Origin of the sequence: Roseibium sp. (assembly GCF_048260565.1) — a bacterium.
In the GTDB taxonomy this organism is placed as follows: Bacteria; Pseudomonadota; Alphaproteobacteria; order Rhizobiales; family Stappiaceae; genus Roseibium.
In genome coordinates, this window is the sequence record NZ_JBLXGP010000013.1 from 1 (window position 1) to 57,516 (window position 57,516).

Below are 57,516 nucleotides of genomic sequence, written 5' to 3' on the forward strand. Positions count from 1 at the left end.
ACGGCTCCATCGTTTGAGATCGGTAACAACCTCATTCTGGCACATCGATGCCGTAGGGGCCGTCCACCCCAACAGTAATCCGAGAGGCTGGTTGTTTGAAGTGAGAGGGTGCGGCGTAATGGAAACCGCCCCGCCGCCCTAACTCATCACCCCTGCTTTGTCCGCGCTTCCTTGCGGGCAGCTCGTGACGGCTTGTTTTTCTTCGGCTTTTTCTTGTCGATCGGCTTCCTGGCCTTGCCCGGCTTCCTGGGCGGGCGGTCGTCGCGCTCGCGGCTTGGCGCTTCGCCGCCGCCGGCTCCACCGCCGAGTGCCTTCATGTCCAAAGGTTCATAGGCCGGATGGAACGGGGCTTCTTCGCCATCATCGGCCCGGCGGCGTTTTTTGGCCTTGGGGGCAAAGTCGCGGGCGGGCCGTTTGCCTCGGGCTTCGCCCCTGCCTTCGCTCTCGATCCGGTCCTCGCGGCCCATGGTTTCGTAATCGGGCGCCTCGCGCCTGCGGCCTTGCGGCTTGCGGTCGCGCTGCGGACCACGTCCGGAGCGGTCATCGGACGGCGGCGGCGGGGTCTTGCCGCCGCGCGCGTCGAGCAGCGAGATGGTGACGTTATCTTCGCCGGTTCCGTCCTTCTTGATGGTCGCCGCATAGCGTTCGGCATGGGCGCCGTCGATCTCGAACCGGGTTTCGGTCTGGAAGATCTTGATCGCGCCCACTTCCTTTTTGGTCACGTGGCCGGCGCGGCAGATCATCGGCAGCAGCCAGCGCGGATCGGCGCGGTGCTTGTGCCCGAGCGACAGGCGGAACCAGACGCCGTTGTCGAACTTGCCGCGGATTTCCGCGACACGTCCGCCCCGTTCGCCGGGACCGCGGCCCTTGAGGCTGTCTTCGGTCGCTTCCGAGACGTCTTCAGGCGCCGGCAGACGTGACTGGTAGAGCTTGACGAATGCGGCGGCCACCTTGTCCGGACCCTGCTGCTCCAGAAGCTCGCGGGCGATTGCCAGCTCTTCCGGTTCCAGCTCGGCGGAAAAGACCGGGTCGGTCATCAGCCGTTCCTTGTCCTTCGCGCGGATGTCGTCCGCTGTCGGGGCGGGTTTCCAGGTGACCTTCACGCCCGCGAACTGCAGCGTGCGTTCCGCCGCGCGCCGGCGCGGATAGGGCACCATCAGGACACAGGTTCCCTTGCGACCCGCACGCCCTGTCCGGCCCGAGCGGTGCAGAAGCGCGGCCTTGCCGGTGGGCAGGTCCGCGTGGATGACCAGATCGAGGTTGGGCAGGTCGATACCGCGAGCCGCCACATCGGTCGCCACGCAGACACGGGCCGAGCCGTTCTTCATCGCCGTCAGGGCTGCGGATCGCTGCTCCTGGCTGAGTTCGCCAGAGAGCGACACGATGGAAAAACCCCGGTTCGCCAGCCGGCTGGTCAGGCGCTTGACCGCCTCGCGGGTGGCGCAGAACAGGATCGCCTTTTCCGCCTCGTGCAGGCGCAGCACGTTGATGATGGCGTTTTCCCGCTCATTGGGCGCGACCGGATGGGCGATGTAATCGATGTCGCCGTGCTGTTCGCGGGCGTTGACCGTCGACAGGCGCACAGCGTCCTTTTGAAAGCGGCGGGCAAGTTCCACGATCGGCTTCGGCATGGTTGCCGAGAACAGCAGCGTCCGACGCTCTTCCGGGGCTGCGTCCAGGATGAATTCCAGGTCCTCGCGGAAGCCCATGTCGAGCATCTCGTCGGCCTCGTCGAGCACGACGGCGCGGATCGACGACAGGTCCAGCGCGCCGCGTTCGATGTGGTCGCGCAGGCGGCCCGGCGTTCCGACGACGATGTGCGTGCCGCGCTCCAGGGTGCGGCGTTCGGTTCTGGGGTCCATGCCGCCGACACAGGAAGCGGTCTGCGCCCCTGTCTCGGCATAAAGCCAGGCGAGCTCCTCCTTCACCTGCAGCGCCAGTTCGCGGGTCGGGGCAATGGCAAGTGCGATGGGGGCGCCTGCATGGCCGAGCCTGTCCTGGTCGCCGAGCAGGGTCGGGGCCAACGCCAGGCCGAAGGCAACGGTCTTGCCGGAGCCGGTCTGGGCGGACACGAGGAGATCGGCCTCTGCGGGCGCCTCGTTGAGGATGCTCTCCTGTACGGAGGTAAGGGTATCATAGCCCTTTTTCGCCAACGCGGCAGCCAGTGCCGGTGCGACGGAAGTCATGTCAGTCATACATTTCTTTCAGTGGAAACAGCGCCGTCCACAATCTCATCGAATGCGAGAACTGCCGGTTAAACGCGCAAACTTTGCGGACTGTATAGAGAGGAATGTGTCCGAGGTCCACAGAAACCCACAAAAGGGTCAATTCGGCGGGATTTATTTCATTTCCCCGAAAGCTGTTCACCCTGAGAGAATTAACTCTCTTTTGAACACCGCCGCCGTTGATTTGACGAGCATCTCGGCGCAGGCTCAGGCGCAAACCGGAGATGCGGAGGGGTTCAAGCCATGCCGGCGGTCATCGATTATTTCTATACGCACATCTCGCCCTGGGCCTATCTCGGCCATCAGGCTTTCCGCGAAATCGCGGCCAGGCACGGGGCAAAGATCCGGCTCCGGCCGGTCGATCTGTCCGGCGTCTTCGACGCATCTGGAGGCATGCCGCTTGGAAAGCGGCACCCCGTTCGCCAGTCCTACCGATATATCGAGATGCAGCGCTGGCGCGATAAGCGGGGCCTGCCCCTGACGCTCAAGCCGGCGTTCTTTCCAGCGCCTCCGGGGCTTTGTGACTGCTGTGCGATCGCTCTGGCGGAGCAGGGCGGTCCGGCACTGGACTTCGCGGCAATGGCGTTCAAGGCGGTCTGGGTGGACGATCGGAACATCGCCGAGGCCGCGGTTCTGAGCGAACTGCTCGCAGGTCTGGGGCAAGAGGCGGAGGCTGTCCTGGAAGCTGCCCGTTCGCAGGATATCACCGCAATCTACAAGCAGAACCAGTCGGACGCGATTGAGCTGGGGGTGATAGGGTCGCCGTGTTACGTATTGAACGGCGAACCATTTTGGGGGCAGGATCGGCTGGATCTCCTGGATGACGCGCTGACGAGCGGGAGAGGGCCCTACAAACCCGTGTGAGCGATGCCGGTCCGACAAGCCCTTGCCCTTGGCGGGGAAACGCTCGGTATGCGCCTGCACCCGGATTGGGCGGACCGCCGTGCTTTGGCCATGTCCTTGTGGCATGACTGGCTCGACCGGGTGCTTCCATTCGAAACCTGACCCGCTATAAACCCGGAGTATTGCAGTTGACCCGAACAGAAGGCCCGTCGATGGCAAGCCTGCCGAAATTCATGCGCAAGACAGCCACCTGTCTGGTTTTGTCCGCAATCTTTGCAACAGTACCCGCGGCGGGATACGCCCAGGCCGTTGCGCCGGAAGACGCCCCTGCCGAGAACGCGCCGGCTGCGGAGGACCAATTGCCTGCCGACCAGCGCTACGGCCTTGTGGAAGCGAATGGCGATATTCTCAGGATCGATCGGCAGGCGGGCTCGGTGAGCTTCTGCCGCAAGATCAACGAAGCCTGGCGCTGTATGCCGGCCCCTCTTGCCGAAGAGGCCTATCAGGAGGAAATCGCCGACCTGTCGAAGGAGATCGACCGGTTGAACGCCCGCATTCGCGATCTCGAGGCTGCGGCATCGGTACAGCAGGAAGGACCTGCACCACAAGCCGGGACCGAAAATGGCGAACCGCCTCAAACCGCTGAAGACAAGCCGGCGGACGGACAAACGGCGGAGGAAAATGCACCAGCGGCCGACAAGGACAAGTCGGCATCCCGCCTCTCGGACGAAGACGAGCAGCAACTGGAACGCATGATGCAGTTTTCCGAAAAGGCGATGCGCCGGTTCTTCGGCCTGATGAAGGACCTGCAAACCGAATTCGGCAGCAACTGAAAGCGTCCACTTTTCACCGTCCCGCAACGTCCTGAGACGAACCGGACAATTGAGGGACGTGAAACGCGCCTTTTCTACTGCATCGAGATGCGCGAGATGTCTTTCTTGGCCGTTTCGGGCAGATCCACCGCCTTCCTGGCATTGAGATCCATGACCAGCGCGACGACGTCGCAGATTGCGGCCAGACGTTTGGTGCGCGACTCAAACAGATGGTGGCGCATTGAGAAGGTCTTGTTGCCGCTGCTGCCCGTCAGCCCGCTCGCCACGACCACGGTGTCGCCGGCCTTGAGAGGGCTGGCCCAGGTCAGCTTCATTTCGACAGCGACCCGGCCGAACGTGTTCTCGCTCATGAAGGCCTGGGTCATCGGTGTCCGTTCCCAGACATGGGCGACGCCATCGGTGAAACAGGACAGGGCAAAGCCGTCATCTGCCCGGCCGTCGATCCCGAGATGGCGCGGCAGCACGGTTCCCCGGAAGCAGATTTTTGCCCCCGACGCGAGAACATTGTCCAAGGTGAAGCGCGTGCCGACGGGGGTTGCGGAAATGCCCCGGGGCGCAGCTTCGTCGATCATCGGGCACTGGTGATTCTTGAACCGGCTGCGGAGCGTCTTGACGGAGCCTGCGCTGGGCTCATAGCCGTCGATCGCGGTTGCAGCGAGCGCGCCGGTTGTCGCGTTTTGCATCTCGTGGACGACCGTCAGCATATGAGGACCGTCGAAGGCTATAGCTGAGCGGACCGTGACGAGATCGCCGGTTCGCAGTTCCTTATGGTATCGGACGTGCCGAACGCGGCGTGCGCCGACAAGCGCTTCGCTCAGACCGGAGATGAGCTGAAACTGCCTGTCGGCTTCCTCGAACCGGCTGAAATAGAACTGGACATTCAGATGGTCGTTTTCGTCGCACTCCCATCGGTTCACAAACGAAAACAGTGTCTCTTCGGTGCTCATTACAAATCTTTTCTTGCACAATGCGGGATTATTGACCGGCGACTCACCACCGCCCATTATTCTAGGAAGGGATACTTTCTTTGCGGCAATTTTCAAACAAAATATTTCATATGAATAGAAATTTTGACTGTTAGTGTATCATTAATCAATTAAGATCTATCGGTTGTATTTATATAATATTGCATTTTATGGTGGTTTCGGCGCCTAATTCTTGAAGCGAAAAGGTGTGTCGGCTCATAAGGATCAAGGGGAGGGGAGTTTACGTCACTTTGTGTGTTTTATTTCTATCGTTGGGTGACTTCTGAAGGAAGGGCACACATGGGTTTTGACGTGAATAAATAAGTGTCCGCAATTCTATTGGCGGCAGGAATCGCGGTTGCGGGGATGCTCTTTCTTAAGCGGCACATGACGCATTGATGATACTTTCGCAAGCATGACGAGACCTCCGCGTGGCGCAGGTCTCCCGTTCAGCCAGGCGCATGCTGTTGAATGCCCCCAGGGGGATCGTAGCGTCGGGCGTCCTGAGCCGGTCAGGGTGTCGCGGGCGTATGCAACGTCGTGACCGGAGTTCCCGACAAAGTCGTGGGTCCATCAAGCGCAAAGCCCGGATTGACGACTTTGCCGGCAACCGCGGCGACGACGATCATGACGGCCAGGGTCAGACTCCATGCGTTCATCTGATCACTCCTTGAAGTTGGTGTAAATCCGCGAAAACAACTCGATTTTAGACTTTAGTCTATATTAGACTTTTGGATAAGAATTCGCAATGGTGTGACGTAGAAAACGTTTGTGCGTTGCCGAATAATGGCAGTCAGGAAATCGCCTGGGGTCGAAAGGTAAGAGACCGGGGGTGGGCACTCTTGTCTGCTATGCGATCTTGAAACTTTGGGTATTTGCTTGAATAAAATGCGCCGTACCCAAGCGACTATGGGTTTGACTTTCAGAAACATTGCAGTGCAAACATGGTCTGCCTGCAAAAGATACATGTTTAGGGACAAAATCTCGGAGACTTGTTAGAGATAACTAGGATAATAAGCACAGGCATCGGGGCGACCTGAACCAGATCATACCGGTGTCCGCCGGGATAAAGTATGGGATGGGGACAGGGTAAACGGTCCCCGCGACGTCTTGTCGGGGAGTCGCATGAGCGAGGGAGGAAACCAAGCGTGCCGGATACAGCATATCGATTCATAATCGCTGACGACCATCCGCTGTTTCGCGGGGCATTGAGGCAGACGCTTGAAACACAATATCCGGATGCGCGCATCGATGAAGCCGGCACCCTGGAAGATGTGACGGCGCGCCTTGAGGATGATGGCGACGTCGACCTGATCCTGCTGGACCTGACCATGCCGGGGATGCGGGGTTTTTCCGGCCTGATGTATCTCAGGGCTCAGTATGCCGGCGTGCCGGTGGTGATCGTCTCCGCCAACGAGGAAGCGCAGGCGATCCGGCGGTGCGTCGAGTTCGGTGCTTCCGGTTTTATCCCCAAGTCCCACGGCATCGAGGTGATCCGTGAGGCGATTTCCTCCGTCATGGCCGGGAACATGTGGACCCCGCCGGATGTGGATCTCGGGGCGGACGACGGGGCGGGCGACCTGGTCCAGCGTCTGGCAACGCTGACGCCACAGCAGGTCCGGGTACTGATGATGCTGTCGGAAGGGCTGCTCAACAAGCAGATCGCCTATGAACTTTCGGTCTCCGAGGCGACGGTAAAAGCCCATGTCTCCGCAATTCTGCAAAAGCTTGGTGTCGAAAGCCGCACACAGGCGGTGATCGCGGCTTCCAAGATCGAGGCGGGTCAGTGGCAGATGGGGCAGGAAGCGGACGATTCCGCAGCCTCGTCCGCCTGACGGGTAATAGATCTTAAGCACAACGGCGGTTATTCGGCCGCAACATGCTCCGCACGGCAGCGGGCCAGGTGGGCGCGCAGAGCCGCGGGTTTGATCGGCTTGTTGAACATCTCGATGTTCTTCGAGGCTGCTGCGGCCCGGACTGTCCGGCTCCGGTCGGCTGTCACCAGGAGGGCCGGAATGCCCGCGCCGAACTTCCACCTCAGGCGGACGACCGCATCGATGCCGTTGCCGTCGTCCAGATGATAATCGATCACGATGATATCGGGCGTTTCGCCCGCTTCCACCAGTCTCTCGATTGCCTCCGCGTCGTCGCGCGCGGTGATCACCTTGCAGTTCCAGTTTTCCAGCAGATGACGCATGCCGCTCAGAATGTCCGGCTCGTTGTCGATCGCAAGGACCCTCAACCCGTCGAGTTGCCCTTTCACTGGGAGGGTACTTTGCAGCGGCGTTTCGATCGGAACGGCGGCGGCGGTGGGCAGTGTAACGGCGAAGCAGGATCCCTTGCCGACCGAAGACCGCAGACCGACCGGGTGCTCCAGGACATGGGCGATGCGCTCGACGATGGACAGGCCCAGACCAAGGCCTTTGGCGACCCGCATGCCGTCGTCCAGCCGGTGGAATTCCTGAAAAATCACCTTCTGCTTCGTTCCCGGCACTCCCATGCCCGTGTCGTGAACTTCAACGACAACCTTGCCGTTTCTGCGCCTGCAGCCCACAAGGACACGGCCCTTCGCGGTGTATTTGAGCGCGTTGGACACGAGGTTCTGGAGCAGGCGGCGCAGCAGTCTGCGATCCGAGCGCACCGAAACGGAGGTCGGTACGAACGTGAGTTCCAGGTTTCTTTCCCGTGCCACCGGTTCGAACTCGGTTTCCAGAGCGCGGAAAAGGACGTCGAGTCGGAAAACCGTCAGTTCCGGTTTCAGGGCACCGGTATCGAGGCGGGAAATATCCAGCACAGCGCCGATGATGTCTTCGACCGATTCCAGGGCGCCTTCCACGTTGCGCACCAGGGTGCCCGTTTCGCCATCCTTCAGCTTTTCCACGAGCACGGATGAATAGAGCCGGGCCGCATTCAGCGGCTGCAGAATGTCGTGACCTGCGGCCGCGAGAAAGCGTGTCTTGCCGATGTTCGCCTCTTCCGCGGCATGGGTCGCCTCCCGCAGACGGTCGTTCACATGGGTCAGTTCCTCAGTGCGTTCGCGGACCCGTCGTTCCAGGGTTTCGTTGGCGCGGGCGAGCGCATCTTCCGCGAGCACGCGCTCGGTAATGTCGGTATAGGTGGTCACGATGCCGCCGTCGGGCATCGGACTGATCCGAACCTCGAGAACCGTGCCTGAGGAGGCGAGGCGTTCCTGATGGGTTTCCTGGGCGACGACCAGTTTTTCCAGACGTTCCGACACGACGGCCTCGACCGGGCCGTCGCCGATTTCGCCGCGCTTGGCATTGTAGCGGACGATGGCGTCGAGTGTGGTTCCGACCTGACCGTATTCGGTCGGCAGCTCGAGAAGATCGCGGAACTGCCGGTTCCAGCAGATCAGGCGCAGATCCCGGTCGAACACGCCGATGCCCTGGCGAACCTGGTCCAGCGCGGTCTGCAGAAGATCGCGGTTGTACTGGATCGCGGCCGAGGCGTCGTCGAGCAGCTTGACCGCGCCCTTCGTCGACGGATCGTGGCGCTTGAGCATCAGGGACAGAACAAGGCGGGAGGACGCCGCGCCGATGGCGCTGGCCAGAAGCTGTTCTGAAAACCTGAGCAGGCTGGCGTCCGCCGGAGCATTCGGGTCCAGAACGCTGCCGCGCTCCTGTGCGTAGCGGTTGAACGAGCGGTCAGTCCGTTCCTCGCCGAGATAACGCGCAAGGGTCGCCTTCAGGTCGCCGGCCGTCACCGACGTTCGCCAGAGCCTGAGGCTTGGAGCCGGGGCGATCTCGTCGGGCACGAAGATATTGGCCTGCAGCTTTTCCGCCGGTTCCGGTGCGCGGCTCAGGGAGCCGGCCACGAAAAACAGGAGATTGACCAGAAGGCTCCACATGGTTCCGTGAATGAAGGGATCCATCTGCAGCCCCAGAAGCGACTGCGGCTTCAGGAAGGCCAGACCCAGCGGACCGGTGTCCAGAATGGTCGAGGAGACGATGCCCGATTGCGCGAATGTGGGCAGAAGCAGCGTGTAGAACCAGAAGGCGAACCCGCCGATCATTCCGGCGATCGCGCCGCGCGCCGTTGCCCTGCGCCAGACCAGGGCGCCGATGAAGGCGGGCGCGAACTGGGCAATCGCGGCAAACGACAGGAGGCCGATGGAAACCAGCGCCGCGGTATCTCCTGCTGCACGGTAATAGGCATAGGCTAGCAGCAGAATGCCGAAGATTGCCATGCGCCGGATGCTGAGCAGGTGGCGGCTCATGTCGCTGCCGCCGGCAAGCAGTTCTTCTTCGCTGCGCCGGCGCAGGATAAGCGGAACGACGATGTCGTTACAGATCATGATCGCAAGCGCGACCGTTGCCACGATCACCATCGCCGTTGCCGCTGAAAGTCCGCCGATGAATGCGAACATCGCCAGCCAGTGTTCTCCGGCATCGAGGGGGAGCGCCAGGACGAAGGTGTCCGGATTGATGTCCTGTCCGAAGCGCAGCAGGCCGGCGGCCGCAATCGGGACCACGAACAGGTTGATCAGGATCAGATAGAGCGGAAACAGCCAGACCGCTCTGCGCAATTCGCCTTCCGAATTGTTTTCCGTCACCATCACGTGGAACTGTCGCGGCAGCATGACAACGGCGAAAGACGACAGGACCGTCATCACCAGCCAGTTCTCGTGATTGAGAGGCTGCTCGAAGACGGCGGCCACTTCAGGCGCCCCGGAAATCGCGCGTACGAGGTCGATCGGACCGTCATAGAGGGTGAAGGTCACCCAGATGCCGAGAGCCAGGAATGCGACCAGCTTGACGATCGCTTCCGAAGCGATCGCCAGCATCAGCCCTTCCTGGTGCTCGGTCGCATCGATATGGCGGGTGCCGAACAGCCATGTGAACACGGCCATTCCGATGGCGATCAGCAAGGTGATGTCATCGAAAACGGGGAAGTAGCTTTCGGCCGGTGTAATGAGCGGGCCGACCATGGTGGTAATGGAAAGCGACACGGCTTTCAGCTGCAACGCGATGTAGGGAATGATCCCGATGACGGCGATGATGGTTGCGACCGCGGCCACCGACTGGCTTTTGCCGTAGCGCGCGCCGATGAAATCGGCGATCGATGTGATGCTTTCGGCCTTGGCGATGCGGATGATCCGGCGCAGGAGCGCGTAGCCGAGGCCGAAAACAAGCAACGGTCCGATATAGATCGTCAGGAACTCGATCCCGTTTCGGCTCGCGCCGCCGACAGAGCCGTAGAAGGTCCAGGACGTGCAGTAGACCGACAGCGAAAGCGCATAGATCAACGGCCGTCCGCGTCCGGGAAAGACGCGGCGTGGCATCCGGTCCCCGTAACTGGCAATGGCAAACAGCAGGAGAATATATCCCACTGCAACCAGTATCACGACCCAACCTTCATTGATCATTCGAATTCTGTGCCTTCCTCCCGGCCGCGGCAGGACTGTCAGCCTGTTCCTGCATTTTTGTCCGCCGCGCCTGAGATCGGATCACAACTGCGGCAGACTGTCCATTCGTCTTGGGGCGAAGACGTTTCAGAAGGTCTCGCGGGCACGCGAAGCGTTTTTTCTTAACGCAGGGTTATTTCCGGCGATAAACTGCATGAAGGTTGCTGAGTCGTCGCTTTGACGCTGGCCCTTTTGCTGTGAGGATGACCGGATGTTCAAGGAATTCAAGGAATTCGCGATGAAGGGCAATATGCTCGACATGGCGGTCGGTATCGTGATCGGCGCGGCCTTTACCGCGATTGTTTCCTCGATGGTGGATGACATCATCATGCCTCCGATCGGCCTGATCCTGGGCAACATCGATTTCTCCGAAATCTTTATCATTCTGAAGCAGGGAACGCCGGAGGGGCCTTATGCGACCGTGGCCGCGGCCAAGGAAGCCGGCGCGGTCACCTGGAATGTCGGTCTTTTCATCAACGCTCTGATCAAGTTCATCATCGTGGCCTTCGCCCTCTTCGCGCTTGTGAAGGGCGTCAACAACCTCCGCCGCAAGGAAGAAGAAGCGCCCAAGGCACCGGCTGCGCCCCCGCAGGACATCGTGCTGCTGCAGGAAATTCGGGACCTGTTGAAAAAGTAGAAAATGCGCGCGACCGGCCAACGGGTTTGAGCCGCTCCGCCGTCGACATTTCCCGTTACCGTCCTGTCGCCGAGGCCTGCGGCCGAAGGTCGGCTTTTCAAACCGGCTTCCCACCCGTTAAGAATGCGTCCGCCCCTCTCGGAACCCCCATGATTTTTGGAAAGGCAACATACGTGGCGCGTGATGTGATTGGCGGCCTGAGGGCCGAGGCGAGGCTTGCGCCTGAAAGCGGCATCGTGGAAGTCGTGAACGCGGCGCGGGACCGGGAAGGCCTCATCCCGCTCTGGGTCGGAGAGGGCGACCTGCCGACACCGGAGTTCATCTGTAACGCCGCCAAGGCGTCGATGGATGCGGGAGAGACGTTCTATACCCACCAAAGAGGCATTCCCGAGTTGAGGGAGGCGCTGGCCGGCTACCACCGTGACCTCTACCGCAAACCATTCTCTCCGGAACAGTTTTTCGTGACGGGATCGGGGATGCAGGCGATGCAGATCGCCGTCCAATGCGTTGTGGGTGCAGGCGAAGAGGTGGTTTTTCCAAGCCCTGCCTGGCCGAACCTTGCCGCCAGTGTCGGCATCATGGGTGGGCGGGCCGTGCCGGTCGCAATGGATCACGGTGACGCCGGCTGGTCGCTCGATCCGCAGAGGCTTTTTGACGCCGTCACACCGCAAACGCGGGCGATTTATCTTAATTCGCCGAGCAATCCGACCGGCTGGGTCGCGGACAGGCAACTTCTGACAACAATTCTGGACGAAGCGCGAGACCGGGGGCTTTGGATCCTGGCCGATGAGGTCTATGGACGATTTTCCTATCAGGGCGCCGGGCCGGCCCCCTCCTTCAACGAGATTGCCGAGCCGGACGACAGGATCCTGTTCATCAATACGTTTTCAAAGAACTGGGCGATGACCGGTTGGCGGATAGGCTGGTTGTCGGCGCCACCCGAAATGGGGCAGGTGATTGAGAATCTGATCCAGTACTCGACCTCAGGCGTGCCGGTTTTCAGCCAGCGTGCGGCGATTGCGGCCCTCACCGAAGGGGGCGATTTCCTGCGCCAGCAGATCGAGCGGGCGGAGAACGGACGCAGGATTGTCGTCGACGGCCTGTCGGAATCCAACCGGGTCAGACTGTCGGCTCCCGATGGTGCATTTTACCTGTTTTTCGGCATCGATGGCGTCGACGACTGTCGAAAACTGGCGCTTGATCTGGTGGCGAGAACCGGTGTCGGCCTTGCTCCCGGTTCGGCATTCGGATCGGGCGGAGAGGGCTTTTTAAGGCTGTGCTTTGCACGTAACCCGGACCAGTTGAAGGTTGCTGTGGAGCGCATTGCTTCAGCGGCAGGGGAATTGCATTGAGGGGTTTTCTTGACGGCGTTAAGTAAATACCCTTAATCAGACATGTGAAATGTAGCTTTGAATCCGGGAAATCGGCAATGGATGATACCGTGAGGCCTCATTTGGGGGCGACGTTCTCGACGTCCGAGGCCCGGTTGGCCAGCGTTTTCGATACGGCGGTCGACGGTATTGTCGTGATCAATGAACGCTGCCAGGTGCTCGCCTTCAACAAGGCATGCGAAAAACTGTTCGGCTACAAGGCCAGCGAACTGCTCGGCGACAACGTCAACAAGATCATGCCGATGGACTATGCGACCGCCCACGACGGTTACGTTCAGCGGTATCTCGACACCGGCCAGAAACGCATCATCGGTATCGGCCGGGAAGTCAGCGGCCGTCACAAGGACGGCACGGAATTTCCGGTGGAGCTGTCGGTCGGTGAGGCGCCGACCCCGGATGGCAGGCAGTTCATCGGCATCCTGCGCGACTTGCGGCCTCGCCACTCCGTCGAACAACGGCTGGCGCAGGCGCAGGCGCAACTGGTGCATATGACGCGGATCAGCGCGATGGACGAGATGGGGGCCGCGATCGCCCATGAGCTGAACCAGCCTTTGACCGCCATCCTTCTTTACCTCCAGGCCGTGTCGCGCAAGGCGAGAGCCGACGATGCGCTCGATGCGCAATTGCTTTCGGTGATCGAAAAGGCGGTGGCTGAAGCCGAACGGGCCGGCGAAATCATTCAGCGCATGCGTGAACTGGTCGAAAGAAAAGAGCCGGAACGGACGAATATCGACGTGGAGGAGTTCACCCGGGCCTGCATCGACCTTGTGGAGATGGGGCAGGGCGGCAAGCGCTCGATCATAAGCTATGAGGTCGAGCCGGCGCTTCCGTTTTTACCGGCAGACCCGGTCCAAATCCGCCAGGTTCTAGTCAATCTTCTGCGCAATGCGCGTGAAGCCGTCTGCGACAGCGAGATCCAGGAAGTCCATCTGTCCGTCGTCGGTACGGAGGGTTTTATCGAGTTCCGGGTGCGCGATACCGGACCGGGCGTGCCGGCGGAAATGGTGCCGGAACTGTTCCGGGCTTTCTCGGGCAAGAAACAGAAAGGCCTGGGGCTCGGACTCGCGATTTCCCGATCGATTGCGCAAAATCACGGCGGTGATTTGTTCCTCGATACAAATGCCATTAAGCCGGGAGCAACTTTTGTCCTGAAACTTCCAACCGGAAAACCGGTGTATTCCGATACGGAAAACTAGAATTCGCGCATTGTTCCTGCGATTGAAATTAGAAGAACTGAATAGGGGCCGGACTTTATGACGAGCGAAGCGAAAGCCATTTACATTGTCGATGACGATCCGGCAGTCCGGGATGCATTATCGGTCGTATTCAATCTCGAAGGCTTCGTCGTGGAAACGTTTTCCGATGGCGACACATTTGTGCAGTCGGCGAGCAAAACCCATCCCGCATGCGTAATTCTGGACGTCCATATGCCGGGCCGGTCGGGCATAGATATTCTGAAATCGCTGAATGCGGAAAACTATCCTGCTCCGATCTTCATCATTTCCGGGCAAGGCGATATTCCGATGGCGGTCGAAGCCATTCGCAACGGGGCATTCGATTTCATCGAAAAGCCGTTTACCGCGGACAAGGTGGTCGATCGCATCAATCAGGGCATCGAAGCCGTCAAACGGGCGGGTTCCGACGGGATGCCGATGAATTTCTCCGGTGCGGATTTGTTGACCCGCCGGGAAAGCGAAGTCCTGAAGGAGATCACCGACGGCTCTTCGAACAAGGAAGTCGGCCGCAAGCTGGGCATCAGCCCGAGAACGGTGGAAGTTCACAGGGCGCGGATCATGGAAAAGCTCGGCGCCCGCAATGCTGCGGATCTGGTCCGTATCGTGCTTGGACGTGCCTGACCATCAGGCTAATGCCCATGGGATATAAGGGAAATTCCGGACTGTTGCTTCGGAGTTTTTCCCACCACATTGTCAGTTAACATCTAGTTGCAGTGTTACTGCGTACATCGTTCGCACCCGGACTGATGTATTTTCGATGGGCACTTGCTGCTGTTCAAAACTGACAGTTGTTCCAAGCTGAAAGAATCGTCTTGCGTGTTCATATAGTTGAAGATGATACGGCCGTTGCGGATGCGCTTTTGATTGTTTTGAGCGATTTCGGGCACTCCGTCGAGTGTTATCCGGACGGTGAAACATTCCTGGCAACCGCATCTCCGGCGTCCGAAGATGTCGTTATCGTCGATGTCGGTCTGCCCGGCATCGGTGGGGACGATGTGATCCGGCGCCTCAATGCCATGCAGGATGTTCCCCGGATTATTGCGATTTCCGGAAAGCCGAAGAATGCGCTCGAGCGCCGTCTCTCCGGCTTGCCCGCCCACGTACTTCTACGCAAACCTTTGTCGCTGACTGCTCTGACAGAACACCTGCTCACGTCCTGACCGGCAGAAATGTGTTTCAGGCTATGTAGTTAACCCTACGCAGTCGACCGAATTACCCTCGTCATACGACTTGTCTAACCTAATTGATGCAAGGAGGGCGCAATCGTCGGACGGGACGTTGTGCCTCAGCGCGGCAAGGGTCACTAACGGCTATTCTTGTCGGAACGATCTGTCTTTTCGACAGAGCCTTGCCTCTAAAAGGAGGGGAATATGGCATATCTTCAGCATGAATCCACGGGGCAGGCTGCTGTCCAGCACAACGCTTTCAACAGGGTGCCGGATACTTCGGGCGCTTCTTTTGCATCCTTCGGGGCGAGGCGCGCGAGCTTGGAAGCTCACGATGTCATCTACTACGAAGGCGATTCCGCAAAGCGGATCTATGAACTGGCTTCCGGCACGGTGATGCTGTTCAAGCTGCTCCCGGACGGGCGCCGCCAGGTGGTCGAAGTCCTGCGCCCGGGCGACATCTTCGGATTGTCGAACGCGGACGAATACGATTGTACGGCAGAAACCCTGACGTCTTCCGAAGTTCACGAAATCGATCTGAAGCTGGTCGAGGCATCGGTCGACCTGCAGCGCAAGCTCACCAGATGCCTGACCCATCAGATGCATCTTCTGCATGAGCATGCCGTGCTTCTTGGGCGCAAGTCGGCCATCGAGCGGGTCGCAAGTTTCCTGATGTATCTCGTGCCGAACCGCGGTGGTGTCGGCTGCATCGGCCCCGCTGACGAAGAAAACGACGGCTGCGATATCCATCTTCACATGACCCGACAGGAAATCGCCGATTACCTGGGTCTGACCATCGAAACCGTCAGCCGTGTCGTTTCCGAACTCAAGCGCCGGGGTGTCATCCGTATCGACAGGGCGGACAAGATCCACCTGAACAAGGTCTGCAGCCTCTGTCAGATGACGGGAATTCACTGATCTCGGGATCAAATAACAAGCACTATAGCCCCATCGATCCCGAAGAAGGCCGGTTCACCGGCCTTCTTTTTGCGCAAGCCCATCAGGCGGCTCAAACAGCCATTGAGTGCCGAGCGCCGGTTTTTTCGTGGCTGTCGGCGAGATAGGCGTCAAAGGCCGCAGCCGCCAGCCGGACGTAGGGTTGTCCTGCGTGAGTGATCCGAACAACGTTGTCATCTTCCAGACTGACCAGGCCGTCGCTGACAAGTTCGTCGAGAGCAGCGATGGAGTCCTTCAGGGTTGCGACACTGACGCCATAACTCCGGCACACCGCCTGAAGGTCGCAGCGATAGTCGGTCATCAACTGCTCTATGATCCGGCCTCTGAGCAGGTCGTCCTTTGAAAGCGCCAGTCCGCGAGCGACCGGCAGTTTGCCGGCGAGAATCGAACGGCGCCAGTTGCCGACATCGGGAATGTTCTGGACATAGCCCTGAGTCAGGCGGCCGATGGACGAGACTCCGGCTCCGATGAGCTGCTCACCCTGATCCGTCGTGTATCCCTGGAAGTTGCGCCGCAGGTCGCCGTTTCGGACCGCGATAGCCATGGAATCGTCCTCACGGGCGAAATGGTCGAGACCGATCGCAACGTATCCGGCGTCGATGAGATCGCGCCGTGCGACTTCGGCCAGTTCCAGGCGTTCGGCCGGGCTCGGCAGGATGGTTTCATCGATCAGCTTCTGATGTTTCTTCATCCAGGGAACATGCGCATAGCCGAAAAGCGCGACGCGCCCGGGTTTGAGATCGACTGTTCGGGCGACCGTATCCCGAATGGTGTCCGTCGTCTGAGCAGGCAGTCCGTACATCAGGTCGAAATTCAGGTTCTCCAATCCTGCCGCACGCAGATAGCCGGTCGCCTGTTCGACAATCTTGTAAGGTTGTATCCGGCCGATCGCCTTTTGAACCTCCGGGTCGAAATCCTGAACGCCGAGGCTTGCACGATTGACGCCGATTTCCACCAGCGTATGGGCAAGCGAAGCGCCGACGACCCGCGGATCAAGCTCGATGGCATGTTCCATGTCCGGAGCGAAATCGAACAGAACCCGCATCAGCCCGGAAAGATCGCGAAGGCTGTCTTCCGGAAGCAGGCTCGGCGTGCCGCCGCCCCAATGGATGTGCTTGACCGGACCCGGAGAATTCAGGTGCCCGGCAATCAATTCCAGTTCCTGGCCGAGGGTCTGCGCATAGGCGGCCAGTGGAGCCTCCTGACGGGTGGCCTTCGTGTGGCAGCCGCAATAGTGACAGATCTCCCGGCAATAGGGCACGTGGAGATAAAGAGACAGCGTATCCGTCGGCCCGAGCTTTTCCAGCCACCCCGCATAGACCTCGTCGGTTATACCGCTGTGAAAATGCGGCGCGGTCGGATAACTCGTGTAGCGCGGAACGGTCCGCATGGCGTAGGTAAGAGCAGTGTCGGTCATGACGTCATATTGGTGACGGCACCCATGTGTGTCCTTGATATTGCTCAAGGAGGCCGGAAATTGCAGCTGAAAAGTCAGCCCGTCAGGAAACCGCAGTCGGAGTGGAAATGCCAGATCCGTTCACACCGGACCCGTTAAAGCCGGACCAGAACCGGCTTTGCCTCTACGGTTCATTCGACAGCGCCAACCTTGTGGTTCGTTTCGTTCTGGAGGAAATAGGGCTCGACTATCGCTTCATCGAAGTGGACCGGGCAGTCCGTGCTAACCGGACACCGGAATATCTGAAGCTGAACCCGCAGGGCCTTATGCCGGTTCTTGCCGATCCGGACCTGAGCGAACCGGTCTTCGAAACCGCTGCCATCATCCTTCATCTCGCAGACAAAGCGCAACGGCTCGCGCCGTCCCCGTCCTCTCCGGAGCGTGGCCGTCTTCTGACGTGGCTGTTTTTCCTGTCCAACACGCTTCATGCCGATTTGCGTATCTCGTTCCGTCCGGAACGCTACGTGGCCGATACGGTCGCCCGCCCGCTTTTGATTGCCGGGCTTGGCGACCGGCTCCGGCAGGGCTTCGATCACCTTGAAAGCGCATTCGAACGGTCGGGCGGACCTTATGTTTTGGGCGCGCAGCCCTCGATCGTGGATTTCTATGCAGCGACGTGCACGAGGTGGTATCAGCTTTATCCGGAGCCAAAGCCGTTCAATCGCAATGCCTGGCCACGGCTTACGGCGATGCTCGCCGACCTGCAGATCCGCCCGGCCGTTGTTCGCTCTACGGAGATGGAACAGATACCCGGTCCAGCCTTCCTCGATCCGCAACGGCCTGCCATCGATCCGGCGGCGTTGACCGGAATATAGAAAAGCGATCTGGACCGTTTATTGAAACTGGACCGTTTATTGAAAACAGCCTGTTACCGTTTTTCGTCCGGAAAGGGATCCTTCGTTGAGTGAGAAAATGCCGGTGGCCCCGGCACTGCGCCAGACCGGGCTGACATTTGCGATCGGGGCTCTCGGCGGAACGCTGTTCCATGCGGCCGGGCTGCCGGCCTCCTGGCTGGCCGGTGCGATGATTTTCGTTGCCGCCGCCGCGCTGGCACGGGTGCCTGTGGAACTGCCGAACCGGATGCGAGACGGTTTCTTTGTCATCCTCGGGCTCTCCATGGGAGGAGGCGTCGGGCCGGACGTGGTCGACCGCATCGCCCAGTGGCCCGTAACGATGGCGCTGCTGGCGGTGACGCTCGTACTGGTCACCGGTGCGACTTACGTCTTTTTGTATCGATTCGCCCATTGGGATCGCGAATCGGCCTTTCTGGGCGCCATCCCCGGCGCTCTTTCCTTCGTCATGGCGATTGCCGCCGAACGCAGGGCGGATCAGGCGCGTATTGCTGCCTCGCAAACGGTGCGTCTGGTGATTCTCGTTGCGGTTCTGCCGCTGGTCATTACGTCCACGGCGTCTCACGGGTCGCAATCGGCAGTTCCGGCGGTGTTCCCGGGGTGGGTAGAGGGCGGCATTCTTCTCATTGCCTGTGTGGCCGCGAGCTTCCTGGCCGTGCGCCTGCGTGTGCCCGGGGGGTGGCTGACCGGCGCCTTTTTCATGAGTTCGGCAATCAATGTGACCGGGGTCATGCCGGTCGCGCTGCCCCAATGGATCCTGGTGCCCTGCTATATCGGGTTGGGATGCTTCATCGGCAGCCGGTTCACATCGACGACATTCGGCATGTTCTTGGGCATGCTCAAGGCGTCTTTGGGAGCAATCGTCGTCGGGCTTTTTGTTTCCCTCGCGATGGCCTGGTTCGCTTCCGTTCTTGTAGGGTTGCCCTTCGGCCAGTTGTTGCTGGCTTACGCGCCCGGCGGACTGGAGGTGATGACCCTGCTGTCCTTCATGCTCAACCTCGATCCGGCGTTCGTCGCGGCGCATCAGCTCGCGCGGTATATCTCGATGGTTTTGCTGCTACCTTTTATCACAGGCCTTCTGCTCGGCCGGATCTCAAATGAGTCCAAAAGCGGGCAAAACTGAGATTTTCGAAAGCCCCTGGCCGACTTATCCAGTCTTATTGTCGCAGGGTCCAATTGACCCAGCGGCATCATGTCGGCGATCTTTCTTGGCGGGTTTCAATCATTCTTGATTTGAATCAACGTCAGAATGGACCCGCCGTGCGCATGGTCGGGCCATCGTTGGCACTCTGTAACGATTTTAAAGACTGGGGCGCGAAATATGGCACAGACAAAGGCCAGATTCATTTCGCTGGAAGAAGGCTTCTTTGCGGCCTTCCTCGTAGCGTTGGCATTCGCTTGCCTGATCATAGCAGGCAAGACATACGATCAAGTGATGGCGTTTCACACCGGACTGGGGGCACTGGTTGCCGCGGTCAGCGTGTTCGTCATCTTCAAAAGTTACTTCGATAACGATGGGATGCCGATCCCGCAGGAAATCGACGGTAAACCGAACTACAACATGGGGCCGGTCAAATTCGGCGCCGTGGCTGCCATGTTCTGGGGCATCGCCGGGTTCCTGGTCGGTCTCATCATCGCGTCGCAATTGGCCTTTCCGGTCCTGAATTTCGACCTTCCCTGGACGAATTTCGGTCGCATGCGGCCCCTGCACACGTCAGCGGTGATCTTCGCCTTCGGCGGTAACGTGCTGCTGGCCACCTCCATGTATGTGGTTCAGCGGACCAGCCGGGCGCGCATGCCGGGCAAGATCCTGCCGTGGTTCGTTATGATCGGCTACAACGTTTTCATCGTGATCGCCGGAACCGGCTATCTGCTGGGTGTGACGGAATCCAAGGAATACGCGGAACCGGAATGGTATGCCGACCTTTGGCTGACCATCGTCTGGGTCGCTTACCTGTTCCTGTTCCTCGGCACGCTATGGAAGCGCAAGGAACCCCACATTTATGTGGCGAACTGGTTCTATCTCGCCTTCATCGTCACCATCGCGATGCTGCATCTCGTCAACAACGCGACCGTTCCGGTCTCGGTGTTCGGCACCAAGTCGTACATCGTCTGGTCCGGTGTGCAGGATGCCATGGTGCAGTGGTGGTACGGCCACAACGCGGTGGGCTTCTTCCTGACCGCGGGCTTCCTGGCGATCATGTACTACTTCGTTCCCAAGCGCGCTGACCGACCGGTCTATTCGTACCGGCTGTCGATCGTGCACTTCTGGGCTCTGATCTTCATCTACATCTGGGCCGGTCCTCACCACCTGCATTACACGGCTCTGCCGCAGTGGGCGTCGACCCTGGGTGCGACCTTCTCCATCATCCTGTGGATGCCTTCCTGGGGCGGTATGATCAACGGCCTGATGACGCTTTCGGGCGCCTGGGACAAGCTCCGCACGGACCCGGTCCTGCGCATGATGGTGGTGTCCGTCGCTTTCTACGGCATGTCCACCTTCGAAGGTCCGCTGATGTCGCTCCGCTCGGTCAACTCCCTGTCGCACTACACGGACTGGACCATCGGTCACGTTCATTCCGGTGCGCTCGGCTGGGTGGGATACATCTCCTTCGGCGCGCTCTACTGCCTCGTCCCGTGGCTGTGGAACAAGCGGGGCCTCTACTCGCTGAAGCTGGTGGACTGGCACTTCTGGCTCTCGACGATCGGCATCGTTCTCTACATCTGCTCCATGTGGGTGTCCGGGATCATGCAGGGCCTGATGTGGCGTGCGTACGACAAGCTCGGTTTCCTGGAGTATTCCTTCATCGAAACCGTTGAGGCGATGCACCCCTTCTACATCATCCGTGCTCTCGGCGGTGCCCTGTTCGTGGTCGGCGCCCTGATCATGGCCTACAATCTCTGGATGACCGTGCGCCACGGCGAGGCTGAAGAAGCCGAAGCCGCCGCTGCGGGCTCCCTGGCTGCGGCCGAATAAGGGGGAGGACACGAAATGTCTGTATGGGCTAAACACCAAATCCTTGAAAAGAACTCGATCATCCTCCTTCTCGGCATTCTTCTGATGGTTGCCATCGGTGGCCTGGTCGAGATCGCACCGCTCTTCTACCTGAAGAGCACGATCGAAAAGACCGAAGGGATGCGGCCTTATACGCCGCTTGAACTGGCCGGTCGTAACATCTACATCCGCGAAGGGTGCTATCTCTGCCACTCGCAGATGGTGCGTCCGATGCGTGACGAACTGGAGCGTTACGGCCATTTCTCCCTTGCAGCGGAGTCGATGTACGACCATCCGTTCCAGTGGGGATCCAAGCGGACCGGGCCGGATCTCGCCCGCGTCGGCGGCAAGTACTCCGATGACTGGCACGTCGGTCACCTGATCGATCCCCGCTCGGTCGTTCCCGCGTCGATCATGCCCGGTTATCCCTTCCTGAAGGAAACCAAGCTGAACACGCGCGACATCGAGGGGCACCTGAAGACCAACAAGATCATCGGCGTTCCCTACACCGAAGATCAGATCGGTGCGGCTGGCCAGGATATTCTTGCCCAGGCAACTCCGGATACGGACGCGTCTGATGCATTCCTGGAACGCTATCCGACGGCCATTGTGCGCGACTTCGACGGCAATCCGGACGAAGTCACTGAGATGGACGCGATTGTCGCCTATCTCCAGATGCTCGGCACTCTGGTCGACTTCTCGATCTACGACGACAAGGCAAACCTGAGGTAAGGCAATGGACGAGACATACACCGCAGTCGCGGCCTTTGCACAAACGTGGGGCCTTATCTACTTCATGATCCTGTTTGGTATCGTGCTCGCCTATGCACTCTGGCCGAAGAATCGCAAGACCTTCGACGATGCCGCCCAGATCCCGTTTCGGGAGGACTGATCCATGGCCGATATCCATCAAAAGGAAATCGATGAAATCTCAGGCGTCGAAACCACCGGTCACGAGTGGGACGGCCTGAAGGAACTCAACAACCCACTGCCGAAATGGTGGCTGTATGTCTTCTACGCGTGTATCGTGTGGGCGATCGGCTACTGGGTGGTGTACCCGTCCTGGCCGCTCATTTCCGGCTATACCCAGGGCGTGTTAGGCGACAGCCAGCGGGCCGATGCGATTGCCAGCTATGACAAGGCGATCGCCGACCGATCTCACCTTGGCGATCAGCTCGTGAACGCGTCATTCGACGAGATCCTGAGCACACCGGCTCTGCTGGAGTTCGCCTCGGCAAACGGTCAGGCGGCCTTCGGCGACAACTGCGCGCCGTGTCACGGTTCCGGCGGCACGGGGGCGGCCGGGTATCCGAACCTGCAGGACGACTCCTGGATCTGGGGCGGAACGCTGGACGACATCCAGACCACGCTGCTCTACGGTATCCGTTCCGGCCACGATGAGGCTCGTTTCGCGGAAATGCCCGCCTATGGCAGGGATGAACTGCTGACGAAGGAAGAGATCGATCAGGTGGCGAACTTCGTCGCCTCCAAGGTTGGTCTCGAGCCGGAAGCAGGGGTTGATCTGGCCGCTGGCGAAACCGTCTTCATGGACAATTGCGCGGCCTGCCACGGTGAGGACCTGAAAGGTATCCAGGAAACCGGGGCACCGAGCCTGATGTCTGCGAACTACCTCTATGGCAAGTCGCTCGATGACATCAAGGCACAGGTCAATGCACCCCGTCACGGCGTCATGCCGGCCTGGGTGGACCGCCTGAGCCCGGCGACGATCAAGTCGCTCGCAGTCTACGTCCACTCCTTCGGGGGCGGCCAGTAAGACGACGGCTTTTGGAGCCGATTTTGATCCGGCGCAAAGGACACTGTCCCGCGCCGGATTATACTCAAATCAAATGAGAGAGCCGGGCCGGCGGTAAACCGGCCCGGAGGATGCGAGGATCCCTTTGGGGCGGGGTCCGGAACAAGAAGGACGGACGGCATGACTGCCGAGACCGAAGCTGCCAATGCTGAGCAGCCGGACGAATGGTTCGCCTCAGCGAAAAAAATCTTCCCCATGGCCGTGCACGGCAAGTTCCGCACGATCAAGTGGGTGATCCTCTTCATTACCCTTGGGTTGTACTATTTCCTCCCCTTCGTCCGCTATGACCGCGGACCGGATGCGCCGGGACAGGCGCTTCTGATCGATCTGGAAGCGCGTCGCGCGTACTTCTTCTTTATCGAGATCTGGCCGCAGGAGGTTTACTACCTCACTGGCCTCCTCATTCTTGCCGCGTTGGGCCTGTTTTTGATGAACGCGGTCGCCGGACGCGTGTGGTGCGGCTATCTGTGCCCGCAGACCGTCTGGACGGATCTGTTTCTCTGGGTTGAGCGCAAGGTGGAAGGCGACCGGCGCGAGCGGATTGCGCTTGATAATGCGCCCTGGTCGGTCAACAAGGTCGTCCGCCGGGTCGTCAAGCACTTCTTCTGGCTGATGATTGCCTGGTGGACCGGTGGTGCCTGGGTGCTTTATTTCGCCGACGCACCGACCCTCGTCTACGATCTGGCGACGTTCCAGGCGCCCTGGAGCGCCTATCTGTGGATCGGCATCCTGACGGCCACGACCTATCTGCTTGCCGGCTATATGCGCGAACAGGTCTGCATCTACATGTGTCCCTGGCCGCGGATTCAGGCTGCACTGACGGATGAAAAGGCCCTGAATGTCACCTATCGGTGGGACAGGGGCGAGCCGCGCGGGTCTCTCAAGCAGAACAACGCACTGGCCCTAAAGGGGCTTCCCGCCGGCGATTGTATCGATTGCCACCAGTGCGAATACGTCTGTCCGACGGGCGTGGACATCCGCAAGGGTTTGCAGCTCGACTGTATCCAGTGCGGCCTGTGTATCGATGCCTGCGACAACGTCATGACCAAGATCGGCAAGCCGACCGGCCTGATCGCCTACGACACGGACGAGAACATTCAGCGCCGGATCGATGGCAAGGATTCGGTCTACGAAATCGTCCGCGTGCGGACGGTGGTCTACGCGGCCATTATCGCCCTCGTCAGCGCGATCATGCTGTTCGCGCTGCTGACCCGCGATTTTGCCGGCATCAATGTCCTGCACGACCGCAACCCGATCTATGTCACTCAGTCGGACGGATCGGTGCGCAACGGATATACCGTGCGCCTGCTGAACAAACGCTCCCACGCGCGCCATTTCATGCTGCATGTCGAAGGCATGCCCGCAGGCACGAAGGTGGAAGCCGTCGGTATCGAAGCGGTCTTCGCGGACCGTCCGATCATCGAGGTCGATCCGGACACCACGCGAGAAGTGCGTATTCTGGTCACGTCGCCCCCAGGTGTTAAGATGCCTGCGAGCACGCCCGTGACGTTCCGTCTGACGGAATCGGTTATGGGTGAGGTCGTGACCGCGCAAGACTACTTCAAGGCGCCTTAGGAAGCGCATTTCAGGAGAGTGAAATGACGACAGGATCCGGCATGCAACAGCCGAAGACGTTTACCGGGAAGACGATGCTCTTTTGGCTGTTCGGCTTTTTCGGCGTTATCTTCGCCGCCAACGGCGTCCTCGTCTGGCTTGCCGAATCCTCCTTCCCTGGCGTTACGGTGGACAGCGCCTACACGGCGAGCCAGGCCTACAACCAGTCAATAGCGACTGCCAGGGAGCAGGCCGCACGAGGCTGGGAGGTCGATGCCGGCTTGTCCAGGACATCGGAAGCCGGAGCTCATCTGGAGGTCACTGCCCTTGACCGGGCGAAGACTCCGCTCACCGGTCTCGCCTTTTCCGCAACCCTGCAGCACCCGACGCATGACGGCAGAATTTCCGTCATGCTGGAGGATCAGGGGGCCGGCCGATACAGTGCCGATCTTTCGGAGGTGCCGGCCGGCAGCTGGTATCTGGTTCTTGAGGCCAGAAGCGGTGAAGAGCAGGTGTTCCGTTCCGAAAACCGCCTGTTCCTCAAGGACTGACATCAAGATCGCGGCGAGGCGCTGGTGAGTATCCATATGCGCGATTGGGATGCCTTTGTAACACCGGCGGAGGACGGCGCGGTCCACATGGACCTCGCCGTTGAGGGCATCACCTGTGCCGCCTGCATGGGCGAAATCGAACGCGGGCTTTCCCGCTTGCCGGGCATCCGGAAAGCCCGGGTCAACCTGACCAATCAGAGACTTGCCGTCGACTGGGTCCGCGAGGAAACCGGCGCCGACGATATTGTCGCGGCCCTGTCCCGGCTCGGCTACAAGGCACATCCGTTCGACCCGGCAAGTCAGCGGGAACGGTTGGACCGGCATGGCAAGGAATTGCTGCGCGCGCTTGCGGTCGCCGGTTTCGCGGGCATGAACATCATGCTCCTGTCCGTTTCCGTCTGGGCGGGAAACGTGACGGATATCACCCCGGAAACACGGGACTTCTTTCACTGGATCTCGGCCCTGATCGCCCTGCCGACGATTGCCTATTCGGGCAGGCCGTTTTTCAGGAGCGCGATCGCCGCGCTCAAGGCGGGGCGGATGAACATGGACGTGCCTATCGTGATCGGGGTGCTTCTGGCCGTCATCCTGTCCGTCGTCCAGACCATGCAGCATCAGCACGAGGTCTATTTCGAGTCGGCCGTGATGCTCCTGTTCTTTCTGCTGGTCGGCCGCTACCTCGACCACAACATGCGCGGCAAGACCCGCTCCTTTGCCGAAAACATTGCCGCCCTCAAGGCGGAAGTCGCAGCCCGGATCGGCGCGGACGGGAGCGTTCGCGAAATTCCCCTGTCCAAGGTGCAGCCTGACGATCTCGTCCTGGTAACGGCCGGTGAACGGGTCCCGGTCGACGGCGTTGTCGAAGAAGGCGTGTCGGAAATCGACCAGAGCCTGGTGACCGGCGAAAGCATTCTGATGCCCGTCCGAAAAGGGGCCGACGTCTATGCCGGGACCCTGAACGGTGAGGGGACGCTGAAGGTTCGCGTGAGGGCGGCCTCCGGCGCCACGTTGCTTGACGAAGTCAATCGTCTTCTGGAGGCGGCGGCGCAGGCCAAATCGACCTATGTCCGTATTGCCGACAGGGCGGCCCGGCTTTACGCGCCCCTGGTGCATGGAGCCGCGGCGCTGACCTTCCTCGGCTGGTGGCTGGCGGGTTTCGGCTGGCAGCCGTCCCTGGTGATCGCCATCTCCGTGCTCATCATTACCTGCCCGTGCGCGCTCGGGCTGGCCGTTCCCGCTGTTCAGGTGGTGGCTTCCGGACAATTGTTCCGTTCCGGTGTGTTGCTGAATGCCGGCGATGCGATCGAACGGCTGGCGGATGCGGACACGATCGTCTTCGACAAAACCGGTACGCTTACTTCCGCCGAACCCCGGCTTCTGGATATCGGATCTGCGCAGGACGACCTGCTGCATCTGGCCGGGCGCCTGGCGCTGTCGAGTCGTCATCCGCTCTCCATGGCGCTGGTGCAGGCGAGCGGAGCACTGGTGCCTTTCGATCATGTGACGGAGACGGCCGGGGCCGGCGTTGAAACGGAGGTGGACGGCGAGGCGCTGCGCCTGGGCAGTCCGGCGTTTTGCGGTGTTGGGGATGACGAGGTGCGCAAGGTGCTGACGCAGCATCCGGGTGTCTCGCTGCTGGCTGTCCGCTGGGGAAGCCAGCCGCCCAGGCTGTTGCCGATCAGTCAGAAACTGCGACCGGATGCTGTCGAAACCGTCGCCGCCCTGAAGGCACAGGGCTATCTGCTGGAGATCCTTTCCGGTGACCGTCAGGACGCGGTGAGGGCGGCCGCGGAAGAGCTCGGTATCGAACACTGGCAGGCGGAAGTGCGCCCTGGCGACAAGATTGCCCGTTTGGAAGAATTGAAAGCCGCCGGGCGCACGGTGCTGATGGTGGGAGACGGTCTCAACGATGCTCCGGCGCTCGCCGGCGCCTATGTGTCCCTGTCGCCCGTATCGGCCGTTCATCTGAGCCAGACGGCCGCGGATGCCGTCTTTCTGGGAGATCGCCTGGCCCCGGTCGCAAATACCCTTCGGATTTCGAAAAAGGCGCGTCGGGCGATCGAGCAGAACCTCTGGATTTCAGCTCTCTACAATGTCATTGCTGTGCCTGTGGCCGTCGCCGGCTTCGTCACGCCGCTAATGGCAGCCGTCGCCATGTCGGCTTCCTCCATCGCCGTGACGGCAAATGCGCTCAGACTTCGCTGGGGCGAAAAGCTTCCGGACAATAGGGCGGAATAACAGGGAAAATCGAATGGACGTTCTGATCTATCTGATTCCGATCGCGCTTTTCCTTGGTCTCCTCGGATTAGGCGCATTTTTGTGGAGCCTGAAGACCGGTCAATATGACGATCTGGAAGGGGCGAAGTGGCGCATTCTCGATGATGGCGACCTGCCCGAAGAAGAGCGTCCGCACTCGGAAAACCGAAACGGTTTGTAGACGGAACCGGCGGGCGTAGCGGCCCGTTTTCTCAGCCGAACACGGTTCCGATAATCATCGAGGCCGCTATCAGCACCAGCGCGATGCCTGACAGCAAAAGGAAGTTTGCCCTCAGCGGCATATAGGCGCCGACCGTACGAGGGGGCTGTACGAAGGGTAGCGGCTTATCCGGACCTTTCGGAATTTGTCTGCTTGACATCTATACACCTGCCGACAAATGAGAGGTTGAACTTACACCCCAGCGTGTCAAAAATTACACCGCACCTATAAAAAGCGGGTTAAGAGCGGTGGCAGCGCAATATGAATTATTGTCAATGTTACCGCAAGGTAAAGTAAGTTTCCATTAACATTGTCGATCAGGCGCGTTTACCAATTACTGCGCTGGTTGGGGCGTGGGCGCTATTCTCACCGCCATGCCGGAGGATTGAATATCAGCCGCGAAGGTAGTCTATGGAGCAGATGGGCCTTTTTTCCGCGAATTCGGTTCACTAACCCTCTTTTCAGACTTTTGTGTCAGCTTGCCGGTAGAAACTGGAGAAAAAAGGTGAGCCTCGACCTTGCCTCGCTGACATTTTTGCTGGTTGAAGACAGTGCCTATATGCGCACCATCTTGCGGACCATGTTGCAGGGCTTCGGCGCCCGGCGCATTGTCGAAGCTGAAGATGGCGCATCGGGCCTGGAAGCGATGGACCGTGCCAATCCGGATATCCTGATCCTTGACTGGGTCATGCCGATCCTGGACGGGGCGGACATGGTGCGCATGATCCGCAGCCCCAATAATCCGTTCGCCTATATTCCCATCATCATGGTGACCGCCCATACCGAGCGCAGCCGGATCGTCGAAGCGCGCCGTCTGGGCGTGCACGAACTGCTGTCCAAGCCGATCTCCGCCAAGGCGCTGTATCAGCGGGTGTCGAGCGTGATCCTGCATCCGCGCGATTTCATCAAGACCTCCACCTATTTCGGCCCGGCACCGCGTGAGATCCGCAACCGCCAGAAGATCTGGCAGGGCGGGCAGCAACCGGGCGGTTCGGAGGCTGACCAGAACGCCAGCATCGGTTAGGCGAAAGGTCCTTTCCTGTTCCGTCCTTAGTATTGTGTCTGGAAAACAACGGGCGATTCATGTCTAAAGGACACCGCGTCCGGTCATCGGTCTCCAGCCGCGCACCGTTCATCCGGCCGTTCTTTCGGAGGAGGTTTGTTGTGTCGAAAATCGTTTATGTTCTGAACGGCCCCAATCTGAACCTGCTGGGCAAGCGGGAACCCGCGATCTACGGCCATGAAACCCTGGCCGATGTGGAGGCAAATTGCCGTGTCCTTGCGGACGAACACGGCGCCGAACTGCGGTTTCACCAAAGCAACGCCGAATACGAGCTCATCAACTGGATTCATGAAGCACGCGAATGCGCCTGCGGACTGATCATCAATCCGGCGGCGTTCACCCATACGTCCGTTGCTATCCTCGATGCCCTGAACGCCTGCGATTTTCCGGTGTTCGAAATCCACATTACGAATGTCCACAAGCGCGAGCCTTTCCGCCACAAGTCTTATGTGTCCCTGCGTGCCGATGGCGTCATCGCGGGATGCGGTGTTCAAGGCTATGAACTCGCCTTCATGCGGCTGATGAGGCTGGTCGGCCAGGATCAGTAGCCGCTTCCCTTGAAGAATTCCTGCACGGCGGTCCTGAAAATGATCTTCATGTCCAGCAGGAAGGACCGCCGCTCCAGATAGGCCAGATCGAATTCGAGCCGCATCAGGGCAGCATGCCGGGTGGTGGTTTCACCCCGGTAGCCGTTGACCTGGGCAAGACCGGTCAGACCCGGTTTGACCTTGTGCCTGTGCATGTAGCGCGGGTCCAGTTCTTCGTAGGGAACCCCGGCGGCCAGCATTCCAGGAACATGCGGCCGCGGTCCGACAAGCGACATCTCCCCGCGCAGGATGTTGATCAGCTGCGGCAGTTCGTCGAAATTGCTCTGCCGGAGAAAACGGCCGACCGGAGTGACGCGCGGATCGTCTTCGACCGTTTGCCTGATGCCGGAATAATCGCAATGCTCCATGTACATGGTGCGAAACTTGTAGATCTCGAAAGTGGTTCCGTCGGCGCCGTGGCGCTTCTGGCGAAAAACCACAGGACCCTGGCTGTTTGCCTTGATCGCCACTGCCGCTGCCGCCAGAAGCGGCGCCAGCAGCACAAGGCCTGCGGATGCGCCGATGATGTCGACCGAGCGTTTGAGGACATGACCTGCCTTTGACGGCCTGCCTTGAACGGTCCTCGCCGATTGGCCATCCGGTTCTGAAATCTGAGCCTGTTGTGAGGCGGTGGCGACCCAGCGGACCGTCGAAGGTTCGGGCGACAGGCCGGCCAGAGTACGGCGGATCCTGCGGCCGCGGGACAAGGCTTTTGGGGAAAGGCTGGTTGCGGGGTCTACCGGTACGTCGGGTTTCTTGGCGTCCGGCTCCGCATTGATCGTCTTGGGCTCAACCTCGTAAGGGGCAGCTTCCTGGGACACAGCAGACACTCATGAATACATGTGAAAAGAAATAGTTGTCTGTTTCTCAAATTAGGGTCCCGTACAGCCGGCCGCCAGTTAAAGGTTTACAAAGGGTTAACGGTCTGAGGATTTTAATAACCTAAATAATTCAAATAATTACGCCTCCCCGCCTTGTGGCGGGGAGGCGTCCGGAACATGAATTTTCGGAAAGGTTAAATCGTGGCGCATCTATAAGTTGAGTTGATGTCGTCAGTATACAACCTCATTCTAATAAGCGCGGCCCACGCTTGTGTAGTTGAATCCGCGTTCGCGCATGTCATCGGTTTCATAGATATTGCGCAGATCGATGATGTTCGGCGATTTCATCGTCGTCTTGATCCGGTCCAGATCAAGCGCGCGGAACTGATCCCATTCCGTGACGATCACCAGCGCGTCGGCATTTTCGATGGCGTGGTACGGACCATCGCAGAAAACAACGTCCTGCATCACGTGGGCGGCTTCCTTCATGCTGGCCGGGTCGTAGGCCCGGACGGTCGCACCGGCCTGCCGCAGTTTGGCGACGATGTCGATCGACGGCGCGTCGCGCATGTCGTCGGTGTTGGGCTTGAAAGCGAGGCCCAGGAGCGCGATGGATTTGCCGGCCACGTCGCCGCCCAGGAAGTCGATGACCTTGTCGGCCATCTTCTTCTTGCGCGCATCGTTTACCTCGATGACCGCATTGACGATTTTCAGCGCCGCTCCCGCGTCCTGACCGGTTCTGGACAGGGCCAGGGTATCCTTGGGAAAGCAGGAGCCGCCGTAGCCGGGGCCGGCGTGCAGGAACTTGCCGCCGATCCGGTTGTCGAGACCGATCGCGCGGGAGACCTCCTGGACATTGGCGCCGACGTTTTCGCAAAGGTCGGCAATCTCGTTGATGAACGTGATCTTGACCGCCAGAAAGGCGTTCGCGGCGTATTTGATCAGTTCCGACGTCCGGCGTTGGGTCACCACGATCGGCGTCTCGTTGAGGTAGAGAGGCCGGTACAGCTCGTGCATGACCTTGGCGGCTTCCTCGCTGTCGGTGCCGACAACGACCCGGTCCGGTCGCTTGAAGTCGCTGATGGCCGCGCCTTCGCGCAGAAATTCCGGATTGGAGACGACCGCGAACTTCGCATTCGGGTTGGTTTCCCGGATAATCGCCTCCACTTCGTCTCCGGTGCCGACCGGTACGGTCGACTTGGTGACGATCACCGTGAAGCCTTCGATCAGACCGGCGATTTCCCGGGCCGCCTCGTAGACATAGGTCAGGTCGGCATAGCCGTCGCCGCGCCGTGCGGGCGTGCCCACGGCAATGAAGACCGCATCCGCCGTGCGCACGGCCTCCTTGGCGTCTGTGGTGAAAAAGAGCCGCTCCTCTTTTTCGTTCTTGGCCACCAGATCCTTCAGGCCCGGTTCGTAGATCGGGATCTCACCGTTGTTCAGGGCGTCGATCTTTCTCGCATCCTTGTCGATGCAGGTGACCACATGGCCGAAATCGGCAAAGCAGGCGCCGGATACGAGGCCGACATAGCCGGTTCCGATCATTGCAACGCGCATTTTGTATTCCAGTCTTCAGTAGAAACAGCGATCACTCGCCGGATGGTCCAGATTTTAGTAAGGCGGCTCAGCGAGCAGCTTTCGATTGCAGTAGCATGAAAAACTTTCGTTTCCATAACACCCGTCCGCTTCAATCCCAATTCGCCAACGGCGATGCGACGGCGCAAAGGGTCACGCGGGCTCTATGCCGCACCAGCCGGCCGTAAACAGCGCGATGGTTTCCGTGACCCGCTTGAGGGACGACAGGTTCACCCGCTCATCGATGCCATGAATGTTTTCCGCGATGGGGCCGTAGGTCAGGGCCGGTATGCCTGCGTGATTGGCAAACAGTGTGGCGTCCAGATAGCAGGCCATGATGTATCGGCCAAGGGCATCGTTGTGCACCAGGCCGTGGGCCGTCCGGAGGGCTTCTTCCGCCGGCGAGGTGTCGGCCAGGCGATAACCTGCCTGCATCGTGCCGACCCATTCCACCACAGGTGCAGAGCGGGCAAGACGGGCGTCTTCGGCCAGGAGGGCACCAATGCTGTCTTCGACTTCCTTGGCCCGTTCCCACGGATCCTCGCCGGGAAAGAAGCCGATACGGCCTTCAAAGACGCAGGCGAAGGGAACCGAAGACGGCCATTCGCCACCGGAAATGGTGCCGACGTTCAGGCTTGCCGGGTTCCTCAGCTTTTCAAAGCCGGGATGTTTATGCCGTTCCTCGTTCCATTTCTTCTCCAGGCCTTTCAGATGAGCGATGAGTTGAATGGCGGCGTCTATGGCGCTGAGGCCGGAGTCCGGATCGCGCGGATGGGCGGGCACGCCCCGGGTGGTGATCTTGAACTTGATCACGCCAGAATTGGCGAAGACGAGCTGCTCGTCCGTGGGTTCGGGGATGAGCACGGCATCGGCCGTGTAGCCGCGATGAATGGCGGCAGCAGCCCCGTTGCCGGTGGTTTCTTCATCCACCACAGACTGGATCTGCAGCGGAGCGGTCAGCCGGAAGCCGGCCGCTTCGATCGCATCGACGGCAAAGATATTGGCGACCAGACCGGCTTTCATGTCGCCGGCGCCGCGGCCGTAGAGCCAGTCACCGTCGCGGGTGGCGGAAAACGGCGGATAGGTCCAGGCGGACGGGTCGGCGGTCGGCACCACATCCGTGTGGGCGTTCAGGATCAAGGACTTGCCCTTTTGCGCCTTCGGCATCTTCATGCCCGACACGTTGAATGTATCCGCGTAATCGATGGTTGCCGGGGAATAGGCCGGATGTTCGTCTACCGCCTGCGGGTCGACGCCGAAGCGTTCGACATCGTAGCGCCGGTCGACGAGTGCCCTGGCGACCATCGTCTGGACTTCGGCTTCCTCGCCCCTGAGCGAGGCGGTCCGAACGAGATCCTGGAGAAAGGAAACCTGCGTCTCGAAATTGGCCTCGACGGCCTGTTTGATGCGGTCGATTTCGGAAGGGGAAAGCGGTTCGGTCATGGAGCGTCTCGAGCGGATAGGGGAGGGCGATGCCCCGGACCCTATCAACTGAATCCCGCTGCCGAAAGCCCTGCGTCCTTTTGGCCGCAGGCGTATGGGATTCAGACCGTCAGATGCTGGCGCACCTGCGTCTCGTCGAGATCGGCACGTGCGCCGGCCATGACGATTTCGCCCCGATCCATGACGGCGAAATCATCCGCAAGGTCGCGGGCGAATTCGAAATACTGCTCCACGAGGACGATGGCCATTTCGCCCTGTTCGCGGAGCCATTCGATGGCCCGGCCGATGTCCTTGATGATCGAGGGCTGAATGCCTTCGGTCGGTTCGTCGAGCACCAGGAGCTTCGGCCGGGTGATCAGCGCCCGGGCAATGGCCAATTGCTGCTGCTGGCCGCCGGAAAGGTCGCCGCCCCGGCGCGAAAGCATGGATTTGAGAACCGGAAACAGTTCGAAGATGGTCTCCGGGATCCTGCGGTCCTTGCGGGGCACGCAGGCATAGCCGGTTTCCAGGTTTTCCTTCACCGAGAGCAACGGAAAGATTTCGCGGCCCTGCGGCACGATGGCGATACCGCGCTTGGCCCGGGCGTGGGGCGCGAGCCGCGACACGTCTTCGCCGTTCCACAGGATCTTGCCGGAGCTGACCGGGTGCTGGCCGACGACCGCGCGCAGGGTCGAGGTCTTGCCGACGCCGTTTCGGCCCATGAGGCAGGTGACCTTGCCGACCTCGGCCTTGAGCGAGACGCCTTTCAGGGCCTGCGCCGCGCCATAGTGGAGATCGATGTTTTCAACGCTCAGCATGGGTTTTCCTCACCGGCCCAGATAGACTTCCACGACCCGCTCGTCGGCGGAGACATGATCGAGCGACCCCTCGGCCAGAACCGAGCCTTCGTGGAGCACGGTGACCTTGACCCCGAGGGAGCGCACGAAGGTCATGTCATGTTCCACGACGACGACGGAGTGGGTCCGGGCAATGTCTTTCAGAAGTTCGGCGGTTTCCGCCGTTTCGGCATCGGTCATGCCGGCCGCCGGCTCGTCCACGAGCAGGAGTTTCGGATCCTGGGCGAGCAGCATGCCGATCTCCAGCCATTGCTTCTGGCCGTGGGAGAGATTGGCCGCCAGTTCGCTCCGCTTGTCGCCGAGCCGGATCAGTTCCAGCAGGTCCTCAATGCGCTTCTTCTCGCCGCCGGTGATGACGTGAAACAGGGTGGCGAACGGTCCGCGCGGGGCCTTCAGGGCCAGTTCCAGATTGTCCCAGACCGTGTGGCTTTCGAAGACGGTCGGCTTCTGGAACTTCCGGCCGATGCCAAGTTCCGCGATGGCCGCTTCGTCCTCGCCGGTCAGGTCGACCACGCCGTTGAAAAAGATGTCGCCGCTATCGGGGCGGGTCTTGCCGGTGATGACGTCCATCATCGTGGTCTTGCCGGCACCGTTCGGGCCAATGATGGCGCGCATTTCCCCCGGAGCAATGACCAGGGACAATTCGTTCAGTGCCTTGAAGCCGTCGAAGGACACCGACACGCCATCGAGATAAAGCAGGCTGGTCTGGCGGCTCATGGTGTCACTCCGCAGGTTGGGGCGAGGCGTCCGTGGGCGCCTTGCGGTGGGAGACGTTGGAAGCCGCCGCGGGGCTGTTGGGCGGCAGGTTCGGCGGTTCGTCCGACCCGGCCTCATAGGCAGCCGACGCAGTCCGCTGACGGATCGCGCTCCAGCCCTGCGAGACGGTGCCGACGATGCCTTTGGGCAGGAACAGGGTCACGCCGAGGAACAGTCCGCCCAGGGCGAACAGCCAGATATCCGGAAGGGCGCCGGTGAACCATGTCTTGGCGAAATTGACCAGGATAGCGCCGATGATCGGGCCGATCAGGGTCCCGCGTCCGCCGACGGCGACCCAGATCACCACTTCGATGGAGTTGGCCGGCGAGAATTCGCCCGGATTGATGATCCCGACCTGGGGCACGTAGAGCGCACCGGCGATGCCGGCCATCATGGCCGAAATGGTCCAGACAAACAGCTTGTAGTGTTCCACCCGGTAGCCGAGGAAACGCGTACGGCTTTCCGCGTCGCGCACCGCGACCAGCACCTTGCCGAGCTTGGACCGGGTCAGGGCGCGGCACAGCAGGAAACACAGGGCAAGCGCAAGTCCCGACGCGATGAACAGGCCTGCCCGGGTGCTGTCCGCCTGAACGTCGAACCCGAGAATGTCCTTGAAGTCGGTCAGGCCGTTGTTGCCCCCGAAGCCCATGTCGTTGCGGAAGAAGGCGAGCAGCAGCGCATAGGTCAGCGCCTGGGTGATGATCGACAGATACACCCCGGTCACCCGTGAGCGGAAGGCGAACCAGCCGAAGACGAAGGCGAGCAGGCCCGGCACGATGAGCACCATGATCGCCGCGACGGGGAACATGTCGAAGCCGTACCAGTACCAGGGCAGTTCCTTCCAGTTCAGGAACACCATGAAGTCCGGCAGGATCGGGTCGCCGTAGACGCCGCGGGTGCCGATCTGGCGCATCAGGTACATGCCCATGGCATAGCCGCCGAGGGCGAAGAAGGCGCCGTGGCCGAGCGAGAGAATGCCGCAGTAGCCCCAGACCAGATCGACCGACAGGGCGAGCAGCGCGTAGGTCAGGTACTTGCCCATGAGCGTGACCGCGTAGGTCGGAACATGCAGCGGGCTGGTTTCCGGCAGCAGAAGGTTCGATGCCGGGATCGCGACGGTCAGTACCAGAAGGATGATCAGGAACAGACCGGCCCTGGCGTCCAGGGCCCTGAAGAGAAACGATGTCATCATGCTTCGACTGCCCGGCCCTTGAGGGCGAACAGGCCCCTTGGACGTTTCTGGATAAAGAGGATGATGAAGACGAGCACGAAGATCTTGCCGAGAACGGCCCCGGCATAAGGCTCAAGGAACTTGTTGACGACCCCGAGCGTCATGGCGCCGACCAGAGTGCCCCAGAGATTTCCGACCCCGCCGAAGACCACGACCATGAAACTGTCGATGATGTAGCCCTGTCCGAGGTTCGGCGACACGTTGTCGATCTGGGACAGGGCCACGCCGGCGATCCCGGCAATGCCCGAGCCGAGGCCGAAGGTCAGCGCGTCGATCCAGGGCGTGCGGATGCCCATGGAGGCGGCCATGCGCCGGTTCTGGGTGACGGCGCGCGTATAGAGGCCGAAGGGCGTTTTCTTGAGGACCAGCATCAGGCCGACGAATACGGCGAGCGCGAATACGATGATCCACATGCGGTTATAGGTGATCGTCATCTGGCCGACTTCGAAGGCGCCGGACATCCAGTCCGGGTTGCCGACCTCCCGGTTGGTCGGGCCGAACAGGGAACGCACCGCCTGCTGCAGGATCAGCGAAAGGCCCCAGGTGGCCAGCAGCGTTTCCAGCGGGCGGCCGTAGAGCCAGCGGATGATGCCCCGCTCGATACCGACGCCGATGGCTCCGGAAACGAGGAAGGCGAGGGGAAGCGCGATCAGAAGCGAGTAGTCGAACAGGCCGGGCGCGGAGGTGCGGATCATCTCCTGCACCACGAAGGTGACATAGGCGCCGATCATGACCATTTCGCCATGGGCCATGTTGATGACGCCCATGACGCCGAAGGTGATGGCCAGGCCGATGGCGGCCAAGAGCAGCACGGAGCCGAGCGACAGGCCGTACCAGATGTTCTGGGCATTGTCCCAGAGCGCCAGTGATTTCTCGATCCGTTTGACGGCGGTTGCAGCCGCTGTCTGCAGCTCTCCCTTTGAGCTGTCGCGAATACCGATCAACAGGGACAGGGCATCCCTGTTGCCCATGTCGCTCAGGACTTGGACGGCTTCGAGTTTTTCACCGTCACTGCGGTCGGAATTAAGAACGGCCGCGGCCCGGGCCTGTTCCATGACCATACGGACTTCATCATTCGTCTCCTTTTCAATAGCGATATCGAGACTTTCGATGGCGTCGGGATCCTTCGCCTTGAACACAGCTTCCGCCGCCGCCTTGCGGACGTTGGGGTCCGCAGCCATCAGCGTCAGGGATCCGAGCGCCGACCGGATGACCCGGCGCAGACTGTTGTTGACCTTGATCTTGCTGACTTCGCGTTTGCCCGCTTCGCCCGCGCTTTCAAGTGTGAGCGGGTCGGTCAGCGCGTAGCCCTTGCCGGACTTTTTGGTGATGAAAACCTGTTTGTCGGATTTCCTGAAATAGAGATCGCCATCTGAGAGAGCTTCCAGAGCCGGGGCAACCACCGGGTTCCCCGTCGCGGCCAGATCACTGATCTGCTTCTCGGTTTCCTTGTATTTGCCGTCCGCGAGCGCATTGATGAGCGGCCGCAGGCTTTCGGTATCGTCCTGCGCCGATGCCGGATTGGATCCGGTGTTAAGCGAGAGAAGGAGCAGTCCGACGACAAGGGCAAGCGATCTGAGCTGGGCAAACGATCTGAAAAAGGACATGGTCCACCGCGTTTGTCTGTCTGTTTTCCCCGATAGGCTGTCGGGAAGAGAAGCAGGAGGCGGGCCAGACCGGCCCGCCTCCATTCGTTTGCCGGGAATTAGGAGCCGGAACCGCCGCACTTGCCGGTGGCGGTGTTGAAGTTGCCGCACGACAGCGGGGCGCGCCAATCGGCGATCAGGTCCTTGGAACCTTCAAGGTAATCGGACCATGCATCGCCGGCGACCAGGCCGGAGGTTTCCCACACGGTTTCGAACTGGCCGTCGTCCTGGATCTCGCCGATCAGAACCGGCTTGGTGATGTGGTGGTTCGGCATCATGGCCGAGTAGCCGCCGGTCAGGTTCGGCACGGATACGCCGACGATGGCGTCGATGACCGCGTCCGGATCGGTGGAGCCGGCCTTCTCAACGGCCTTCACCCACATGTTGAAGCCGATGTAGTGGGCTTCCATCGGGTCGTTGGTGACGCGCTTGTCGTCCTTGATGAACGCGTGCCAGGTATCGATGAACTGGGCGTTGGCGTCGGTGTCGGCGGACTGGAAGTAGTTCCAGGCTGCCAAGTGGCCGACGAGCGGACCGGTGTCGAGACCGGCGAGTTCTTCTTCACCCACGGAGAAGGCGACGACCGGGATGTCTTCGGCCTTGATGCCCTGGTTGCCGAGTTCCTTGTAGAACGGGACGTTGGCGTCGCCGTTGATGGTGGAGACCACTGCGGTCTTCTTGCCTGCGGAGCCGAAGGTCTTGATGTCGGACACGATCGTCTGCCAGTCGGAATGACCGAACGGCGTGTAGTTGATCATGATGTCTTCTTCAGCGACTCCCTTGGCCTTCAGATAGGCTTCGAGGATCTTGTTGGTCGTGCGCGGATAGACGTAGTCGGTACCGGCCAGAACCCAGCGCTCGACGCCTTCGTTTTCCATCAGGTAATCAACGGCCGGAATGGCCTGCTGGTTCGGAGCAGCACCCGTGTAGAACACGTTGCGCTGGGATTCTTCGCCTTCGTACTGGACCGGGTAGAACAGCAGCGAGTTCAGTTCTTCGAACACCGGCAGGACGGACTTGCGCGACACGGAGGTCCAGCAGCCGAACACGGCGGAAACCTTGTTGACTTCGACCAGCTCGCGCGCCTTTTCGGCGAACAGCGGCCAGTCGGAAGCCGGATCGACGACGACGGCTTCGAGTTGCTTGCCGAGCAGGCCGCCCTTCTTGTTCTGCTCGTCGATGAGCATCAGCATGGCGTCTTTCAGCGTGGTCTCGGAAATGGCCATGGTGCCGGAAAGCGAATGCAGGATGCCGACCTTGATCGTGTCGTCTGCCGCATAAGCGCCGCTGAACATGGTGGACGCCATCAACCCGGCGAGCGCCAGGCCTGTCAATTTGGTTTTCATGATGTTCCCCTCTGTGTGATCCCTGTGGAAGCACTGCGGCAGGCCGACTAGCCGCCGTCGGAGATGGATCGTGGGGGGAGTTGCCGCAGCGCAACATACGTCGAATGACGTAGCCGGCTGCGCCTTTTGCGCAAAATGCGCAAGCGTCCGGCCTCCCGAGATTTTACAATGTATAGAAAAACGGCATCCGACTGGACGCGGAGGCCATAGAGGATACGCCAATCAGACGCATCCGCACTGTTTTTGATTTCAAATTAGGCAATTGAATAATAATTAGGCAGATATTTCCTGCTGGCGCGCGAACTGCATTCTTTATTTCATGAGAGGGGTGTTCTGGTCGGGGGGGGGGCCGAAACGCAAGTTCGGTACTCCGGCCGATTGCGGAATCGGCAGCCGGTCTTTTCGGAGACCGGCTGCTTCAAGGATGGCGTCAAAGTCTCAGGGCTTTCCGGTCAATCGTGATCGCCGCCGTCACCACCATCGCCGTCACCACCATCGCCGTCACCACCATCGCTGTCGCCACCATCGCTGTCGCCACCGTCGCTATCGCCACCGTCGCTATCGCCGCCGCCATCGTGGTCGCTACCGCCGTCGTGATCACTACCGCCGTTGCCGCCGTCATCACTGCCGCTGTCTGAGTCTCCACCGTCGGAGCTGTCGTGCTCGCCGCTGTCGTGCCCGTTGCCGTCGTGACTGCTGGCGCCATTGTCGTCGTTTGCGTCATGGCCCGCGCGCTCATCGTTGTCGTGGGTGCCGCTGACCGAATTGTCGTTATCATCCCGGGCGGAGTTTGTGCTGGCTCCGGAGAAGTCTCCTTTGATCGCATCGCTGAGGCTCCAGGCCATTGCAGCAGATGCATGGCTGAGAACAAAAATCGTTGCGAGTGCTGTCAGTGTCTTTTTCATTTTCCGATCCCTTTCGCTGATCATTTTCTGTGTTGCGCCTCCGTCCCCCGGCGCTGACAGGGAAACTAGCAAAGGGGTCCTGATAGCCGGCTGACAGGCGATATCATCTAATATTCAACTTTCCTGAAGCTTATCGGGATCGGTTTCCCAATCCTTTAGCGGTTGTCCATGGCCCTTTTCTTGCATTGAACAGGCGGTTCCGCAGACCTCGTGTCGTCGATCAAAACCGTTTCAAAGGTGCCGAAAGTCCCACATGGCCGCACGCCAACGCATCATCCCTGTCCGGCGTCAGTACAATCAGTGGGTCAACAATCAGACCCTGGAGGACTATGCGCTGCGCTTCACGGCCAAAAGCGCGCGCCGGTTCTCCTCGCGCCGGATTTCGCAAACGGCGATCGGGGCGATATCCTTTCTGGCGCTCGAGGCGATTGGCGGTGCGATCACGCTGTCCTATGGAACGGTAAATGCCTTCGTCGCGATCCTGGTCGGTAGCATCGTCCTTCTGTTCATCGGAATACCGATCAGCCGTTATGCCATGCGCTACGGGGTCGATATCGACCTGCTCACCCGCGGAGCCGGTTTCGGCTATATCGGTTCGACGATCACGTCGCTGATCTACGCCAGCTTCACCTTCATCCTGTTCGCCATAGAAGCCTCGATCATGTCCGGTGCTTTGGACTACGCGTTCGGGGTGCCGCTATGGATCGGCTACATCATTTCGGCGGTGGCGGTGATCCCGCTCGTCACCCACGGCATCACCCTGATCAGTCGGTTCCAGTTGATCACCCAGCCCTTCTGGATCGTGCTCAATATCCTGCCGTTCATCGTCATCGCCTTCTCTGACTGGCAGGCGGTGGGTGCGTGGTTCGGCTTCGGCGGGGTCGATCATGCGACCGGGGTAACCAAGGCGGCCGGACCCGGATTTTCCGACCTCAACTTGATCAGCTTCGGCGCGGCGACAGCGGTCATTCTGGCGCTGATGGCGCAGATCGGGGAGCAGGTCGATTTTCTGCGTTTCCTGCCGGCGCAGGATTTTGCCCGCAAGCGGCACAAGTTGGCCCTGTTTCTTGCCGGGCCCGGTTGGGTCGTGCTCGGCGCGCCGAAAATGCTGGCCGGTTCCTTCCTTGCCGTTCTCGTGCTCTCGGCGGGGGTACCGGTGGAGCACGCGGACGAACCTGCGCGCATGTATGCGGTCGCCTTCGGCTACATGATCCCGTCCGACCAACTGGCGATGCTGCTGATGGTCGCCTTCGTGGTCGTCTCCCAGCTCAAGATCAACGTCATGAATGCCTACGCCGGGTCGCTCGCCTGGTCGAATTTCTTTTCCCGTTTGACCCACAGCCATCCGGGGCGGGTGGTCTGGCTGGTGTTCAATGTCGGTATTGCCCTGCTTCTGATGGAGCTCGGTATCTACAAGCTCCTGGAAGAAACGCTGGGGGTCTTTTCCATCATCGCGATGGCCTGGCTCAGCGCCATTTCCGCCGACCTTTTTATCAACAAGCCGCTCGGCCTGTCGCCGCCCGGCATCGAGTTCAAACGCGCGCATCTGTTTGACATCAATCCGGTAGGTACCGGCGGGATGGTGCTTGCCGCCGTCCTGTCCCTGGTCGCCTATTACGGCTATTTCGGCAAGGAAGCAGCGGCTCTTTCCACGTTCATTGCCATGGGCGTAGCCTTCGTTGCGGTGCCGGCAATCGCGGCCCTGACAAAGGGACGCTTCTATCTTGCGCGCAAGCCCCGCAAGAGCTGGCAGAATGCCGATACGATCGCCTGTTCGATCTGCGAAAACCCGTTCGAGCCGGAAGACATGGCCTATTGCCCGGCCTACCAGGCGCCGATCTGCTCGCTGTGCTGTTCGCTCGATGCCCGCTGCCATGACCTGTGCAAACCGAAGGCACGGATCAATCACCAGGTCGGCGTCGTTGCCTCGAAGTTTCTGTCCGAGCGGGCGATCGCCCATCTGAACACCCGCCTTGGCCGTTATGCCCTGACCGTGGTGCCCTCGATTACGGCCATCGGTTTCGTGCTCTGGGTCATCTACAATCAGGCCGCGGAGCGGTTTCCGGAGTCGGCCGGAATCATCGGCCAGACCGTGGCGCTGATCTTTTTCGTGTTTGCCGTGGCGGCCGGGATCTCCACCTGGTTCCTGGTGCTCGCGCATGACACAAGGCGTGTCGCGGAAGAGGAGTCGGCACGCCAGAACGCGCTCCTGCAGAAGGAAATCGACGCCCACCGGGTCACCGACGCGGCCCTTCAGAAGGCGAAGGAAGACGCGGAAGCCGCGAACCTTGCCAAGAGCCGCTACGTGGTCGGCCTGTCCCACGAATTGCGCACGCCGCTCAACGCGGTGCTGGGCTATGCCCAGGTGCTGGAACGCGACGACGCCTTGCCGGAAAGCCGCAAGGCCAATGTCAGCACCATCCGCCGGAGCGCGGAACATCTCTCCGGCCTGATCGACGGACTGCTCGACATTTCCCGGATCGAGGCCGGGCGCCTGCAGGTCTATTCCAACGAGGTCAATATCCACGAGTTTCTCGATCAGATCGTGGACATGTTCAAGATGCAGGCGGTGGCAAAGGGGCTCGGCTTCGAGTTTACCAGGGCGAAGAACCTTCCGGTCTATGTGCGTACCGATGAAAAACGCCTGCGCCAGATCCTGGTGAACCTCCTGTCCAATGCGATCAAGTTCACCGATACGGGCAAGGTCCGCTTCGACGTCGGTTACCGGTCCCAGGTCGCGACTTTTACCGTCACCGACACCGGTCCGGGCATACCGCTTTCCGAGCAGACCAAGATCTTCGAGCCCTTCGGCCGCAGCGAGGACGAGAAAATCAAGCGGACGCCGGGGCTGGGGCTGGGGCTCACGATCACCAAGCTCCTTGCCGAAACCCTTGGCGGCGCGATTGCACTATCCAGCGAGCCCGGAAGGGGAAGTAACTTCGAAGTCCGGTTGATGCTTGCGGAGGTGGCGAGGCCGATGAAGGTCCGGCCGCCGGAACAGCGGATCCGGGGCTATGCGGGCGACCGACGCACGATTGCCGTTGTTGACGACAATCCGGACCACCGGGCGCTGATCCGTGAAATCCTTAAACCGCTCGGTTTCGGGCTTCTGGAAGCGGAAAGCGGGCCGGCGTGCCTGGAAGCGGTCGGTGAAGCAGAGGTCGATCTGTTCCTGGTCGATATCCTGATGCCGGGAATGAACGGCTGGGAACTGGTCAAACGCCTGCGCGAAGACGGCCTGGACCAGCCGGTGATCATGCTGTCGGCCAACATCGGCGATCAGTCCCTGCGTCCGGACGGACCGAGCCGGCATGATGACACGTTGGCCAAGCCATTCGACCTGCGCCAGCTTCTGGACAAGATCCAGAAACACCTGGACCTGACCTGGACCGGCGAGGAAGCGAAGGACAAATCCGACGCCGACGGCCATGCTGCCGGCGACCCGGTCATAAATCCCGGAAATATTCATGTCCGCGAACTGATCAGTCTGGGCGAAATCGGCTATATCCATGGAATCGAGGCCAAGCTTGCCGCGCTATCCGATAATCCGGAAAACGGCCCGCTGGTCACCGCCCTGCGCGGACACCTGAAACAGTTCGATTTCGACAGCTACACCAAAGTCCTGGAAGGACTTGCCGCCGATGACTGAAAAGCAGCGCGACATTGTCCTGGTCGTTGACGATTCTCCTGAAACCCTGGGCTTTCTGACCCAAGCCCTGGAAAATGCCGGCGTGACCGTTCTGGTCGCCACCAGCGGGGCCGCGGCCTTGTCCGTTGCCGACCGGGTGACGCCGGACATGATTCTGATGGATGCCATCATGCCCGGTCTCTCCGGGTTTGAGACCTGCGAACAGATCAAGGCCAAGGCCCATCTTCAGCATGTGCCGGTGATTTTCATGACCGGCCTGAGCGAGACCGAACATATCGTCCATGCGCTGGAATCCGGTGGGGTCGATTTTCTGACCAAGCCGATCAACATCGACGAGCTGCAGGCGCGCATCCGGGTTCATCTGGCCAATTCCCGCTCGGTGCAAAGCGCAAGGATTGCCCTCGATGCGGCCGGCCGGCACCTGCTCGCGGTGTCCCGCGCGGGCGACCTGCACTGGTCGACGCCGCAAACGCATCAGCTCATCGGCACCACGCCGAGCGGTGACGCTTTATTGAAGGAGATTGCCGGCGCGCTGGGTGCGTGGCTCGGTCGGGAGGAAAGCGCCTCGTCGGCCCGTCTCGATCCGTTTTCACTCAATCCGGGCGGCGAACTGAACCTGCAAATGCAGTATCTCGGTTCCGTAGGACCGGACGAATACCTGTTCCGGATGACGACCAGCGATCATCCGAACCAGACCGACGTGCTGCAGGAACATTTCGGCCTGACCGCCCGCGAGGCGGATGTCCTTCTGTGGATCGCCAAGGGCAAGGCGAACCGGGATATCGGTGAGATCCTCGGCCTGTCCCCGCGCACGGTAAACAAGCATCTGGAGCAGATCTACCAGAAGCTCGGCGTCGAGAACCGCGCCTCGGCGGCGGTGCGCGCCGCCCAGGTGCTGTACGAGCTGTAGGAACTCGCCGGTTAAACGGCCGGACCGCCGGCAAGCCAAGTGTCGCCGCGGGCGTAAAGCGCCTCGACTTCAGGGCCGTAGAGGCCCGGCATGTCCGGTTTCACCTTGTAGCCGATGCCCGCCTGCAGATAGGCAAGATGCCGGTATCCTTCCGGAAAGGAGGCAAGGACTTGGCGGTCCAGCTTCGGCGCCTTGGTCGGGTCGATCGGGTCGAGCCGGTCTTTCTCATAGATCGGCTGGCGCAGCACCAGGCCCCATTTGCCGTCGCGCTTTTCGATGAAATCGTAGAAACGCCCGGTGCAGACGACGTCGCACAGCACGCCTTCCACTTCCGCCCGCTGGCTGATGGTCATCTTGGTCTGGGCGATGGCCCGGTTGCCGCTGAGCTCGATGGACGTTCCTCCAAGAAAGTGAAGGATACGCACGCCCTTCTGGAAGCCGGCCTCGCTGACGGCAATGAATTCATCCGCCGTTCCCTGGAACCATGTGGCCTGCATGACGCCGTCGTCGTGCCACACGGTCCGGAACCGCTTCCAGTCGCAGGCGTCGCGCCAGACGGCCCAGTTTTCCACCAGATCCCGAATGGCCAGACGATCCACCAGTTCCTCCGAAAAGGACATGCTCCGAACTCCTCCCGATTTGCGACCGATCGCCGAAGATAGCCTCCGGCAAATGTCCTTCGCGTCCTCCGGCGCCACTTTCAGGGGCTCCCTCCCAGGTGCCATTGGACGGATGGACCTTCCGCATAAAGGACCGGGGTCGTCAAGGGCGGGAAGAGGGAAGCCGGTTCAGTTCATCATGTTCGGCAGAAACAAAGTGATCTCGGGAAAGGCGATCAGGATACCTAAGATGACCACATCGATGATGATGAACGGCACCAGTCCCCTGAACACGGTTCCCAGGGGCACTTTCGTCTGGCCGGCAGCCACATAGGCGTTCAAGCCGAGGGGCGGCGTGAGAAGACCGATCTCCACCGTCTTGGTCACGATGATGCCGAACCAGACCGGATCGAAGTCCATTGCCATGATCGCGGGAAAGGCGAGCGGCATGGTCAGGGACAGGATCGCGAGCTGGTCCATGAGCATGCCCATCAGGAGAAGCACGAGGACGACAAGCATCAATATGATGTAACGCGGCAGGCCGGAGTCGTTGACGACGTCGAGGATTGTGTGCGTGACCCGTGTGAAGGCGAGGTAATTCGCGAAAATCGCCGAACAGGCGATGATCGCGATGATCATCACTGTCGACTTGATCGCCGAACTCACAGCGTTCGAGAACCCTTTCGCATTGATCGTCCGTTGCAGGACACCGAGAACGAGGGCGCCCAGAACGCCGAAAGCCGCGGCTTCCGAGGGGGAGGCGAGCCCGCCGTAGATGGCACCGATCACCAGAAGGATCAGAAGCGAGATCGGCCAGATATGGCTGGATTCACTTATGGCGCGACGGAATTGAAACGGAGGTCCCTTTGGCGCCTCGTCGGTGGTCACAGCCGTAAACCGGACCACCGCGATCAGTCCGAGAGCGGTCAGAAGCCCTGGAACGATGCCGGCAATGAACAGGGCGCCGATGGAGGTTTCCGTCAGGACGCCGTAGACGACAAGCACGATGCTGGGCGGGACCACGACGGCAAGGGTGCCGCCGACGCTGATGACGGCGGAGGCAAGTCTGTCGCTGTAGCCGTAGCGGCGCATTTCCGGAAACGCCGCCGTTCCCATGGCTGCCGCCGAAGCAGTGCTGCTGCCGATTAGGGCCGCGAGCAGGACCGAGGCACCGACGGCCGCCATGGCGAGGCCGCCCCGGGCATGTCCGATCCAGGCCTGGCAGGCGATGAAGGCCCGCCGTGTCACATCCCCCGCGGTCAGCAGGTGGGCCATGAGAATGAACAGCGGAATGGCGACGAGGATGAACCCCGACGCCGAGTGGTAGTAGCTGCGCTCCAGAACCGCGAGCGCGGGATGAAGTCCCAGTTGAAGGGCCAGTCCGACCGTTCCTGAAAAGCCGACCGCGAAGGCAATCGGCATGCGGATCATCATCAAGGCGGCCATGAGAGCCACGACCACGAAGAACGACAGCATTGCAATACTCCCGGGGACGCAAATGGCGTCGCGACGATTTCCAAGGGAATGCCGCGGCGCCTTTTGGTCCTGTTTTCGTTATTCTTTTGTCAGCTCGCTGTATTGGGCGACTACGTCGGCGGCTTTCGGGTTGCGCGCGCCGATCCGATCGAGCCATTCCTCGCGCACCGTCGAGATCGCCTTATTGATGGCGGCGTGTTCCTCATCGGTGAACTGGTAGACATCGATGCCGTCTTCGGCCCATTTCTGGGTCAGGACCGCAACGGAATCGTCCTGGGCCTTGGCCACATGCATGGCGACCTCCGCGCCGGCCTTCAGCATGGCATCCTGTGTCTCCTGGGGCAGGCCTTCGAAGAGGTTGCGCCGGACCACGAGGATGAAGCTGTAGCCGCCGAACGCGCCGTTCGTGGAAATGTGTTTGACCACTTCCTGAAGATTGTAGCCGGGAACCGAAGCGAGCGGGAACAGAACGCCGTCGAGGCGGCCGCGTTCCACAGCCGTGTAGACTTCCGGGCCGGCGATGCTGACGCCGGCTGCGCCCAGATCGCGGGCAACCATGGCCTGGGTGGCGCCGCTGGTGCGGATGTTCAGACCCTTCCAGTCGTCCGGTCCGCCGAGATGCTTGTCTTTTGACAGGATCTGGTACGGCGGCAGGACGAAGGCGAAGATCGGGACGACGCCGGCATCAAGCATCTCATCCCGCAACGGGCCTTCCTGCATCATCTTCTGGAGGGCGGCAGTACCTTGCTGGGCGGTCGTGTAGAAGCCGGGCAGGCCCACCACCGAATTGAGCGGAAGAACTTCCGCGTTGTAGATCGGACCGATCAGGGCGGCATCCACGATGCCGTTCGTGGTCGCGCTGAGCAGTTCCTTGGACTTCGCCGCCTGCTGCGCCGGGAAATGGGAGAAAGTGATCTTTCCGCCGGTCATTTCCTCGACCTGCTTCATCCACTTCTGCGTACCTTCCATGGACACGATATGCGTGGTCGATTGGAAGTCGCCCAGCCGGAGTTCTTCCGCCTGGGCCGACAGGACACCAAGCCCGGCGATTGCGGTGCCGGCGATTGCGGCCATGAGGCCTGTAACGAGTCGTTTCATGTTTCCTCCTCCAAGGGGTCAGAGTGCCGGAGCGCTGTTTGCGCTTCTTTTTCTTGTGATTTCGAAAAGGAGCCGCACCGTCAGAACGGAGCAGGCAAGGGGAACGGACAGGTAGGCCCAGCCGAGTGGCCAGTCGATGATGCCGAAATAGACTTCGTCGCGCTGAAAGGTCTGGAGCGTGAACCGGCCGGACATGTAGCTCACGGCGCCGAAGAAGGCGGCCGAGCACAGCAGCATGAAGATGCGGACATAGGGCCAGAACGGTCCGAAGGTCTGCGGGGGGATGAACTCCAGGCACAGATGACCGTTTTCCCGGAAGACCCGCGACAGGGACAGGGTTGCGACCGCCGGCATGAGATAGAACTCCACCATTTCGAACTGGAATTGCAGCGGGGTGCGGAAAAACAGCCGGCCGAGAATATCGGCGTTGATGAGCACCGCGATCAGGACGAGCGCGACACAGCCGAGAACATGCAAGACATCCTCGACGCGTTTCAAAATGGTTTCGAACCGTTCCATGGACCGCTCCTCCCAGTAACGTTCCATTGGTGAAAGGGTGGCGGCGGAGTCTCCGGCGACCCCGCCGCCCGCACATCGCGGTCAGCGGGTTGGCAGCTCCACGATGGCACTTCCGACAGCGGACAATTCCCCGTCCTGTTGTTCGGCGCGTTGCGAGATTTCGACGAAATGCTTGCCGTCCTCGACGAACTTGCGGCTAACATGACCGTTGATCAGGATGATGTCGCCTTCCGGGTTATGACGGCGGACCTGGCACTTCGCCTTGGCAAGGAAGCCGTCGTCGCCCATCCAGTTGGTGACCTGGTGGGTCAGCCAGGAGGTGCGTTCCGGGCCGTAGTCATAAGCGCCCGGTGCACCGACCATCAAGGCGAATTCTTCTTCCCAGTGGACACGTTCCGGGCAATCCGGAATGCCGAAGCGGTTCTTGATACCGGCACCCGGATGCTTCTGCTGCAGCTGCCAGGCAAGTTTGTTGGCGCGGATATAAAGACCGCCCCAGCCCTGGGCGTAGGCGATGAAGCCGGTGACCGTCATCGGCCCCTTGACCATGGTCGGCAGGTCCTCGCCCTCGACGACGTCGTCCCAGTAGCGGGTCTCCGCACCGCGGATCTTCTCCTGCTCGTAATACTTGGTGTAGCTGTCCAGCTCTTCCTGGGTATAGACGCGCGGTTTCCGGTTGCGGACATCGGTGTATTTGGTGCCGTTTTCCCGGGCGGCGTCGCGGTCGGTGCGGAAACACCAGCTGTCGGCTTCCGAAAGCAGGTCCCCGGTCTTCGCGTCGTAGAACTTGACGTGATAGATCTGCTGGATCGCGCGGCCGGCAAAGCGGGTCTCGTGCGGGATCAGGTCCTTCAACCAGGCCTCGGTGCGGATTTCGGTGTTGCGCAGGATCGGCTTGTGCCAGGTCCAGTCGGCACCGGACCACATGGCGTGCACCCCCGGCAGGCCGCCGACATAGCCGGAGATGATGCGGCTGGTGGCGAACAGGAAGCTCGGCAGGGCGACCACGTCACCGTATTTGGTGCCCTTCGCATACTCCGGATCGCACCACAGCGGATTGTCGTCGCCGATACCGTGGGCATAGTGGCGGATGTTGTCGCGGGTTGCTTCATAGCACCAGGGTTCGACCGTGTTCTCGATCTTGACGCCGATACGCGCCTGAAGCTCGAGCAGGCCTTCTTCCGTAATCTTCGGAAACTGCTTGTGTGCAATTTCGTTCATTTCAAACCTCCCAATAAATGGCGTTGTGATCTGTGCCGTCAGGCTGCATCCGCGGAGCTCTTCGCGATGGCATCGCGAAGGACCTTGCGGTTGACCTTTCCGGCGGGTGTCTTGGGTAAAGCGTCGACGAATTCGACCTGCCGCGGATATTCGTGGCGGCTGAGGTTCTGGCGGACCAGATCCTGGATTTCCTCGGTCAGGCCTTCGGTCTTCTCACCCTTCAGGATGACATAGGCCTTCACGACCTGGCCGCGGACCTCGTCGGGTACGCCGATGGCGGCAGCTTCCGCCACCATCGGATGCTTCAGGATCGCGTCTTCGATCTCCACCGCGCCGATGGTCCAGCCGGCGGAGATGATCACGTCGTCGGCCCGGCCGCCGTGGTAGAAGTAGCCGTCCTCGTCGACCCGGCCGAGATCCTTGGTCGGGAACCATTCGCCACTCTTCTTGACCATCAACTCGCCGGTCTCGCCGGGCTTTGCCGGGTTGCCGTCCGCATCCTGGACCTCGACCTCGACCCCCGGCACGGCCTTGCCCATGGCGCCGTCGCGCACTTCCAGGTCGTCGGCCCCGGGATAGTTGGAGATGATCACCCCGATCTCGGTGGTGCCGTACATGGAGCGTACCTTTGTGCCGAAGACGCGCTCACAGAAGGCTGCGGTCTCGCTGTCGATCGGCTCTCCGGTGAAGGTGAGTTTTTCGAAGGCATAAGTGAAATTTTCCGCCTCGCCGGAATTGCGCATCATCCGGTAATGGGTCGCCGCGGCCGTCAGATTGGTGATCTTGAAATCCTGCAGGGCCTTCAGCAGGCGGACCGGATCGAACTTGCCGGAGTAGGTCCCGGTGGAGACCCCGAGCGCGAGCGGCGCCATGGTGCCGTGCCAGAGGCCATGGCCCCAGGCCGGCGATGACGGGCAGTAGAACCTGTCGCCCGGACGGATGCCGGTCGCGTAAAGGGCTGCCACCATCAGCGTCACGATCGAGCGGTGGGTGTGCCGGACGGCGGCCGGCAGCAGCCGCGTCGTGCCGGAGGTGTATTGCAGGACTGCAAGGTCGTTGCCGGCTGTGTCCCAGTCGAAGGTTGCCGGCAGATCGGCGATCGAAGCCAGAAAGGCCTCGTCGACCACGACCACATCCAGATTGCCGGCAGCCTCTGCGTCGCCGGCCTTGTGCGGGTTGGTGAACATCAGCTTCGGCTTGCAGTCGTCGGCGCGCAGGCGGATGCCTTCCGGTCCGAAAAGCGTGAACATGGGCACGGCCACGGCGCCCGCCTTGATGGCTCCGAACAGGGCGCTGTAATAGCCGAGCGAGGGTTCGAGCATGACCGCAACGCGGTCGTCTTTGCCGATGCCCCGGTTCTTCAGGTAATGGGCGAACTGTGACGCGTGGCGGCTGAGATCGGCGAATGTGATGATCTCGTCCCGGCCGTCGGCGTGGGCAATGCGCAGAGCGACATTGTCACCGTTCACATGCCGGTCAATGCACTCGTGCGTGATGTTGAACCGTTCGCGCGTTCCATCGAACAGCTCCCAAAGCGCCTGCTTCGAGTAATGCTTCTGCGCATCCGAATACGACGTGTAGTCGGTCAGCTTCACCACGCCTAACTCCTCCCGGTTCCATTGGCTGTCATCGCCATTGGAACTGAGCATAGGCGCCATCAAAATTTATTGTCAATATGTTTTCTTATTGTATATAGACAACAAAATAAAGGATTGGCGTAAAGAAAAATTCCTCATGAAGGTGGCTGTGAAATCTAATCAAGATACTGAAAAATATAAGGTAATATCGAAATATGGTGTGAAGGGGATATAGGGATGAGGCGGTGCTGTCCTCATTGTCGGATTTGAAAGAGTGCGGTATTCATTGGCCGTTGCAATCCGAATGCAAAAACGATAAACCGACATAAATTGTTGTCAGTACGTATTTCTAATTGCGTATAGACAATAAATGGGAGGAGTGAATGGAAGCCTCGTCAGACAAGGACATGCGCAAGCGCCAGGTCCCGGCGGTCACCCGTGCGATCGGGATCCTGAGGCAGCTCGGCAAGGCCAATGAGCCTATCGGCGTCAACCAGATCGCCCGCGAACTGGAACTGATCCCGAGCACGTGCCTGCATATCCTGCGCGTCCTGGTGGACGAGGGGCTGGTGGCTTTCGATCCCGTCTCGAAACGCTACTCGATCGATGTCGGCATTCTGCCGATTGCCCGCAGCGCGATCCAGAAGAACACCTTCGCCAACCTGGTGGAACGCAGGCTGACGGAGCTTTCCCTTCGTTTCGGCGTGACCGGTGTTGCGACCCAGTTGAGCGATCCCGAACACATGGTGGTGGTCGCCCTGTCTCAGGCGCCGCTGCCGTTCCGCCTGCAGGTCGATCTCGGCAGCCGCTTCCCGGCCCTCATCAGCGCCACCGGCCGCTGCTTTGCGGCGTTCAATGCCTTATCCGAGGCGAGCCTGAAGAAAGGGTTCGCCCGGCTGAACTGGGAGCATCCGCCGACCTATGAGGCTTGGAAAGCGGAGTGCGATGAAGCGCGCGAAAAAGGCTATGCGGTCGATACCGGCACCTATATCGGCGGCGTCACCATTCTTGCCGTGCCGTTTTTTAATCATGCCGGTCACATGACCCACAGTCTGGTTGCCATCGGAATTTCCGAGAAGGTCGACGCGATCGGTGTCGATGCCATCGCTCAGGACATGCTGAACATTCGTGACGAGGTCGCTTCGCTCCTTTTCGGTCCGCAGGGCAGCGAAGGTCAGGAAAAAGCGGGCCGGGCGTCGAGGTCTTCCAAATGAGCGGCGCGGCACAGACCGACTGGCGGCCACTCAAGTCGGTGGGGCTGATGGCGGCCATCGGCCCGCTGTTGGCAAAGCGGTCCGAGGAAACCTGGCGCTACGGTCTGCAGACCGGGCCGCAGCATGCCAATGCCATCGGCGTGATCCATGGCGGCACGCTGTCCGCCCTGGTGGATCAGGTCATGTCGCTCATTGCCTGGGAAGCGGTGGAGCGACAGCCGGTGGTCACGGTTCACATGGATACGACGTTCCTGAGTTCCGCAAAGCCGGGCGACTTCCTGGAGGTGGAAGCACGTCTGGTGGAACGAAAAGGATCGATGGTTTTTCTCGACGCCGAGGTCATGTCGGATGACGCCCTCATACTGAAAGCATCCTGCGTCATGAAACGCGTCAAACCACGCCCTGGGGAGGAGCGGGACAATGGACACTCAGGCTGAAACGACAAAGTCCGGTCCGCTTGCCGGCATCCGGGTGCTGGATTTCTCACGCATCCTGTCCGGCCCCTATGCCACGCAGATCCTGGCTGATCTCGGCGCGGAAGTGATCAAGATCGAAACCATCGACAAGGGCGACGAGACCCGGCACTTCCCGCCGTTCAAGGGCCCGTTCAGCCACTATTTCATCGCGCTCAATCGTGGCAAGCAGAGCATCGCTCTCGATCTGAAGTCGGAGCGAGGCGCCGACCTGGCCCGCCGTCTGGCGGGCGAAGTCGACATTGTGGTGGAGAATTTCCGCCCCGGCGTCATGGACAAGCTCGGCCTCGGCTATGAGGTCCTGTCCCAGGACAATCCCGGGCTGCTTTACTGCTCCATCAGCGGCTTCGGCGACGACAGCCCGTTGAGCGAAAAGCCGGCCTTCGACGTCGTCGCCCAGGCTCTGTCCGGCGTCATGAGCATCAATCGCGAGGCGGGTGCCACGCCCAACCGGCTCGGCCTTCCCCTCGGCGATATGGCCGGCGGCATCTACGCCCTGTTCGGGGTCCTTGCGGCCCTGGTGGAACGCCAGCGGACCGGCAAGGGCCAGCGGATCGATGTCGCCATGCTCGACGGGCTCATGGGCATGCTCGGTTATCTGGCGCAGATCTATTTCGTCACCGGCAAGGCGCCGGAACCGGTTGGCACCAAGCATCCGAATATCGTTCCCTATGGCGCCTATCCCACGAAGGACGGCCATGTGATCGTCGCCTGCCTGACGGAAATCTTCTGGCGGAATTTTGCCGAAGCCCTGGATATGCCCGAGCTCACGTCCGATCCGCGCTTTGCGGAATATTCCGCCCGGCTGGAAAACCGGCAGGTGCTGGAAGACATCATCGGGGAGCGGATGCGCCGCGACGACAACGCCTATTGGCTCGCCCGGCTGACAGACTATGACGTGCCGAGCGCGCCGATCCTGGATGTCGGCCAGGCTCTGGAGCAGGCCCATACGCGGGCCCGCGATCTCGTCGGCAAGGCCCATCATGCCTCCGTCGGAGACATGGAATTCCTGCGTACGCCGATCCGGTTTTCCGGAAAACCGCTCGACGGCGCCAGCCCGCCGCCGCTGCTCGGCGAACAGACGCCCGAAGTGCTGTCGCGGCTGCTCGGCCTTGGTGAGGCGGAGATCGGCGAACTCATCGGCGATGCGGTGATATCCGGGAAAAAGGCTGGCTAGGACATCCAGGCCGGCTCGTTATAGCCGCTCCCGAGCGGGCCTGCTAAGCTGCCGTCAGCGCAACAGTTCCGCCCGTTTAATGAGACCGTGACCCAGTGTCCTTCACGATCAGACAACTTCAGTATTTCGTCGCCGCCGCCGAGAAAGGCTCCATATCCGGGGCGGCCCAGTCATTCTCGATTTCCCAGTCGTCCGTGACCGAGGCGATCAAGGAGCTGGAAAGCGATCTCGGTGTAACCCTTTTCGAACGCCATTCGCGCGGCCTGACCATTACCCACAAGGGACACCAGTTCCTGCGTCATGCGACCGATATCCTGGCCAATGTTTCCGATGCCCGCCGGGCCTTTGCCGACCAGCCGAGCGAGATCAGGGGAACGCTCAATCTCGGCGTGACGTCGCTCGTTGCCGGCTATGTGCTGTCCGATATCCTGGCGCGCTTCCGCAGGGCCTATCCGGGCGTGGATATCACCGCGACCGAGGACAGCGGCGAGTATCTGGAGCACCTTCTCATCGGCGGCGAGCTGGATGTGGCGGTTATGGTCGTCTCGAACCTGCGCGACCGGATGGCGCTGCAGTCGGAAATCCTGGAAGTGTCACCCTACCGGCTGTGGCTGCCGCTTGGCCACCGGCTGGAGACCCCCGACAGCATTTCCCTGTCCGAACTGGCCGGTGAGCCGCTGATCATGCTGATGCTGGACGAGATCGAGGAAGCCACCGGCAAGCTCCTGGGCGCACTCGGGTCGCGGCCGCCGGTTGCCTTCCGCACCCGCTCGGTCGAAGCCGTGCGCAGCCTGGTGGCAACAGGCGCGGGCATCGCCATTCTTCCCGATCTCGTCTACCGGCCGTGGTCGCTGGAAGGCGACCGCATTGAATCGCGGGACGTCTCGGGCGCCTTGCCCGTGGTGCAGGTCGGCATCGTCTGGCGCAAGGGTTCGGCCCCAAAGCAGACCACCGTCAATTTCATCAATGTCGCCAAGGCGCAGAGAATGTTGCGGAATCGGTGAGCTATCGGAATTTCCGATAGAACCTTTCTGTTTTATGAAATTGCGAAGGCTCCCTCCGGCGCGCAAGCTGTCTTCCGGATTTCCGAACGGAAGTGCTTGGGCAATCCATTCTGAGGGGAAGGCTTGCAAATGAAAAAACTGCTTACTTGCTGTTCCGTCCTGTCACTCGTCATCGCGCAAGGCGCGAGCGTGCAGGCCGCGGACATGATCACCGAACTGGGCAAACCGGAAGGACAGGTGAATATCGTCGCCTGGCCGGGTTACATCGAGCGCGGCGAAACCGACAAGGCCTATGACTGGGTCACGAAATTCGAGGAAAAGACCGGCTGCAAGGTCCAGGTCAAGACCGCAAACACCTCCGACGAGATGGTCGCCCTGATGAACGAAGGCGGCTTCGATCTGGTCACAGCCTCCGGCGATGCGTCCCTGCGCCTGATCGCAGGCAAGCGCGTCCAGCCGGTCAATATCAGCCTGATCCCGAGCTGGTCCAAGGTGGATGACCGGCTCAAGGACGCCCCCTGGCACACGGTGAACGGCGTCCATTACGGCGTTCCCTACATGTGGGGCCCGAACGTCCTCATGTACAACACCGACGTCTTCAAGGGTGCGCCGAAAAGCTGGAACGTCGTCTTCGAGGAAATGACCCTGCCGGACGGCAAGTCCAACCAGGGACGGGTGCAGGCCTATGACGGCCCGATCCACATTGCCGATGCCGCCAACTACCTGATGACGCACAAGCCGGAACTCGGCATCAAGAGCCCGTATGAGCTGAACGAGGACCAGTACAAGGCGGCGCTCGACCTGCTGCGCGAACAGCGCAAGCTGGTCTCCCGCTACTGGCACGATGCCTTCATGCAGATCGACGACTTCAAGAATGAGGGTGTGGTCGCATCGGGCTCCTGGCCGTTCCAGGTCGGTCTGCTCCAGAGCGAAAAACAGCCGATCGGCTCCACCATTCCCGAAGAGGGTGCCACCGGCTGGGCGGATACGACGATGATGCACGCGGATGCGGAGAACCCGACCTGCGCCTATCTGTGGATGGAGCACACGCTGTCGTCCAATCTGCAGAGCGACCTATCGGTCTGGTTCGGGGCCGTTCCCTCGGTACCGGCCGCGTGCACCGACGGCAGCGGCCTGCAGACCGCGGAAGGCTGTGCCGCGAACGGCTTGGAGGACTTCGAGAAGATCAAGTTCTGGACCACGCCGGTTTCCAAATGCGCCAGCCAGGATCAGTGCGTGCCCTATTACCGCTGGGTCTCCGACTATATCGCTGTGATCGGCGGGCGCTGAGCCTCAACTTCATCAGAAACGAATAATCGCCTGCCGGGTTTCCGGCAGGTGTCAGGACAAATGCGAAATGCAGACAGCGGTATTGTTTTCAAAGGTCTCTCGGCATTATGGCGACGTGCGGGCGGTCGACGGCGTCGATCTGGAGGTCCGGGAAGGCGAATTCTTCGCCATGCTCGGGCCGTCCGGCTCCGGCAAGACGACCAGCCTCCGGCTGATCGCCGGCTTCGAGCAGCCGACCTCCGGCCATATCGAGATCTTCGGCGAGACCGCTGAGGGCGTGCCGCCCTACCGGCGCAATGTGAATACGGTCTTCCAGGACTACGCCCTGTTCCCGCATATGAGCGTGCGGGACAACGTCGCCTATGGGCTGATGATCAAGGGCATGGGCAAGGCGGAACGCCATAAGGCAGCCGAAGACGCGCTGGAGCTTGTCCGTCTGCCGGGCTACGGCGACCGGCCGCCGAGCGCGCTCTCCGGCGGGCAGCGCCAGCGTGTGGCCCTTGCCCGCGCCATCGTCAACAAGCCGAAGGTCCTGCTGCTCGACGAGCCGCTCGGCGCACTCGACCTGAAGCTGCGCGAACAGATGCAGGACGAGCTGAAATCGCTGCAGCAGACCCTTGGCATCACCTTCATCTTCGTCACCCACGACCAGGGCGAGGCCCTGTCCATGGCGGACCGGATTGCCGTCTTCAATCACGGCCGGATCCAGCAGATCGGCGCGCCGGAAGAAATCTACCAGCGTCCGCAAAGCCGCTTCGTCGCCGATTTCGTCGGCTCGTCCAATATCCTGGAACCGGCTGTCGCCGAGAAGCTGACCGGTCAAAAGCGCTGGGCCAGCCTCAGGCCGGAAGCGATCCGGATCGGCGAAACCGCCGGAAAGACGGCAACGGTCGTTTCGCACAGCTATACCGGAGCCATGAACCGGGTCGTGCTCGATGTCGAGGGAACCCGGCTGACCGCAAATGTCCCGGCCCATGTGAGCGTGCCGTCGGCTGGCGCCACCACGACGGCTGCCTGGAACCCGGACGCGCCCCATTTCATGGAGGGCGAGGGATGACCGCCATGGCGTCCGCCATCCTGCCGCCCGGCGCCGGGGTCTTTGCCAGGCTCTCCGATCTCTTCTGGCGCAGGCCGTCTGTGCTGCTTGCCGTTCTGCTCGGGCCGCCTCTGCTTTGGCTGGGCGTGATCTATCTCGGCTCGCTGGTCGCCCTTCTCGCCCAGAGCTTCTTTTCCATCGACGAGTTCTCCGGTCTCATTCAGTATGAATGGACCCTGAAGACCTATGGCGAACTGCTGCGCCCGTCGAACCTCGACATCATCCTGCGCACCGTGCTGATGGCGGTTTCGGTAACGATCGCTGCCGCTATTGTGGCGTTCCCGATTGCCTATTATGCCGCCCGCTACGCCCGGGGGCGTTGGAAGGCGCTGTTTTATCTGGGCATCATGCTCCCGCTGTGGTCCAGCTATCTGGTCAAGGTCTATGCATGGAAACTGATCCTGGCCAAGGAGGGCATCCTCAACTGGATCTTCGCCAAGCTGCACCTGACCTGGGCGCTCGATGCCTTCCTGGCGATCCCGCTGATCGGCGGCAATTCGCTCTCCGTCAGCTACACCGGGACGTTCCTGGTCTTCCTCTATGTCTGGCTGCCCTTCATGATCCTGCCGGTGCAGGCCGCCCTGGAACGGGTCCCGGTGAGCCTTCTGGAAGCCTCCGCCGACCAGGGAGC

At 60.7% G+C, this 57,516-nt stretch carries 51 protein-coding genes (1 of these 51 only partly in view); 31 read left to right on the forward strand and 20 right to left on the reverse strand.

The annotated features are described in order from the left end of the window. Positions 1-146: 146 nt before the first annotated feature. Positions 147-2,195, reverse strand: coding sequence for a DEAD/DEAH box helicase (locus ACN0SO_RS21505; protein ID WP_417680949.1), 2,049 nt, complete (start codon positions 2,193-2,195; stop codon positions 147-149). A 273-nt stretch (positions 2,196-2,468) separates the two neighbouring features. Here ACN0SO_RS21505 and ACN0SO_RS21510 point away from each other — a divergent pair, with 273 nt between their 5' ends. The 3 genes from ACN0SO_RS21510 to ACN0SO_RS21520 are packed head-to-tail and all read left to right on the forward strand — an operon-like array spanning position 2,469 to position 3,901. Further along, a complete protein-coding gene (locus ACN0SO_RS21510; RefSeq protein WP_417680951.1) occupies positions 2,469-3,089 on the forward strand; it encodes a 2-hydroxychromene-2-carboxylate isomerase in 621 nt (206 codons plus the stop codon). 3 nt (positions 3,090-3,092) lie between these two features. Continuing rightward, positions 3,093-3,230, forward strand: a complete 138-nt coding sequence (locus ACN0SO_RS21515; protein ID WP_417680953.1) for a hypothetical protein — start codon at positions 3,093-3,095, stop codon at positions 3,228-3,230. A gap of 26 nt (positions 3,231-3,256) precedes the next feature. Further along, positions 3,257-3,901 carry a hypothetical protein gene (locus ACN0SO_RS21520; RefSeq protein ID WP_417680954.1) on the forward strand — a complete coding sequence of 215 codons (645 nt, stop codon included), beginning with the start codon at positions 3,257-3,259 and terminating at the stop codon, positions 3,899-3,901. Between the two features lie 74 nt (positions 3,902-3,975). On the opposite strand, the gene ACN0SO_RS21525 is transcribed toward ACN0SO_RS21520, so the two are convergent. Beyond that, positions 3,976-4,848 (reverse strand): acyl-CoA thioesterase, encoded by an 873-nt coding sequence (locus ACN0SO_RS21525; RefSeq protein ID WP_417680956.1) that lies wholly within the window; start codon positions 4,846-4,848, stop codon positions 3,976-3,978. Between the two features lie 530 nt (positions 4,849-5,378). After that, positions 5,379-5,525: a hypothetical protein gene (locus ACN0SO_RS21530; protein ID WP_417680958.1), complete on the reverse strand. Its 147-nt coding sequence runs from the start codon at positions 5,523-5,525 to the stop codon at positions 5,379-5,381. A 489-nt stretch (positions 5,526-6,014) separates the two neighbouring features. Here ACN0SO_RS21530 and ACN0SO_RS21535 point away from each other — a divergent pair, with 489 nt between their 5' ends. Next, a complete protein-coding gene (locus ACN0SO_RS21535) occupies positions 6,015-6,701 on the forward strand; it encodes a response regulator (RefSeq protein ID WP_417680960.1) in 687 nt (228 codons plus the stop codon). Between the two features lie 29 nt (positions 6,702-6,730). Here the strand turns inward: ACN0SO_RS21535 and ACN0SO_RS21540 are convergent, their stop codons facing one another. Further along, positions 6,731-10,252 carry a NahK/ErcS family hybrid sensor histidine kinase/response regulator gene (locus tag ACN0SO_RS21540; protein WP_417680962.1) on the reverse strand — a complete coding sequence of 1,174 codons (3,522 nt, stop codon included), beginning with the start codon at positions 10,250-10,252 and terminating at the stop codon, positions 6,731-6,733. Between the two features lie 250 nt (positions 10,253-10,502). Between ACN0SO_RS21540 and mscL the strand changes: the two genes are divergently transcribed. The 6 genes from mscL to ACN0SO_RS21570 all read left to right on the forward strand — a co-directional run bounded on the left by mscL (position 10,503) and on the right by ACN0SO_RS21570 (position 15,638). Further along, complete coding sequence (gene mscL, locus ACN0SO_RS21545; protein ID WP_417680964.1) at positions 10,503-10,928, forward strand: large conductance mechanosensitive channel protein MscL; 426 nt, start codon at positions 10,503-10,505, stop codon at positions 10,926-10,928. Between the two features lie 149 nt (positions 10,929-11,077). After that, positions 11,078-12,280, forward strand: coding sequence for a pyridoxal phosphate-dependent aminotransferase (locus ACN0SO_RS21550; RefSeq protein WP_417680966.1), 1,203 nt, complete (start codon positions 11,078-11,080; stop codon positions 12,278-12,280). A gap of 77 nt (positions 12,281-12,357) precedes the next feature. Continuing rightward, entirely contained in the window at positions 12,358-13,515 is a 1,158-nt protein-coding gene (locus tag ACN0SO_RS21555; protein WP_417680968.1) for a two-component system sensor histidine kinase NtrB, read from the forward strand. A gap of 57 nt (positions 13,516-13,572) precedes the next feature. Further along, on the forward strand, positions 13,573-14,175 hold the full coding sequence (locus ACN0SO_RS21560) for a response regulator transcription factor (RefSeq protein WP_417680970.1): 603 nt from the start codon (positions 13,573-13,575) through the stop codon (positions 14,173-14,175). A 191-nt stretch (positions 14,176-14,366) separates the two neighbouring features. Continuing rightward, positions 14,367-14,714 (forward strand): response regulator, encoded by a 348-nt coding sequence (locus ACN0SO_RS21565; protein ID WP_417680972.1) that lies wholly within the window; start codon positions 14,367-14,369, stop codon positions 14,712-14,714. Between the two features lie 210 nt (positions 14,715-14,924). Beyond that, positions 14,925-15,638, forward strand: coding sequence for a Crp/Fnr family transcriptional regulator (locus tag ACN0SO_RS21570; protein WP_417680974.1), 714 nt, complete (start codon positions 14,925-14,927; stop codon positions 15,636-15,638). Between the two features lie 91 nt (positions 15,639-15,729). Here the strand turns inward: ACN0SO_RS21570 and hemN are convergent, their stop codons facing one another. Beyond that, positions 15,730-17,094 carry an oxygen-independent coproporphyrinogen III oxidase gene (gene hemN, locus ACN0SO_RS21575; RefSeq protein WP_417680976.1) on the reverse strand — a complete coding sequence of 455 codons (1,365 nt, stop codon included), beginning with the start codon at positions 17,092-17,094 and terminating at the stop codon, positions 15,730-15,732. A gap of 107 nt (positions 17,095-17,201) precedes the next feature. Between hemN and ACN0SO_RS21580 the strand changes: the two genes are divergently transcribed. The 12 genes from ACN0SO_RS21580 to aroQ all read left to right on the forward strand — a co-directional run bounded on the left by ACN0SO_RS21580 (position 17,202) and on the right by aroQ (position 28,984). After that, positions 17,202-17,948, forward strand: a complete 747-nt coding sequence (locus ACN0SO_RS21580) for a glutathione S-transferase family protein (protein ID WP_417680978.1) — start codon at positions 17,202-17,204, stop codon at positions 17,946-17,948. 85 nt (positions 17,949-18,033) lie between these two features. Then, positions 18,034-19,107, forward strand: a complete 1,074-nt coding sequence (locus ACN0SO_RS21585) for an AbrB family transcriptional regulator (RefSeq protein WP_417680980.1) — start codon at positions 18,034-18,036, stop codon at positions 19,105-19,107. A 198-nt stretch (positions 19,108-19,305) separates the two neighbouring features. Next, positions 19,306-20,961: a cytochrome-c oxidase, cbb3-type subunit I gene (gene ccoN, locus ACN0SO_RS21590; protein ID WP_417680982.1), complete on the forward strand. Its 1,656-nt coding sequence runs from the start codon at positions 19,306-19,308 to the stop codon at positions 20,959-20,961. A 15-nt stretch (positions 20,962-20,976) separates the two neighbouring features. Then, positions 20,977-21,711 carry a cytochrome-c oxidase, cbb3-type subunit II gene (gene ccoO / locus ACN0SO_RS21595; RefSeq protein ID WP_417680984.1) on the forward strand — a complete coding sequence of 245 codons (735 nt, stop codon included), beginning with the start codon at positions 20,977-20,979 and terminating at the stop codon, positions 21,709-21,711. Between the two features lie 4 nt (positions 21,712-21,715). Further along, positions 21,716-21,871, forward strand: a complete 156-nt coding sequence (locus tag ACN0SO_RS21600; protein ID WP_346899265.1) for a cbb3-type cytochrome c oxidase subunit 3 — start codon at positions 21,716-21,718, stop codon at positions 21,869-21,871. 3 nt (positions 21,872-21,874) lie between these two features. Further along, positions 21,875-22,753 (forward strand): cytochrome-c oxidase, cbb3-type subunit III, encoded by an 879-nt coding sequence (gene ccoP, locus ACN0SO_RS21605; protein ID WP_417680986.1) that lies wholly within the window; start codon positions 21,875-21,877, stop codon positions 22,751-22,753. Between the two features lie 159 nt (positions 22,754-22,912). Next, positions 22,913-24,367, forward strand: a complete 1,455-nt coding sequence (gene ccoG / locus ACN0SO_RS21610; protein WP_417680988.1) for a cytochrome c oxidase accessory protein CcoG — start codon at positions 22,913-22,915, stop codon at positions 24,365-24,367. Between the two features lie 23 nt (positions 24,368-24,390). Then, positions 24,391-24,897, forward strand: coding sequence for a FixH family protein (locus tag ACN0SO_RS21615; protein ID WP_417680990.1), 507 nt, complete (start codon positions 24,391-24,393; stop codon positions 24,895-24,897). Between the two features lie 24 nt (positions 24,898-24,921). Continuing rightward, positions 24,922-27,135, forward strand: coding sequence for a cation-translocating P-type ATPase (locus tag ACN0SO_RS21620; protein ID WP_417680992.1), 2,214 nt, complete (start codon positions 24,922-24,924; stop codon positions 27,133-27,135). A gap of 13 nt (positions 27,136-27,148) precedes the next feature. Beyond that, complete coding sequence (ccoS, locus tag ACN0SO_RS21625) at positions 27,149-27,334, forward strand: cbb3-type cytochrome oxidase assembly protein CcoS (protein ID WP_417680994.1); 186 nt, start codon at positions 27,149-27,151, stop codon at positions 27,332-27,334. Between the two features lie 544 nt (positions 27,335-27,878). Further along, positions 27,879-28,397 carry a response regulator gene (locus tag ACN0SO_RS21630; RefSeq protein ID WP_417680996.1) on the forward strand — a complete coding sequence of 173 codons (519 nt, stop codon included), beginning with the start codon at positions 27,879-27,881 and terminating at the stop codon, positions 28,395-28,397. Between the two features lie 140 nt (positions 28,398-28,537). Next, a complete protein-coding gene (gene aroQ / locus ACN0SO_RS21635; protein ID WP_417680998.1) occupies positions 28,538-28,984 on the forward strand; it encodes a type II 3-dehydroquinate dehydratase in 447 nt (148 codons plus the stop codon). Here the strand turns inward: aroQ and ACN0SO_RS21640 are convergent. From ACN0SO_RS21640 to ACN0SO_RS21680, 9 genes are all read right to left on the reverse strand, one after another. Continuing rightward, positions 28,978-29,844 carry a sugar transferase gene (locus ACN0SO_RS21640; RefSeq protein WP_417681000.1) on the reverse strand — a complete coding sequence of 289 codons (867 nt, stop codon included), beginning with the start codon at positions 29,842-29,844 and terminating at the stop codon, positions 28,978-28,980. The two genes, aroQ and ACN0SO_RS21640, sit on opposite strands and share 7 nt — an antisense overlap. Positions 29,845-30,093: 249 nt before the next feature. Next, positions 30,094-31,401 (reverse strand): UDP-glucose dehydrogenase family protein, encoded by a 1,308-nt coding sequence (locus ACN0SO_RS21645; protein ID WP_417681002.1) that lies wholly within the window; start codon positions 31,399-31,401, stop codon positions 30,094-30,096. A 171-nt stretch (positions 31,402-31,572) separates the two neighbouring features. Further along, complete coding sequence (locus tag ACN0SO_RS21650; RefSeq protein WP_417681004.1) at positions 31,573-32,862, reverse strand: ArgE/DapE family deacylase; 1,290 nt, start codon at positions 32,860-32,862, stop codon at positions 31,573-31,575. Positions 32,863-32,963: 101 nt separating this feature from the next. After that, the gene (gene urtE / locus ACN0SO_RS21655; RefSeq protein ID WP_417681006.1) at positions 32,964-33,659 is read right to left on the reverse strand and encodes an urea ABC transporter ATP-binding subunit UrtE; all 696 of its coding nucleotides are present in this window, start codon (positions 33,657-33,659) and stop codon (positions 32,964-32,966) included. 9 nt (positions 33,660-33,668) lie between these two features. Further along, positions 33,669-34,415, reverse strand: a complete 747-nt coding sequence (urtD, locus tag ACN0SO_RS21660; RefSeq protein ID WP_417681008.1) for an urea ABC transporter ATP-binding protein UrtD — start codon at positions 34,413-34,415, stop codon at positions 33,669-33,671. A 4-nt stretch (positions 34,416-34,419) separates the two neighbouring features. Next, positions 34,420-35,646 (reverse strand): urea ABC transporter permease subunit UrtC, encoded by a 1,227-nt coding sequence (gene urtC / locus ACN0SO_RS21665; RefSeq protein WP_417681009.1) that lies wholly within the window; start codon positions 35,644-35,646, stop codon positions 34,420-34,422. Further along, entirely contained in the window at positions 35,643-37,292 is a 1,650-nt protein-coding gene (urtB, locus tag ACN0SO_RS21670) for an urea ABC transporter permease subunit UrtB (RefSeq protein ID WP_417681011.1), read from the reverse strand. Before urtB ends, urtC begins: the two co-directional genes overlap by 4 nt. A 98-nt stretch (positions 37,293-37,390) precedes the next feature. Next, the gene (urtA, locus tag ACN0SO_RS21675; RefSeq protein WP_417681013.1) at positions 37,391-38,677 is read right to left on the reverse strand and encodes an urea ABC transporter substrate-binding protein; all 1,287 of its coding nucleotides are present in this window, start codon (positions 38,675-38,677) and stop codon (positions 37,391-37,393) included. A 452-nt stretch (positions 38,678-39,129) separates the two neighbouring features. Then, on the reverse strand, positions 39,130-39,582 hold the full coding sequence (locus ACN0SO_RS21680; protein WP_417681015.1) for a hypothetical protein: 453 nt from the start codon (positions 39,580-39,582) through the stop codon (positions 39,130-39,132). A gap of 253 nt (positions 39,583-39,835) precedes the next feature. Between ACN0SO_RS21680 and ACN0SO_RS21685 the strand changes: the two genes are divergently transcribed. Beyond that, complete coding sequence (locus ACN0SO_RS21685; protein WP_417681017.1) at positions 39,836-43,231, forward strand: ATP-binding protein; 3,396 nt, start codon at positions 39,836-39,838, stop codon at positions 43,229-43,231. Next, on the forward strand, positions 43,224-44,141 hold the full coding sequence (locus ACN0SO_RS21690) for a response regulator (RefSeq protein ID WP_417681019.1): 918 nt from the start codon (positions 43,224-43,226) through the stop codon (positions 44,139-44,141). Before ACN0SO_RS21685 ends, ACN0SO_RS21690 begins: the two co-directional genes overlap by 8 nt. 11 nt (positions 44,142-44,152) lie before the next feature. Here ACN0SO_RS21690 and ACN0SO_RS21695 read toward each other — a convergent pair whose 3' ends face one another. The 6 genes from ACN0SO_RS21695 to ACN0SO_RS21720 all read right to left on the reverse strand — a co-directional run bounded on the left by ACN0SO_RS21695 (position 44,153) and on the right by ACN0SO_RS21720 (position 50,703). Then, positions 44,153-44,761, reverse strand: coding sequence for a nuclear transport factor 2 family protein (locus tag ACN0SO_RS21695; RefSeq protein ID WP_417681021.1), 609 nt, complete (start codon positions 44,759-44,761; stop codon positions 44,153-44,155). A 168-nt stretch (positions 44,762-44,929) separates the two neighbouring features. Continuing rightward, a complete protein-coding gene (locus ACN0SO_RS21700) occupies positions 44,930-46,216 on the reverse strand; it encodes a TRAP transporter large permease (RefSeq protein WP_417681023.1) in 1,287 nt (428 codons plus the stop codon). 78 nt (positions 46,217-46,294) lie between these two features. Further along, positions 46,295-47,314: a TRAP transporter substrate-binding protein DctP gene (gene dctP / locus ACN0SO_RS21705; protein WP_417681025.1), complete on the reverse strand. Its 1,020-nt coding sequence runs from the start codon at positions 47,312-47,314 to the stop codon at positions 46,295-46,297. A gap of 18 nt (positions 47,315-47,332) precedes the next feature. Then, positions 47,333-47,833 carry a TRAP transporter small permease gene (locus tag ACN0SO_RS21710; RefSeq protein ID WP_417681027.1) on the reverse strand — a complete coding sequence of 167 codons (501 nt, stop codon included), beginning with the start codon at positions 47,831-47,833 and terminating at the stop codon, positions 47,333-47,335. An 81-nt stretch (positions 47,834-47,914) separates the two neighbouring features. Further along, complete coding sequence (locus ACN0SO_RS21715; protein ID WP_417681029.1) at positions 47,915-49,054, reverse strand: FAS1-like dehydratase domain-containing protein; 1,140 nt, start codon at positions 49,052-49,054, stop codon at positions 47,915-47,917. A gap of 38 nt (positions 49,055-49,092) precedes the next feature. Continuing rightward, entirely contained in the window at positions 49,093-50,703 is a 1,611-nt protein-coding gene (locus ACN0SO_RS21720) for an acyl-CoA synthetase (RefSeq protein ID WP_417681031.1), read from the reverse strand. Positions 50,704-51,014: 311 nt separating this feature from the next. On the opposite strand from ACN0SO_RS21720, the gene ACN0SO_RS21725 reads away from it, so the two are divergent. The 7 genes from ACN0SO_RS21725 to ACN0SO_RS21755 form a co-directional block, all read left to right on the forward strand. Continuing rightward, positions 51,015-51,845: an IclR family transcriptional regulator gene (locus ACN0SO_RS21725; RefSeq protein WP_417681033.1), complete on the forward strand. Its 831-nt coding sequence runs from the start codon at positions 51,015-51,017 to the stop codon at positions 51,843-51,845. Further along, positions 51,842-52,282: a PaaI family thioesterase gene (locus tag ACN0SO_RS21730; RefSeq protein ID WP_417681035.1), complete on the forward strand. Its 441-nt coding sequence runs from the start codon at positions 51,842-51,844 to the stop codon at positions 52,280-52,282. Before ACN0SO_RS21725 ends, ACN0SO_RS21730 begins: the two co-directional genes overlap by 4 nt. Then, positions 52,266-53,495: a CaiB/BaiF CoA transferase family protein gene (locus ACN0SO_RS21735; RefSeq protein ID WP_417681037.1), complete on the forward strand. Its 1,230-nt coding sequence runs from the start codon at positions 52,266-52,268 to the stop codon at positions 53,493-53,495. Before ACN0SO_RS21730 ends, ACN0SO_RS21735 begins: the two co-directional genes overlap by 17 nt. Before the next feature lie 95 nt (positions 53,496-53,590). Continuing rightward, positions 53,591-54,499, forward strand: a complete 909-nt coding sequence (locus tag ACN0SO_RS21740) for a LysR family transcriptional regulator (RefSeq protein ID WP_417681039.1) — start codon at positions 53,591-53,593, stop codon at positions 54,497-54,499. Positions 54,500-54,628: 129 nt separating this feature from the next. Beyond that, on the forward strand, positions 54,629-55,789 hold the full coding sequence (locus tag ACN0SO_RS21745; RefSeq protein WP_417681040.1) for an ABC transporter substrate-binding protein: 1,161 nt from the start codon (positions 54,629-54,631) through the stop codon (positions 55,787-55,789). Positions 55,790-55,856: 67 nt separating this feature from the next. Beyond that, a complete protein-coding gene (locus ACN0SO_RS21750) occupies positions 55,857-56,846 on the forward strand; it encodes an ABC transporter ATP-binding protein (RefSeq protein ID WP_417681042.1) in 990 nt (329 codons plus the stop codon). Beyond that, positions 56,843-57,516 carry the 5' portion of an ABC transporter permease gene (locus ACN0SO_RS21755; RefSeq protein WP_417681044.1) on the forward strand. Its footprint extends 274 nt past the window's final position, so the window shows 674 of its 948 coding nt (coding positions 1-674); its start codon is at positions 56,843-56,845; the stop codon falls past the right edge of the window. The genes ACN0SO_RS21750 and ACN0SO_RS21755 overlap by 4 nt, the downstream gene beginning before the upstream one ends.

What these genes read in the sequence shown, in the direction of transcription:
- ACN0SO_RS21645 (WP_417681002.1), bottom strand. Translation starts at nt 31,401, where the DNA reads ATGCGCGTTGCAATGATCGGAACCGGCTATGTCGGCCTCGTATCCGGC.
- ccoG (WP_417680988.1), top strand. Translation starts at nt 22,913, where the DNA reads ATGACTGCCGAGACCGAAGCTGCCAATGCTGAGCAGCCGGACGAATGG.
- ACN0SO_RS21550 (WP_417680966.1), top strand. Translation starts at nt 11,078, where the DNA reads ATGATTTTTGGAAAGGCAACATACGTGGCGCGTGATGTGATTGGCGGC.
- ccoP (WP_417680986.1), top strand. Translation starts at nt 21,875, where the DNA reads ATGGCCGATATCCATCAAAAGGAAATCGATGAAATCTCAGGCGTCGAA.
- urtE (WP_417681006.1), bottom strand. Translation starts at nt 33,659, where the DNA reads ATGCTGAGCGTTGAAAACATCGATCTCCACTATGGCGCGGCGCAGGCC.
- ACN0SO_RS21745 (WP_417681040.1), top strand. Translation starts at nt 54,629, where the DNA reads ATGAAAAAACTGCTTACTTGCTGTTCCGTCCTGTCACTCGTCATCGCG.
- ACN0SO_RS21560 (WP_417680970.1), top strand. Translation starts at nt 13,573, where the DNA reads ATGACGAGCGAAGCGAAAGCCATTTACATTGTCGATGACGATCCGGCA.
- ACN0SO_RS21650 (WP_417681004.1), bottom strand. Translation starts at nt 32,862, where the DNA reads ATGACCGAACCGCTTTCCCCTTCCGAAATCGACCGCATCAAACAGGCC.
- ACN0SO_RS21615 (WP_417680990.1), top strand. Translation starts at nt 24,391, where the DNA reads ATGACGACAGGATCCGGCATGCAACAGCCGAAGACGTTTACCGGGAAG.
- urtB (WP_417681011.1), bottom strand. Translation starts at nt 37,292, where the DNA reads ATGTCCTTTTTCAGATCGTTTGCCCAGCTCAGATCGCTTGCCCTTGTC.
- ccoS (WP_417680994.1), top strand. Translation starts at nt 27,149, where the DNA reads ATGGACGTTCTGATCTATCTGATTCCGATCGCGCTTTTCCTTGGTCTC.
- ACN0SO_RS21730 (WP_417681035.1), top strand. Translation starts at nt 51,842, where the DNA reads ATGAGCGGCGCGGCACAGACCGACTGGCGGCCACTCAAGTCGGTGGGG.
- ACN0SO_RS21530 (WP_417680958.1), bottom strand. Translation starts at nt 5,525, where the DNA reads ATGAACGCATGGAGTCTGACCCTGGCCGTCATGATCGTCGTCGCCGCG.
- ACN0SO_RS21685 (WP_417681017.1), top strand. Translation starts at nt 39,836, where the DNA reads ATGGCCGCACGCCAACGCATCATCCCTGTCCGGCGTCAGTACAATCAG.
- urtA (WP_417681013.1), bottom strand. Translation starts at nt 38,677, where the DNA reads ATGAAAACCAAATTGACAGGCCTGGCGCTCGCCGGGTTGATGGCGTCC.
- ACN0SO_RS21580 (WP_417680978.1), top strand. Translation starts at nt 17,202, where the DNA reads ATGCCAGATCCGTTCACACCGGACCCGTTAAAGCCGGACCAGAACCGG.
- hemN (WP_417680976.1), bottom strand. Translation starts at nt 17,094, where the DNA reads ATGACCGACACTGCTCTTACCTACGCCATGCGGACCGTTCCGCGCTAC.
- ACN0SO_RS21725 (WP_417681033.1), top strand. Translation starts at nt 51,015, where the DNA reads ATGGAAGCCTCGTCAGACAAGGACATGCGCAAGCGCCAGGTCCCGGCG.
- ACN0SO_RS21715 (WP_417681029.1), bottom strand. Translation starts at nt 49,054, where the DNA reads ATGAACGAAATTGCACACAAGCAGTTTCCGAAGATTACGGAAGAAGGC.
- ACN0SO_RS21515 (WP_417680953.1), top strand. Translation starts at nt 3,093, where the DNA reads ATGCCGGTCCGACAAGCCCTTGCCCTTGGCGGGGAAACGCTCGGTATG.
- dctP (WP_417681025.1), bottom strand. Translation starts at nt 47,314, where the DNA reads ATGAAACGACTCGTTACAGGCCTCATGGCCGCAATCGCCGGCACCGCA.
- ACN0SO_RS21750 (WP_417681042.1), top strand. Translation starts at nt 55,857, where the DNA reads ATGCAGACAGCGGTATTGTTTTCAAAGGTCTCTCGGCATTATGGCGAC.
- ACN0SO_RS21540 (WP_417680962.1), bottom strand. Translation starts at nt 10,252, where the DNA reads ATGATCAATGAAGGTTGGGTCGTGATACTGGTTGCAGTGGGATATATT.
- ACN0SO_RS21695 (WP_417681021.1), bottom strand. Translation starts at nt 44,761, where the DNA reads ATGTCCTTTTCGGAGGAACTGGTGGATCGTCTGGCCATTCGGGATCTG.
- ACN0SO_RS21690 (WP_417681019.1), top strand. Translation starts at nt 43,224, where the DNA reads ATGACTGAAAAGCAGCGCGACATTGTCCTGGTCGTTGACGATTCTCCT.
- ACN0SO_RS21680 (WP_417681015.1), bottom strand. Translation starts at nt 39,582, where the DNA reads ATGAAAAAGACACTGACAGCACTCGCAACGATTTTTGTTCTCAGCCAT.
- urtD (WP_417681008.1), bottom strand. Translation starts at nt 34,415, where the DNA reads ATGAGCCGCCAGACCAGCCTGCTTTATCTCGATGGCGTGTCGGTGTCC.
- ACN0SO_RS21510 (WP_417680951.1), top strand. Translation starts at nt 2,469, where the DNA reads ATGCCGGCGGTCATCGATTATTTCTATACGCACATCTCGCCCTGGGCC.
- ACN0SO_RS21555 (WP_417680968.1), top strand. Translation starts at nt 12,358, where the DNA reads ATGGATGATACCGTGAGGCCTCATTTGGGGGCGACGTTCTCGACGTCC.
- urtC (WP_417681009.1), bottom strand. Translation starts at nt 35,646, where the DNA reads ATGATGACATCGTTTCTCTTCAGGGCCCTGGACGCCAGGGCCGGTCTG.
- ACN0SO_RS21735 (WP_417681037.1), top strand. Translation starts at nt 52,266, where the DNA reads ATGGACACTCAGGCTGAAACGACAAAGTCCGGTCCGCTTGCCGGCATC.
- ACN0SO_RS21570 (WP_417680974.1), top strand. Translation starts at nt 14,925, where the DNA reads ATGGCATATCTTCAGCATGAATCCACGGGGCAGGCTGCTGTCCAGCAC.
- ACN0SO_RS21600 (WP_346899265.1), top strand. Translation starts at nt 21,716, where the DNA reads ATGGACGAGACATACACCGCAGTCGCGGCCTTTGCACAAACGTGGGGC.
- mscL (WP_417680964.1), top strand. Translation starts at nt 10,503, where the DNA reads ATGTTCAAGGAATTCAAGGAATTCGCGATGAAGGGCAATATGCTCGAC.
- ACN0SO_RS21505 (WP_417680949.1), bottom strand. Translation starts at nt 2,195, where the DNA reads ATGACTGACATGACTTCCGTCGCACCGGCACTGGCTGCCGCGTTGGCG.
- ACN0SO_RS21700 (WP_417681023.1), bottom strand. Translation starts at nt 46,216, where the DNA reads ATGCTGTCGTTCTTCGTGGTCGTGGCTCTCATGGCCGCCTTGATGATG.
- ACN0SO_RS21720 (WP_417681031.1), bottom strand. Translation starts at nt 50,703, where the DNA reads ATGCTCAGTTCCAATGGCGATGACAGCCAATGGAACCGGGAGGAGTTA.
- ACN0SO_RS21710 (WP_417681027.1), bottom strand. Translation starts at nt 47,833, where the DNA reads ATGGAACGGTTCGAAACCATTTTGAAACGCGTCGAGGATGTCTTGCAT.
- ccoO (WP_417680984.1), top strand. Translation starts at nt 20,977, where the DNA reads ATGTCTGTATGGGCTAAACACCAAATCCTTGAAAAGAACTCGATCATC.
- ccoN (WP_417680982.1), top strand. Translation starts at nt 19,306, where the DNA reads ATGGCACAGACAAAGGCCAGATTCATTTCGCTGGAAGAAGGCTTCTTT.
- ACN0SO_RS21525 (WP_417680956.1), bottom strand. Translation starts at nt 4,848, where the DNA reads ATGAGCACCGAAGAGACACTGTTTTCGTTTGTGAACCGATGGGAGTGC.